This is a genomic window from Streptomyces sp. NPDC053432 (assembly GCF_055585365.1).
Map to the genome: position 1 here is coordinate 283,630 of NZ_JBVJKF010000008.1, position 42,438 is coordinate 326,067.

At 73.6% G+C, this 42,438-nt stretch carries 41 protein-coding genes, 1 other RNA gene and 1 pseudogene; 25 read left to right on the forward strand and 18 right to left on the reverse strand.

Going from position 1 to position 42,438, the window contains the following annotated elements; translation table 11 throughout:
- Positions 1 to 114 precede the first annotated feature (114 nt).
- The gene (locus tag ACZ6Y1_RS16450; protein ID WP_469628944.1) at positions 115 to 2,178 is read left to right on the forward strand and encodes a TerD family protein; all 2,064 of its coding nucleotides are present in this window, start codon (positions 115 to 117) and stop codon (positions 2,176 to 2,178) included.
- Between the two features lie 24 nt (positions 2,179 to 2,202).
- Here the strand turns inward: ACZ6Y1_RS16450 and npdG are convergent, their stop codons facing one another.
- Positions 2,203 to 2,925 carry an NADPH-dependent F420 reductase gene (npdG, locus tag ACZ6Y1_RS16455; RefSeq protein WP_469628946.1) on the reverse strand — a complete coding sequence of 241 codons (723 nt, stop codon included), beginning with the start codon at positions 2,923 to 2,925 and terminating at the stop codon, positions 2,203 to 2,205.
- 105 nt (positions 2,926 to 3,030) lie between these two features.
- Here npdG and ACZ6Y1_RS16460 point away from each other — a divergent pair, with 105 nt between their 5' ends.
- Entirely contained in the window at positions 3,031 to 3,636 is a 606-nt protein-coding gene (locus tag ACZ6Y1_RS16460; RefSeq protein ID WP_469628948.1) for a hypothetical protein, read from the forward strand.
- A 7-nt stretch (positions 3,637 to 3,643) separates the two neighbouring features.
- Here the strand turns inward: ACZ6Y1_RS16460 and ACZ6Y1_RS16465 are convergent, their stop codons facing one another.
- Entirely contained in the window at positions 3,644 to 3,880 is a 237-nt protein-coding gene (locus ACZ6Y1_RS16465) for a hypothetical protein (protein ID WP_469628950.1), read from the reverse strand.
- 130 nt (positions 3,881 to 4,010) lie between these two features.
- Here ACZ6Y1_RS16465 and map point away from each other — a divergent pair, with 130 nt between their 5' ends.
- Both map and ACZ6Y1_RS16475 read left to right on the forward strand, forming a co-directional pair.
- Positions 4,011 to 4,868, forward strand: coding sequence for a type I methionyl aminopeptidase (gene map / locus ACZ6Y1_RS16470; protein WP_469628953.1), 858 nt, complete (start codon positions 4,011 to 4,013; stop codon positions 4,866 to 4,868).
- A 121-nt stretch (positions 4,869 to 4,989) separates the two neighbouring features.
- Positions 4,990 to 5,637 carry a biliverdin-producing heme oxygenase gene (locus ACZ6Y1_RS16475; RefSeq protein WP_469628956.1) on the forward strand — a complete coding sequence of 216 codons (648 nt, stop codon included), beginning with the start codon at positions 4,990 to 4,992 and terminating at the stop codon, positions 5,635 to 5,637.
- Between the two features lie 88 nt (positions 5,638 to 5,725).
- Here ACZ6Y1_RS16475 and ACZ6Y1_RS16480 read toward each other — a convergent pair whose 3' ends face one another.
- Positions 5,726 to 6,406 carry a PhzF family phenazine biosynthesis protein gene (locus ACZ6Y1_RS16480; protein ID WP_469628958.1) on the reverse strand — a complete coding sequence of 227 codons (681 nt, stop codon included), beginning with the start codon at positions 6,404 to 6,406 and terminating at the stop codon, positions 5,726 to 5,728.
- 256 nt (positions 6,407 to 6,662) lie between these two features.
- On the opposite strand from ACZ6Y1_RS16480, the gene efeO reads away from it, so the two are divergent.
- The 3 genes from efeO to efeU are packed head-to-tail and all read left to right on the forward strand — an operon-like array spanning position 6,663 to position 10,060.
- Positions 6,663 to 7,817, forward strand: coding sequence for an iron uptake system protein EfeO (gene efeO / locus ACZ6Y1_RS16485; RefSeq protein ID WP_469628961.1), 1,155 nt, complete (start codon positions 6,663 to 6,665; stop codon positions 7,815 to 7,817).
- Positions 7,818 to 7,851: 34 nt separating this feature from the next.
- Positions 7,852 to 9,147 (forward strand): iron uptake transporter deferrochelatase/peroxidase subunit, encoded by a 1,296-nt coding sequence (gene efeB / locus ACZ6Y1_RS16490; RefSeq protein WP_469628964.1) that lies wholly within the window; start codon positions 7,852 to 7,854, stop codon positions 9,145 to 9,147.
- A gap of 55 nt (positions 9,148 to 9,202) precedes the next feature.
- Entirely contained in the window at positions 9,203 to 10,060 is an 858-nt protein-coding gene (gene efeU / locus ACZ6Y1_RS16495) for an iron uptake transporter permease EfeU (RefSeq protein WP_469628967.1), read from the forward strand.
- 73 nt (positions 10,061 to 10,133) lie between these two features.
- Here the strand turns inward: efeU and ACZ6Y1_RS16500 are convergent, their stop codons facing one another.
- Genes ACZ6Y1_RS16500 through ACZ6Y1_RS16510 form a run of 3 tightly spaced genes read right to left on the reverse strand, consistent with a single transcriptional unit; the run spans position 10,134 to position 12,376 of the window.
- Positions 10,134 to 10,697: a GNAT family N-acetyltransferase gene (locus tag ACZ6Y1_RS16500; protein ID WP_469628969.1), complete on the reverse strand. Its 564-nt coding sequence runs from the start codon at positions 10,695 to 10,697 to the stop codon at positions 10,134 to 10,136.
- 5 nt (positions 10,698 to 10,702) lie between these two features.
- On the reverse strand, positions 10,703 to 11,569 hold the full coding sequence (locus ACZ6Y1_RS16505; RefSeq protein ID WP_469628972.1) for a PhzF family phenazine biosynthesis isomerase: 867 nt from the start codon (positions 11,567 to 11,569) through the stop codon (positions 10,703 to 10,705).
- 45 nt (positions 11,570 to 11,614) lie between these two features.
- On the reverse strand, positions 11,615 to 12,376 hold the full coding sequence (locus tag ACZ6Y1_RS16510) for an SDR family oxidoreductase (RefSeq protein WP_469628975.1): 762 nt from the start codon (positions 12,374 to 12,376) through the stop codon (positions 11,615 to 11,617).
- A 109-nt stretch (positions 12,377 to 12,485) separates the two neighbouring features.
- Between ACZ6Y1_RS16510 and ACZ6Y1_RS16515 the strand changes: the two genes are divergently transcribed.
- Positions 12,486 to 13,766, forward strand: a complete 1,281-nt coding sequence (locus ACZ6Y1_RS16515; RefSeq protein WP_469628977.1) for a Bcr/CflA family multidrug efflux MFS transporter — start codon at positions 12,486 to 12,488, stop codon at positions 13,764 to 13,766.
- 535 nt (positions 13,767 to 14,301) lie between these two features.
- A complete protein-coding gene (locus ACZ6Y1_RS16520; RefSeq protein ID WP_469628980.1) occupies positions 14,302 to 15,330 on the forward strand; it encodes a small ribosomal subunit Rsm22 family protein in 1,029 nt (342 codons plus the stop codon).
- On the opposite strand, the pseudogene ddaH reads toward ACZ6Y1_RS16520, so the two are convergent.
- Positions 15,327 to 16,169: pseudogene (gene ddaH, locus ACZ6Y1_RS16525) on the reverse strand (dimethylargininase); the annotation flags it as partial. The gene ACZ6Y1_RS16520 and the pseudogene ddaH sit on opposite strands and share 4 nt — an antisense overlap.
- 129 nt (positions 16,170 to 16,298) lie before the next feature.
- Here ddaH and ACZ6Y1_RS16530 point away from each other — a divergent pair.
- Positions 16,299 to 16,910, forward strand: a complete 612-nt coding sequence (locus tag ACZ6Y1_RS16530) for a TetR/AcrR family transcriptional regulator (RefSeq protein WP_469628983.1) — start codon at positions 16,299 to 16,301, stop codon at positions 16,908 to 16,910.
- A 169-nt stretch (positions 16,911 to 17,079) separates the two neighbouring features.
- Positions 17,080 to 17,829 carry a bifunctional DNA primase/polymerase gene (locus tag ACZ6Y1_RS16535; RefSeq protein ID WP_469628986.1) on the forward strand — a complete coding sequence of 250 codons (750 nt, stop codon included), beginning with the start codon at positions 17,080 to 17,082 and terminating at the stop codon, positions 17,827 to 17,829.
- 357 nt (positions 17,830 to 18,186) lie between these two features.
- Here ACZ6Y1_RS16535 and yaaA read toward each other — a convergent pair whose 3' ends face one another.
- On the reverse strand, positions 18,187 to 18,990 hold the full coding sequence (gene yaaA, locus ACZ6Y1_RS16540; protein WP_469628989.1) for a peroxide stress protein YaaA: 804 nt from the start codon (positions 18,988 to 18,990) through the stop codon (positions 18,187 to 18,189).
- A 116-nt stretch (positions 18,991 to 19,106) separates the two neighbouring features.
- Between yaaA and ACZ6Y1_RS16545 the strand changes: the two genes are divergently transcribed.
- On the forward strand, positions 19,107 to 20,549 hold the full coding sequence (locus ACZ6Y1_RS16545) for an RNB domain-containing ribonuclease (protein ID WP_469628992.1): 1,443 nt from the start codon (positions 19,107 to 19,109) through the stop codon (positions 20,547 to 20,549).
- On the opposite strand, the gene ACZ6Y1_RS16550 is transcribed toward ACZ6Y1_RS16545, so the two are convergent.
- Positions 20,539 to 21,201, reverse strand: coding sequence for a hypothetical protein (locus tag ACZ6Y1_RS16550; protein ID WP_469628995.1), 663 nt, complete (start codon positions 21,199 to 21,201; stop codon positions 20,539 to 20,541). The two genes, ACZ6Y1_RS16545 and ACZ6Y1_RS16550, sit on opposite strands and share 11 nt — an antisense overlap.
- Positions 21,198 to 21,932 carry a MerR family transcriptional regulator gene (locus ACZ6Y1_RS16555; protein ID WP_469628997.1) on the reverse strand — a complete coding sequence of 245 codons (735 nt, stop codon included), beginning with the start codon at positions 21,930 to 21,932 and terminating at the stop codon, positions 21,198 to 21,200. Before ACZ6Y1_RS16555 ends, ACZ6Y1_RS16550 begins: the two co-directional genes overlap by 4 nt.
- A 77-nt stretch (positions 21,933 to 22,009) precedes the next feature.
- On the opposite strand from ACZ6Y1_RS16555, the gene rnpB reads away from it, so the two are divergent.
- Together rnpB and ACZ6Y1_RS16565 are read left to right on the forward strand one after the other, a co-directional pair.
- Positions 22,010 to 22,411, forward strand: an RNA gene (gene rnpB / locus ACZ6Y1_RS16560) — RNase P RNA component class A.
- A 275-nt stretch (positions 22,412 to 22,686) separates the two neighbouring features.
- Positions 22,687 to 23,043: a hypothetical protein gene (locus ACZ6Y1_RS16565; protein ID WP_469629001.1), complete on the forward strand. Its 357-nt coding sequence runs from the start codon at positions 22,687 to 22,689 to the stop codon at positions 23,041 to 23,043.
- A 14-nt stretch (positions 23,044 to 23,057) separates the two neighbouring features.
- Here ACZ6Y1_RS16565 and ACZ6Y1_RS16570 read toward each other — a convergent pair whose 3' ends face one another.
- From ACZ6Y1_RS16570 to ACZ6Y1_RS16580, 3 genes are read right to left on the reverse strand one after another with little or no spacing between them, the layout of a single operon-like run.
- Positions 23,058 to 24,701, reverse strand: coding sequence for a histidine phosphatase family protein (locus ACZ6Y1_RS16570; RefSeq protein WP_469629004.1), 1,644 nt, complete (start codon positions 24,699 to 24,701; stop codon positions 23,058 to 23,060).
- Entirely contained in the window at positions 24,701 to 25,444 is a 744-nt protein-coding gene (locus ACZ6Y1_RS16575; RefSeq protein ID WP_469629132.1) for a zinc ribbon domain-containing protein, read from the reverse strand. The genes ACZ6Y1_RS16570 and ACZ6Y1_RS16575 overlap by 1 nt, the downstream gene beginning before the upstream one ends.
- Positions 25,441 to 26,298 carry a Nif3-like dinuclear metal center hexameric protein gene (locus ACZ6Y1_RS16580; protein ID WP_469629006.1) on the reverse strand — a complete coding sequence of 286 codons (858 nt, stop codon included), beginning with the start codon at positions 26,296 to 26,298 and terminating at the stop codon, positions 25,441 to 25,443. The genes ACZ6Y1_RS16575 and ACZ6Y1_RS16580 overlap by 4 nt, the downstream gene beginning before the upstream one ends.
- Positions 26,299 to 26,556: 258 nt before the next feature.
- On the opposite strand from ACZ6Y1_RS16580, the gene ACZ6Y1_RS16585 reads away from it, so the two are divergent.
- Positions 26,557 to 27,624: a hypothetical protein gene (locus ACZ6Y1_RS16585; protein WP_469629009.1), complete on the forward strand. Its 1,068-nt coding sequence runs from the start codon at positions 26,557 to 26,559 to the stop codon at positions 27,622 to 27,624.
- Between the two features lie 37 nt (positions 27,625 to 27,661).
- Here ACZ6Y1_RS16585 and ACZ6Y1_RS16590 read toward each other — a convergent pair whose 3' ends face one another.
- The 3 genes from ACZ6Y1_RS16590 to ACZ6Y1_RS16600 are packed head-to-tail and all read right to left on the reverse strand — an operon-like array spanning position 27,662 to position 30,622.
- On the reverse strand, positions 27,662 to 28,603 hold the full coding sequence (locus ACZ6Y1_RS16590; protein WP_469629011.1) for a 3-oxoacyl-ACP reductase: 942 nt from the start codon (positions 28,601 to 28,603) through the stop codon (positions 27,662 to 27,664).
- Positions 28,604 to 28,645: 42 nt separating this feature from the next.
- Positions 28,646 to 29,722, reverse strand: a complete 1,077-nt coding sequence (locus ACZ6Y1_RS16595) for a Zn-dependent alcohol dehydrogenase (protein ID WP_469629012.1) — start codon at positions 29,720 to 29,722, stop codon at positions 28,646 to 28,648.
- A 27-nt stretch (positions 29,723 to 29,749) separates the two neighbouring features.
- Positions 29,750 to 30,622 (reverse strand): MaoC/PaaZ C-terminal domain-containing protein, encoded by an 873-nt coding sequence (locus tag ACZ6Y1_RS16600; RefSeq protein WP_469629014.1) that lies wholly within the window; start codon positions 30,620 to 30,622, stop codon positions 29,750 to 29,752.
- 207 nt (positions 30,623 to 30,829) lie between these two features.
- Between ACZ6Y1_RS16600 and ACZ6Y1_RS16605 the strand changes: the two genes are divergently transcribed.
- The 5 genes from ACZ6Y1_RS16605 to ACZ6Y1_RS16625 are packed head-to-tail and all read left to right on the forward strand — an operon-like array spanning position 30,830 to position 32,665.
- The gene (locus tag ACZ6Y1_RS16605) at positions 30,830 to 31,183 is read left to right on the forward strand and encodes a response regulator (protein ID WP_469629135.1); all 354 of its coding nucleotides are present in this window, start codon (positions 30,830 to 30,832) and stop codon (positions 31,181 to 31,183) included.
- Positions 31,184 to 31,211: 28 nt separating this feature from the next.
- Positions 31,212 to 31,355 (forward strand): hypothetical protein, encoded by a 144-nt coding sequence (locus tag ACZ6Y1_RS16610; RefSeq protein ID WP_469629017.1) that lies wholly within the window; start codon positions 31,212 to 31,214, stop codon positions 31,353 to 31,355.
- Positions 31,348 to 31,911 (forward strand): RNA polymerase sigma factor, encoded by a 564-nt coding sequence (locus ACZ6Y1_RS16615; RefSeq protein ID WP_469629020.1) that lies wholly within the window; start codon positions 31,348 to 31,350, stop codon positions 31,909 to 31,911. The genes ACZ6Y1_RS16610 and ACZ6Y1_RS16615 overlap by 8 nt, the downstream gene beginning before the upstream one ends.
- Entirely contained in the window at positions 31,892 to 32,167 is a 276-nt protein-coding gene (locus ACZ6Y1_RS16620; RefSeq protein ID WP_384592922.1) for a hypothetical protein, read from the forward strand. The genes ACZ6Y1_RS16615 and ACZ6Y1_RS16620 overlap by 20 nt, the downstream gene beginning before the upstream one ends.
- Before the next feature lie 9 nt (positions 32,168 to 32,176).
- Positions 32,177 to 32,665: a hypothetical protein gene (locus ACZ6Y1_RS16625; RefSeq protein ID WP_469629023.1), complete on the forward strand. Its 489-nt coding sequence runs from the start codon at positions 32,177 to 32,179 to the stop codon at positions 32,663 to 32,665.
- Positions 32,666 to 32,882: 217 nt separating this feature from the next.
- Here the strand turns inward: ACZ6Y1_RS16625 and ACZ6Y1_RS16630 are convergent, their stop codons facing one another.
- On the reverse strand, positions 32,883 to 34,079 hold the full coding sequence (locus ACZ6Y1_RS16630; RefSeq protein ID WP_469629028.1) for a lipid-transfer protein: 1,197 nt from the start codon (positions 34,077 to 34,079) through the stop codon (positions 32,883 to 32,885).
- A 14-nt stretch (positions 34,080 to 34,093) separates the two neighbouring features.
- The gene (locus ACZ6Y1_RS16635) at positions 34,094 to 36,226 is read right to left on the reverse strand and encodes an acyl-CoA dehydrogenase (RefSeq protein ID WP_469629031.1); all 2,133 of its coding nucleotides are present in this window, start codon (positions 36,224 to 36,226) and stop codon (positions 34,094 to 34,096) included.
- Between the two features lie 230 nt (positions 36,227 to 36,456).
- Here ACZ6Y1_RS16635 and ACZ6Y1_RS16640 point away from each other — a divergent pair, with 230 nt between their 5' ends.
- From ACZ6Y1_RS16640 to ACZ6Y1_RS16660, 5 genes are all read left to right on the forward strand, one after another.
- Positions 36,457 to 37,101, forward strand: coding sequence for a class I SAM-dependent methyltransferase (locus ACZ6Y1_RS16640; RefSeq protein WP_469629034.1), 645 nt, complete (start codon positions 36,457 to 36,459; stop codon positions 37,099 to 37,101).
- A gap of 118 nt (positions 37,102 to 37,219) precedes the next feature.
- Positions 37,220 to 38,212 (forward strand): N-acetylmuramoyl-L-alanine amidase, encoded by a 993-nt coding sequence (locus ACZ6Y1_RS16645; RefSeq protein WP_469629039.1) that lies wholly within the window; start codon positions 37,220 to 37,222, stop codon positions 38,210 to 38,212.
- Between the two features lie 144 nt (positions 38,213 to 38,356).
- Entirely contained in the window at positions 38,357 to 39,169 is an 813-nt protein-coding gene (locus ACZ6Y1_RS16650) for a hypothetical protein (RefSeq protein ID WP_469629042.1), read from the forward strand.
- 106 nt (positions 39,170 to 39,275) lie between these two features.
- Positions 39,276 to 40,286 carry an LLM class F420-dependent oxidoreductase gene (locus tag ACZ6Y1_RS16655; protein WP_469629045.1) on the forward strand — a complete coding sequence of 337 codons (1,011 nt, stop codon included), beginning with the start codon at positions 39,276 to 39,278 and terminating at the stop codon, positions 40,284 to 40,286.
- A 97-nt stretch (positions 40,287 to 40,383) separates the two neighbouring features.
- Positions 40,384 to 42,348 carry a serine/threonine-protein kinase gene (locus tag ACZ6Y1_RS16660; RefSeq protein ID WP_469629050.1) on the forward strand — a complete coding sequence of 655 codons (1,965 nt, stop codon included), beginning with the start codon at positions 40,384 to 40,386 and terminating at the stop codon, positions 42,346 to 42,348.
- The last annotated feature ends 90 nt before the right edge of the window (positions 42,349 to 42,438 follow it).

The window sequence follows — 42,438 nt, forward strand, 5'->3', positions numbered from 1 at the left end:
AGGACGGGGCGGACAGCGCGAGGGATCACATCCGGTCAAATTCTTCCTTACGCGATTCTCCGCACGGCGCGGCGTTTACGGTTCGCCGGTACACGCTGAGCCGGGGGGAAACACATGCAAGAGATCGTCAAGGGCGCGAACGTCAGTCTGACCGCCCTCAGCGAGGACGCCGGTTCGGTCGTCGTGAGTCTGAGCTGGAGCAGTGCCACCGGGGCCGGGGACGCCGACGTGTCGGTGCTCCTGCTGGACGAGAACGGCAAGGTCCGCAGCGAGAACGACTTCTACTTCTACAACAATCCCGCCGCGGCCGATGGGAGCGTGCAGCTCCTGGGCAAGACGCCGACCGAGAACGGCGACGAGGACCGCATCGGCGTGGACCTGACGGCGGTGCCACTGGACGTCACCCGCATCGTGGTCGCGGCCAGCCAGTACGGCGGCGCGTCCTTCGGCGACCTCGACGACCTGCGGATGACCGTCGCGGACCGCTCTGGCGAGCCGCTGGTGGGGTTCTCCATCGGGGACGCGGGCGTGGAGACCGCCTTCATCTTCGGCGAGCTGTACCGGAGGGGCGAGGAGTGGAAGTTCCGCGCCGTGGGGCAGGGCTACGAGACGGGTCTGGCGGGCCTGGCCACGGACTTCGGCATCACCGTCTTGGAGGAGGCGGAGGAACCGGAAGCGCTCGCGGAGGCCGGCGAGGCCGAGGAAGCCGGCGCCCTCGCGGGGGCCGGAGAGGCAGGAGCCCCGGCGGCCGCGGTCACCGAAGCTGCCGAGGTCGCGCCCGCCGGACCGGGCGGGCCCGGCTCCCCCGGCGAGCCCGGCGCCGCCGAGCCCACCGCCGTCGTGCCCTCGCAGACCCGCGGCCGCGCCCCGCGCACGACCAAGAAGAAGATCACTCTGCCCAGAGTGGCCAAGAAGTCCCTGGCGGAGAACGACACCTGGCGGCCCGCCCGGCTGTTCCCGGTCCCCACCCTCAAGAGCGACAGGGAACGCGAGGTCCGGGCGACCTCCGTGCTGCTGTCCGTCATGGCACAGGTGCCGGAGTTCGGCCGCCGCCTCACCGCCGCGTTCGGCGCGCCGGCCGGCCGGATGCAGACCTTCACCGAAGTGTCCCTGCCGCACGGCGACACCCCGAAGCGGCCGGACGGGGTGATCCGCGTGGAGCGCGCGGGGAAGCTCTGGACGGCGCTCGTGGAGACGAAGACCAACGGCAACCCGCTCAAGGCCGAGCAGGTTCAGGCGTACATGGACATCGCGGCGCGCCGCGGCTACGAGGCCGTGATCACCCTGTCGAACGACGTGGCCCTCGAAGGGGCCGCGATGGTCGACATCAAGATCGACGGACGGCGCAAGCACAAGGTGGGCCTGTGGCACCTGTCGTGGGCCGAGGTGGCGCACCAGGCGCAGATGCTGATCCGCCACGAGGGCGTGGGCAACGCCGCCCACGCCTGGCTCCTCCAGGAGCTCCTGGAGTACCTCCAGCACGAGAACTCCGGCTGCCACGGGTTCCAGAACATGGGCCCCGCCTGGGTACCGGTCCGCAACGGCATCGAGGACGAGACCCTCGGCCTCGGTGACGCCCGCGCCGTCGAGGTCGTGGAAAGCTGGGAACGGCTCGTCCGCCAGGTCTGCCTGCGCCTGGGCGGGGAACTCGGACAGAAGGCCCTGCCCGTGCAGCGCACCCGCCGAGGCTGCGACGCGCAGGCCCGCCGGGTCGCGGCGGCGGAGCAGCTGTGCGCGGACGGCCGTCTCTCCGCCGAACTGCGCATCGAGGGCACCAGCAGCGTCATCGCCGTCATCGCCGATCTGCGGACCGGGAAGGTGCGCACGTCCGTGGACGTCCCCGCGCCGGAGGGCTCGTACCCCCTCGTCGTCGTCAAGCGGCTGCTGCGGCTGCTGGCCGAGGCGCCGGCGGACCTGCACGTGCAGAGCCTCGTCGCCGAAGGGAACGGGCCGCGCGGCACCCTGGAGCGGCTGCGTCCGGAGCCGGGCGATCTGCTGCCGAAGGACGGGGCCCCGCTCACCGGTTTCCGGCTCACCTTGATCAAGGGCATGGGCGCCAGCCGCGGCAACACGGAATCCGGGTTCATCCGCAGCGTCGACGATGCCGTGGACCGCTTCTACCAGGGCGTGGTGGCGCACCTGGGCTCGGCCGACGCGCGCCCGGGCCGCCGGGGCTGAGCCCGGCGGGCCGGACCGCGCCGGTCAGACGTCCGTGAGGCGGAGGCCCGCGTGGGCCTTGTAGCGGCGGTTCGTCGAGATCAGGTTCGCCACCAGGGATTCGACCTGGTGGGCGTTGCGCAGGCGGCCCGCGAAGACGCCGCGCATGCCCGGGATGCGGGCGGCGAGGGCCTGGACCACGTCCGTGTCGGCGCGGGATTCGCCGAGGACCATCACGTCGGTGTCGATCTCGTCGATGGTCTCGTCCTGGAGGAGGACCGCCGAGAGGTGGTGGAAGGCGGCGGTGACCCGGGAGTCCGGGAGCAGCGCGGCGGCCTGCTGGGCGGCGCTGCCCTCCTCGACCTGGAGGGCGTAAGCGCCCTGCTTGTCGAAGCCGAGCGGGTTGACGCAGTCGACGACGAGCTTGCCCGCGAGGTCCTCGCGCAGGGCTTCGAGGGTCTTGGCGTGTCCCTCCCACGGCACGGCGACGATGACGATGTCGCTGCGGCGCGCGCATTCGGCGTTGTCGGCCCCCTCGACGCCGAGGCCCAGTTCCTCGGCCGCGGTCCGCGCGCGGTCGGCGGCCCGGGAGCCGATGATCACCTTCTGGCCGGCCCGGGCGAGCCGGTAGGCGAGGCCGCGCCCCTGGTCGCCGGTGCCGCCGAGGACGCCGACGACGAGGCCGGAGACGTCCGGGAGCTCCCAGGGGTCCTTGGCCGGCGGCTTCTGCGTGTTGTCTGAGGAAGTCGAGGAAGTCGAGGAAGTCATGGGGGCGAGGGTACTGCCGAGTAGGCGACAGTCGAAGGCCTGGAAGGGGGAGGAACGGGTGGGAAGCGGTCACGTTCGCGCCGCACGTACGGCAGGATGCCGCCCATGGATGCCGTGAGAGTCGCGCTGCTGCGGGAGGTGCTCGCCGGAACGCAGTGGCCGGGGGCCGCGCGGCGCTTCGCCGGGGTGCTGCGGCGCTCCGTCGTGCCCGCCGGCGGGAACCTGCTGCTGGTGGGGACCGAGAGCTACGAGCCCTGGCACCTGGCGGCGCACCTGGTGGACGAGGCGGCCTGGTCGGGGCTGCCGGAGCTGGCGCCCACGCTCGTACGCCACCGGGTCCTGCCCGGGGAGCCGCCGCACCTGTCGGTGGGGCTGAGCAGGCTGGAGGCGGCCCGGCGCGGGCACACGCTGCTGGTGGTGGCTCCGCAGGAGCCGGGTGAAGGGCTGCTGGAGCGGGTGCACGACGCCCGTCGCGCGGGGGCGACCGTACTGTCCCTGGACGGCGGGGACCCGGACCTGGGCACGCTGGCGCACGACGCGCTGTCGGTGCCGGACGGGGCCGCGGAGCTGGATCTGGACACCGTGCAGCACCTGGTCAGCGCGGCGGCCGGGGAGAACGGGCTGCCGGCGCAGCGCGGGCCGCGCCGCTTCCGGGACCGGCTGGCACGGCTGGCCGATCAGCTGACCGCACCGCCGCCCAGCCGCTGGTAGCCGCGCCTCAGGTCGCCGTGCCTTCTTCCTCCTCTTGGGACTTGTCGTTCCACTTGGGGTCGTTCTGCCATTCGAGGTTGCGCTCCTGCGCCGATTCCATCGCGTGGGCCGCCTCCTCGGGGCTCCCGTACGGACCGAAGCGGTCCTTGGCGGGGCACTCGGGGCCTTCCTCGACCTTCTTGTGGACCAGGCAGTAGTACCACTCGCCCGGTTTGCCCACCTGGCGTTTCTTGAACAGGGCCATCGCTCTCGGGCTCCTCTCGATACCGCTGTCGACACCGCTGTCGACACCGCCGCCGGTACCGCTGCCGATACCGCTGCCGAACGATCTCTGCCGCCATGCTGCCCCATCCCCGCTGGATACACTCGCATGCATGTCTGGCCAGTCGCTGCTCGTACCAGGCGAGCTCTCTCCCGCCCGTTCCGTTCCCGGAAACATCCGCCGGCCCGAGTACGTGGGCAAGCCCATGCCCACGCCGTACACCGGACCGGAGGTGCAGTCGGCCGAGACCATCGCGGCCATGCGCATCGCCGGCCGGATCGCCGCCCAGGCGATGGAGGAGGCCGCCAAGCTGATCGCCCCGGGGGTGACCACCGACGAGCTGGACCGGGTCGCGCACGAGTACATGTGCGACCACGGCGCCTACCCGTCGACCCTCGGCTACCGCGGCTTCCCGAAGTCCCTGTGCTCGTCGGTCAACGAGGTCATCTGTCACGGCATCCCCGACTCCACCGTCCTGCGGGACGGCGACATCGTGAACCTCGACGTGACCGCGTACATCGGCGGTGTCCACGGTGACAACAACGCCACCTACCTGTGCGGGGAGGTGGACGAGGAGTCGCGGCTGCTGGTGGAGCGGACGCGCGAGGCGCTGAACCGGGCCATCAAGGCCGTCAAGCCGGGCCGTCAGATCAACATCATCGGCCGGGTCATCGAGTCGTACGCGAAGCGCTTCGGCTACGGCGTGGTCCGGGACTTCACCGGCCACGGCATCAACTCGTCCTTCCACTCCGGCCTGATCATCCCGCACTACGACAGCCCGCACGCCACCACCGTGATCGAGCCCGGGATGACCTTCACCATCGAGCCGATGCTGACCCTGGGGACCCACGAGTACGACATGTGGGAGGACGGCTGGACCGTCGTCACGAAGGACCGCAAGCGGACCGCGCAGTTCGAGCACACCCTGGTGGTGACGGACAGCGGGGCGGAGATCCTGACCCTGCCCTAGCTGCCCGGGCCGCTTTTACCGACAAGACGTCGGGAACCCGTTGACTTAGGCGACCCTAAGCAGGAGGATCAGGCGTGGCGGCCTCGCCGTCACGCCTGTTTCCTCTTCCTGGAGGTCGGTCTTGGACGCTTTCTCTACGGCCATCCGCGTCGCCTCGCACGCGCAGCACACCGAAGCGGAGACGTCGGCCTTCATGGGCGACCTGCTGGGCGGACGGCTCGGGGTCGACGCGTACGCCCGCTACACCGAGCAGCTGTGGTTCGTGTACCGGGCCCTGGAGGACGCCGCCGAATCCCTGGCGGACGACCCGGTCGCAGGCCCGTTCATCCGCCCCGAGCTGATGCGCGTCGCCGAGATCGAGCGCGACCTGGCCCACCTGCTGGGCCCCGGATGGCGTTCCTCGGTGTCGGCCCTGCCGGCGACGGAGGCCTACGCCGCGCGGGTGGCCGAGTGCGCGGCCCGCTGGCCGGGCGGGTACGTCGCCCACCACTACACGCGCTACCTGGGCGACCTCTCGGGCGGCCAGATCATCCGCGACAAGGCGGAGCGCACCTGGGGCTTCGAGCGCAAGGGCGACGGCGTCCGCTTCTACGTCTTCGCGGACATCTCCAACCCGGCCGCGTTCAAGCGCGTCTACCGCGAGCTGCTGGACGCCATCGCCGCGGACGACCTGGAGAAGCAGCGCATCATCGACGAGTGCAAGCGCGCCTTCGACTTCAACGGCGCCGTCTTCCGCGAGCTCGGCGAGGAGTTCCCGCTCAGCGCGTAACCCCTCCGGGGAGGTGGACCCGGCCCCCGCCGGGGAGCACCGCTCAGCGGTGGCCGCCGGCGCGGGGCGCGGCGGCGGGCACCCCGCCTCAGACGCCGACGGGGCCGACGGCGCCCGGGTGCGCCGCGAAGCGGACGCGGCCGCCGATCTCGACCGTGCCGTCCGGGCCGGGCGCCGTGAGGATCTGGGAGCCCGCGCCCTGGGTGATGTTCAGGGCGCGGTTGAGTTCGGCCGTCAGCAGGATCGCGGCCGAGCCGGTGGCCTCGTCCTCCGCGATGACCCCGTCGGGGCGGCGCGGGAAGCCCCGGGCCCGTACCCGGCCCGCGGTCTCGTCCTCCCAGGCCCACGCGTACAGCCAGCCCTCGCCCGGCGGCGGGGCGGGCAGCGCCTCCACCTCGGCCACGGACGCGAACTGCTCGGTCCGCTTGCCCTCGACCCACTCGGGGCGGGCCGTGATCCAGGTGAACTCCCCGTCGTCGCGGGCCCATACGGAGCCGGCCGGCGGCTGGAGCTCCTCGATGTCCAGCAGCCACGCGAGCCCGACCAGCGGGTGCCCGGCGAAGGACATTCGCGTGCCGGGGGTGCGGATGTCGACGATCCCGCGCTCGGGGTCGTCGACGAAGACCGTCTCGCTGTAGCCGAGTTCGGCGGCCAGGGCCTGCCGTGACGCGTCGTCGGGGCAGCGCCGACCGTCGCGTACGACACCGAGCAGGTTGCCGAAGCGGCCGTCGCCCGCACAGAAGACCTTCAACACGTCGAGATCGTTCACGCGGGCATTCAAGCACGGCCACTCAGGAAGGACGGATTCCGCAGTACGGAACGGTCGCCGCGACTTGACCTCCGCTTGACCCTCCCATGGGGTCGCCATGGCGTGGCCGTAATGGCGTCGTGTCCATGGCCGAAAGGTGAGAGCTGAATCACTGGACGAGCGGGTATGGGTCAGGTAAGCCTCGGTTAAGTTAGGTCCGCCTCACCGGCCTCTCCCCCTTGGGGCGGCCCGATTCGTCCGACGCCCAGGAGCCCTCATGCGCCCCGCCCGCCTCACCGTCATCGCCGCCGCCTCCGTGGCTGCCGCCCTGACCGCCGTCACCGGCTGCTCCCAGAAGAGCGACGCGGGCGGCGACGGTGCGATCAAGGTGGCGGCTTCCGACACCGCGTGCGACGTGTCGAAGCAGGAGTTCCCGGCGGGCAAGGTCACCATCGACGTCGAGAACAAGGGCTCCAAGGTCACCGAGGTCTACGTCCTGTTCCCGGACGCCCGCATCGTGACCGAGCGCGAGAACATCGGCCCCGGCACCAAGGCCTCCATCACCGCCGAGATCAAGGCGGGCGACTACGAGATCGTCTGCAAGCCCGGCATGAAGGGCGACGGCATCTCCCAGAAGGTCAAGGCCACCGGCAAGGGCGCCGCCGCCGGGAAGCGCAGCCCCGAGGCCGACGCCGCGGTCGCCGCGTACCGCGCGTACGTGGTCAAGCAGGCGGAGGAGACCCTCCCCAAGGCGCAGGCCTTCGCCGACGCCGTCAAGGCCGGCGACCTGGAGACCGCGAAGAAGCTGTACGCCGCCTCCCGCATCGGCTGGGAGCGCACCGAGCCGGTCGCCGAGTCCTTCGGCGACATCGACCCCAAGGTCGACGTCCGCGAGGACGGCCTGGAGGCCGGCCAGGACCCGGCGAAGGACTGGACGGGCTGGCACCGCCTGGAGAAGTCCCTGTGGGCCGACAACAAGATCGACGACAACGACAAGAAGCTCGCCGACACCCTGATCGCGGACCTGACCGACTGGCAGAAGAAGGTCGGCTCGGCCGAGATCACCCCCAGCTCCATCGCGAACGGTGCCAAGGAGCTCCTCGACGAGGTCGCCAGCGGCAAGGTCACGGGTGAGGAGGAGCGCTACTCCCACACCGACCTGGTCGACTTCAAGGCGAACGTCGAGGGCGCCCAGGAGGCCTTCGAGGTCCTGAAGCCGATCGTCTCGAAGTCCGACCCGGAGCTCACCAAGCAGCTGGAGACCCAGTTCGCGGCGATGACGGTCCTGCTCGACAAGTACCGCGCGGACAAGGCGACGTACGACTTCACCTCCTACGACAAGGTCGGCGAGGGGGAGCGCAAGGAGCTCTCCGACGCCGTCTCCGCCCTCGGTGAGCCGCTGTCCAAGCTCGCCGCCGCGGTCACGAAGTAAGTCACGGCAGAGTCGAAGGAGGCGGGAGACCACCATGAGCGAGTCCGAGTCGGCGGCGCAGCCGCAGCAGCAGCCGGAGCAGCCGGTAGCCGGCGCATCCGCGAACACCCCCTCACGGCGCGCCGTCCTCGGCTGGGGCGGGGCCGGGCTCGCGCTCGGCGCGGCCGCGGCCGGCGGTGCGGTGGCCGCGTTCGGCGGCGGTTCGGACATGGTCTCCGCCGCCGCGGCCGGCGCGGCCGTGCCGTTCCACGGTGAGCACCAGGCCGGTATCGCGAGCGCCGTGCAGGACCGTCTGCACTTCGCGGCCTTCGACGTGAAGACGAAGGACCGCGACGAGCTGATCAAGCTGCTGAAGGACTGGACCGAGGCGGCCCGCCGCATGACGGCCGGTCTGCCGGTCGGCGAGGGCGGCTTCGGCGGTCTCCCGGAGGCCCCGCCGGACGACACCGGCGAGGCCCTGGGCCTGAAGGCCTCCCGCCTCACCCTGACCATCGGCTTCGGCCCGGGCCTGTTCGCCAAGGACCGGTTCGGGCTGGAGGGCAAGCGCCCCGACGCGCTGGTCGACCTGGAGCTCTTCCCCGGCGACAACCTCGACCCGGCCCGCTCCGGCGGCGACATCTGCGTCCAGGCCTGCGCCGACGACCCGCAGGTCGCCGTGCACGCGATCCGCCAGCTGGCCCGCATCGGCTTCGGCAAGACCGTGGTGCGCTGGTCGCAGCTGGGCTTCGGCAAGACCTCTTCGACCACGCCCGACGAGCAGACCCCGCGCAATATGATGGGCTTCAAGGACGGCACCCGGAACATCGCGGGCACCGACAAGGCGGCCCTGGACAAGCACGTGTGGGTCGGCGCGGGCGACGGCAGCGCGTGGATGACCGGCGGCTCGTACCTGGTCGCCCGCCGAATCCGGATGAACATCGAGATCTGGGACCGCACCCCCCTGCAGGAGCAGGAGGACATCTTCGGCCGCGACAAGGGCGAGGGCGCCCCGGTCGGCAAGTCCAAGGAGCGCGACGAGCCGTTCCTGAAGGCGATGAAGCCGGAGGCACACGTCCGCCTCGCGCACCCGGACAGCAACGACGGCGCCACGATCCTGCGCCGCGGCTACTCCTTCACCGACGGCACGGACGGGCTGGGCCGCCTCGACGCGGGCCTGTTCTTCATCGCCTACCAGCGGGACGTGCGCAAGGGCTTCATCCCGATCCAGCGCCGGCTGGCGAAGTCCGACGTCCTCAACGAGTACATCCAGCACGTGAGCTCGGCGATCTTCGCCGTCCCGCCGGGCGTCCGTGACAAGGACGACTGGTGGGGCCGGACGCTGTTCGCCTAGTCCCCGTCGTCGTACCGCCCGCAGGGCCCGGACATCCCGGAGAGGAACCACCGCCGTGTTCGGCAACTATCTGATCGGCCTGCGCGAGGGGCTGGAGGCCAGCCTGGTCGTCTGCATCCTCGTCGCCTACCTGGTGAAGACCGGGCGCCGGGACGCCCTGCGTCCCGTGTGGCTCGGCATCGGGATCGCCTGCGCGCTCTCGCTCACCTTCGGCGCGATGCTCGAATTCGGCACCCAGGAGCTGACCTTCGAGGCGCAGGAGCTGCTCGGCGGCAGCCTCTCCATCATCTCGGTGGGTCTCGTGACGTGGATGGTCTTCTGGATGAAGCGCACCGCGCGGCACCTGAAGGCCGAGCTGCACGGCAAGCTGGACACGGCGCTCGCCATGGGCACCGGCGCGCTGGTGGCCACGGCCTTCCTGGCCGTGGGCCGCGAGGGCCTGGAGACCGCCCTGTTCGTGTGGGCGTCCGTACGGGCGAGCGGCGAGGGCTCCTCGGCACCGCTGATCGGGGTGCTGCTCGGCATCGCGACGGCGATCGTGCTGGGCTGGCTCTTCTACCGGGGCGCCCTGAAGATCAACCTGGCGAAGTTCTTCAAGTGGACCGGCGCCATGCTGGTGGTCGTGGCCGCGGGTGTGCTCGCGTACGGGGTCCACGACCTGCAGGAGGCCCGCTTCCTGGGCGGCCTGGGGGACAAGGCCTTCGACATCAGCGCCGCCGTCCCGCCGGACAGCTGGTACGGGACCCTGCTCAAGGGCGTCTTCAACTTCCAGCCGGACCCCACCGTCATCCAGCTGTCGGTGTGGGCGCTGTACCTGGTACCGGTGCTGGTGCTGTTCTTCTACGACTCGGGCCGCCCGGCCGCCCCGAAGCCGCAGCCCGCGGCCGCGGAGGCCGGGCAGCAGGCCGGCTGACCTGACGGAACGACCGGACGGGCCGTGGAGGCCGCCGCGACGGCGGTCTCCACGGCCCGTTCGCGTTCCCCGGTCACCACAGCCGGTCGACCGCCCCCGGGTACAGCGGGACGGCGGCCCCGGCGAAGGCGGCCCGGTCGCGGTCCGGCGCGTCCGTGAAGAAGGCGGCCAGGACCTCCTTGCCGAAGCCCGGCCCGTCGGTGCGGAGCGGCTCCTGCGGGGTGCCGCCGACCAGCACGGTGCCGGGCAGCACCTCGAACCCGGCCGCCTCGTAGAACGGGGCCAGCGGGCGGTCGCAGCTGAACAGCGCCAGGTCCACGGCCGGGTCCGCCGCCAGTGCGGCGCGGGCCGCCGCGACGAGCCGGCCGCCGTGGCCCCTGCCGCGCAGGGCCGCCCGCGTCACGACGGCGCTGAGCCCGGCCGCGCGGTACGTCCGCCCCGCGAGGGGGACCTCCTTGAACAGCAGCGCCAGCGAGGCGAGCACGGTGCCGTCGGCCTGCACCAGCAGCAGGGCGCGCGGGGCGAGCAGCGGGTCGTGGCCGGGGGTGGAGCCCGGCCAGGCCGCCTCCTCCAGGTCCGCTGCCTGCCGCGCCAGCGCCTCGGGGACGTCCGCCTCCGCGAACCCGAGCACCCTCATGCCCGTCACGGGATCCGCACGGCCTCGCCGCCGACCCGCACGCGGGGGTCACCCGCGCGCAGCTCCACCGTGAGCACCCCGGGGCGGCCCATGTCCTCGCCCTGGTGCAGGGTGAGGACGGCCTGCTCCGGTACCAGCCCGAGCTCGCGCGCGTACGCCCCGAAGGCGGCCGCGGCGGCGCCCGTGGCCGCGTCCTCGACGACTCCGCCGACCGGGAAGGGGTCCCGTACGTGGAACTCCGTGGGGCCCGTGCGGTGCACCAGCTGGACCGTGGTGAGGTCGAGGCGCCGCATCAGGGCCTCCAGCCGGGCGAAGTCGTAGTCGAGGTCCGCGAGCCGGGCCCGGGTCGCCGCACCGATCACGAGGTGCCGGGCCCCCGCGTAGGCGATCCGGGCCGGGAACGCCGGATCCAGGTCCCCAGCCGGCCAGTCCAGGGCGGCGAGCGCCTCGTCGAGGTCCTCGCCGCCGACCTCCTCCACCCGGGGCTCGACGCTGGTCAGTACGGCCTGCAGCCCCCCGCCCGGCGAGGCGGTCACCGACACCGGGACGGTGCCCGCCGGGGTGGCGAACAGCAGCTCGCCCGGGCCGGTCCGCTCCGCGAGCGCCACGGCGGTGGCCACGGTGGCGTGCCCGCAGAACGGCACTTCCGCCTTGGGGCTGAAGTAGCGCACGGAGAAGGCGCGGCCCGGTTCACCGCCGAGCCCCTCGGGCGGGCCGGTCAGGAACGCCGTCTCGCTGTAGCCCAGTCCGGCGGCGATCTCCAGCATCGCGCCCTCGTCGAGCCCGGAGGCGTCGAGGACGACCCCGGCGGGGTTGCCGCCTTCCGGGTCACGGGAGAAGGCGGTGTAGCGCAGTACTTCGGCATCCGTCATCCGGTCATGATCGGCCGGGCTCCGTCCGCCGCGCAACGGGGTTGCTCAGCCCCGCCCGATGTACGGCATCGTCGTCGCCATCACGGTCGCGAACTGAACGTTCGCCTCCAGCGGCAGCTCCGCCATGTGCAGCACCGTGCGCGCCACGTCGGCGGCGTCCATCACCGGCTCGACGGCCAGCTGTCCGTTGGCCTGGAGGATGCCGGTCTGCATCCGCTCGGTCATCTCGGTCGCCGCGTTGCCGATGTCGATCTGGCCGCAGGCGATGCGGTACGGACGCCCGTCCAGCGAGAGTGCCTTCGTCAGGCCGGTCATCGCGTGCTTGGTCGCGGTGTAGGCGATCGAATGGGGGCGGGGCACGTGGGCGGAGATGGAGCCGTTGTTGATGATCCGGCCGCCCTGCGGGTCCTGTTCCTTCATCTGGCGGAAGGCGGCCTGCGCGCACAGGAAGGAGCCGGTCAGGTTGACATCGACGACCGAGCGCCACGCGTCGTAGGAGATGTCCTCCAGCGGGACCCCGCCGGGGCCGAAGGTGCCCGCGTTGTTGAAGAGCAGGTCGAGGCGCCCGTACCGGCTCCGCACCGACTCGAACAGAGCATTCACGTCGTCCGGATCGCTCACGTCCGCCCGGACGCACAGCACATCGGCGTCCTCGCCGGCCGCCTTCGCGGTCTCCTCCAGCGGCTCGGTCCGGCGGCCCGCCACGGCCACGGCCCAGCCGGCGGCGGCCAGGGTCAGGGCCACGGAGCGGCCGATTCCGGAGCCGGCGCCGGTCACCACTGCGATCTTCTTGGCACTTGCGTTCATGGGGCCGCAGGCTACGTCACACCGGGCTCCGGCCCCGGGACGTTCCGACAGCTGAGAGCATGGGTCGGTCAGGGGTGCGAAAAGCAGACAAGAGGACTGGAGTTCCCGTATGTCGGAGAGAGGCCCCTCGACGGCCCCCTCGGGTGCCGCGTCGCCCGAATCGCCCTCCTCCCCCGCCCCCCTCACGACGGCACGCCGCACCGGGCTGCTCGTCACGTTCGTACTCGGCGGGCTCACCGCCCTCCCGCCGCTGTCCATGGACATGTACCTCCCGGCGCTGCCCGAGGTCACCACCGCCCTGCACAGCCCTGCCGCGACCATCCAGCTCACCCTGACCGCCTGCCTCGCCGGCATGGCCCTGGGCCAGCTGGTCATCGGCCCGATGAGCGACAAGTGGGGCCGGCGCCGCCCGCTGCTCACCGGCATGGTGGTCTACGTCCTCGCCACCGCCCTCTGCGCGCTCGCCCCCTCCGCCGAACTCCTGATCGCCTTCCGCCTGCTCCAGGGACTGGCCGGAGCGGCCGCGATCGTCATCGCCCGGGCCGTCGTGCGCGACCTGTACGACGGGGTGGAGATGGCCCGCTTCTTCTCCACCCTGATGCTCATATCCGGGGTGGCCCCGATCGTCGCCCCGCTCATCGGCGGCCAGGTCCTGCGCTTCTCCGACTGGCGCGGGGTGTTCGTCGTCCTCACCGCCATCGGCATCGCGCTCACCCTGACGGTCTGGCGCAGCCTCGGCGAGACCCTCCCCGCCGAACGCCGTCAGACCGGCGGCGTGGGTGCCGCCCTGCGGACCATGCGGGGCCTCCTGGCCGACCGCGTGTTCACCGGCTACACCCTGACCGGCGGCTTCGCCTTCGCCGTCCTCTTCTCGTACATCTCCGCGTCCCCCTTCGTGGTGCAGGAGATCTACGGGGCCTCCCCCCAGGCCTTCAGCCTCCTCTTCGGCGTCAATTCCGTCGGCCTGATCGCCGTCGGCCAGGTCAACGGCAAGCTGCTGGTGGGCCGGGTCAGCCTGGACAAGGTGCTGGCCGTCGGCCTCGCGATCGTCACGGCCGCCGCCGTCTCCCTCCTGCTGATGTCGACGGGCGTCTTCGGCGAGGTGGGCCTCACCCCGATCGCCGTCGCCCTCTTCGTGCTGATGTCGGCGATGGGCGTGCTCCTGCCGAACACCAACGCCCAGGCCCTGATGCGCACCCCGCACGCGGCGGGCTCGGCGTCCGCGCTGATCGGCACCTGTTCCTTCCTGGTCGGCGCGGTCGCCTCGCCCCTGGTCGGCATCGCGGGTGAGGACACGGCGGTGCCGATGGCCGTGGTCCAGCTGACGTGCGTCCTCCTCGCGACGACCTGCTTCACCGCCCTCTGCCGCCCCTGGCGACCCCGGCCCTGACCCCGGCGGGGTCGCCCCCGCGCCCCGCAGGGCATCGAACGCGGATGCCCGGCTGACCGGCCTCCTGCCACCCCCGCGCCGCCGGGGCCGGGTGTGCGGCGGGGTGCCCCCGCAGGGCGTCGAACGCGGATGCCCGGCTGACCGGCCCCTTGCCACCCCCGCGCCGGCGGGGCCGGGTGTGCGGCGGGGTGCCCCCGCAGGGCGTCGAACGCAACCACGCCCTGCGTGCCGGTGCCTCTGCAGGTTCGACGCCCGAGGAGGTACCCCGGCGCGCGGCCGGCCCCGGCGGCCCTTCTGTGCGGCCGCTGCGCGGAGCCGGTCCCCTACCCGCCCTTCCACCGTCCCCTGGGGCTCCGCCCCAGACCCCGCGCCTCAAACGCCGGCGGGGCTGGGAGGGGGCTCAGCCCGGATCCAGTGCCGCTGGGCGGAACCATCCAGCCTCGCCGGCGTTTGAGGCGCGGGGTGCGGGGTGGAGCCCCGTAAGCGGGCGGCCCTGGCCGGGAGGGCGGCCGGGCGGGCGGCGTAGGATTCGGAGGTGAATCCCGCCTCCGCCCCCACCACCGCCGAGACCCTCCGCACCGCACTCGGCGGCCTCCTCGACGGGCTCCCGCCCAAGCAGGCCTCCGCCGCCGTCGAGCGGCTCATCGCCAGCTACCGGGGGCAGACCCCCACCGACGCCCCCGTGCTGCGCGACCGCTCCGACGTCGCCGCCTACGCGGCGTACCGCATGCCGGCCACCTTCGAGGCCGTCCGCACCGCCCTCGACGCGCTCGCGGAGGCCGCCCCGGACTGGGCGCCGGCCTCGCACGTGGACGTCGGCGGCGGTACGGGTTCCGCGACCTGGGCGGTGGACGCCACCTGGGACGGCCCCCGCGGGACCACCGTCCTGGACTGGGCGGAGCCGGCCCTGAAGCTCGGCCGGGAGCTCGCCCAGGCGGCCCCCTCCCCCGTGCTCCGCGCAGCGGACTGGCGTCGGGCCGTCATCGGCGCCGGCATGGCCGTCCCCGACGCGGACCTCGTCACGGTCTCGTACGTACTGGGCGAACTCACCCCGCAGGCCCGCACGGCGGTCGTCGACGAGGCGGCCCGGGCGGGCCAGGCGGTGGTCCTGATCGAGCCGGGCACGCCGGAGGGCTACCTCCGCATCCGCGAGGCCCGCGACCGGCTGATCTCGGCGGGCTTCCACATCGCCGCCCCCTGCCCGCACGACGGCGCCTGCCCGATCACGGTCGGCCGGGACTGGTGCCACTTCTCGGCGCGGGTCAGCCGCTCCTCCCTGCACCGCCAGGTCAAGGGCGGCTCGCTCCCGTACGAGGACGAGAAGTTCAGCTACGTCGCCGCGACCCGCTTCCCCACCCGGCCGGCCACCTCCCGGATCACGCGGAAGCCGCAGATCCGGAAGGGGCTCGTCCTGCTGGAGCTGTGCGGCCCGGAGGGCGAGGGCCTGACCAAGGTCAACGTGACCAAGCGCCACGGCGACCTGTACAAGGCCGCGCGGGACACCGAGTGGGGTCACGCCTGGCCCCCGCCCTCCGAGGACGCCGACGACGCCGACGACGCCTAGGACGACTGGCTCGACCGGGGCCGCAGCTCCTGCGTGCAGCACTTCACGCTGCCGCCGCCCTTGAGCAGCTCCCCCAGGTCCATCGGCACCGGCTCGAAGCCCCGGTCCCGCAGCGGCGCCAGGAGTCCCGTCGCCTCCTGGGGGAGCAGCACGTGCCGGCCGTCCGAGACCGCGTTGAGGCCGAGCGCCGCCGCGTCGGCCGCCTCGGCGATCAGCGCGTCCGGGAAGAGCCTGCGCAGTACGCCCTGGCTGCCCGGCGAGAAGGCCGCCGGGTAGTACATGATCTCGTCGCCGTCGAGGACGCTGAGCGCCGTGTCCAGGTGGTAGAAGCGCGGGTCCACCAGGTCGAGGCCGATGACCGGGCGCCCGAAGAACTCCTGCGCCTCGTCGTGGGAGAGGGGGCTGGAGCGGAAGCCCCGGCCGGCCAGGATGTAGGTGGCGGTGACGGCGAAGTCGCCCTCGCCCTCGTTGACGTGGGACGGCTCGTGGACGTCCCGGTAGCCGTGGTCGCGGAACCACGCGAGGTGGATCTCGGCCTCGGCGGCCCGTTCCGGGTAGGCGAACCGGGCGCCGAGCACCCGGCCGTCGACGACCAGGGCGCCGTTGGCCGCGAAGACCATGTCCGGCAGCCCGGGGTCCGGAACGAGGGTCTCGACGGTGTGCCCGAGGGAGCGGTAGCGGTCCCTCAGGTCCTCCCACTGGGCCATGGCGAGGGGCAGCTCCACCGGTTTCGTGGGATCCATCCACGGGTTGATGGAGTAGGTGACCTTGAAGTGTGCCGGTGGGCACATCAGGTAGCGCCGGGGTGTGGCGTCTCTGCGCAAAGAAGGCTCCTCACGACTTACGACGTCGGCATGCGACGAGTGTGGAGAGAATCGTCTCTCCTCAGGCTGGACACCGCAGTGAACTGATTGGGTGGTTTACCGGGCAAGGAGGAGACGAGACGTCTCGGTTGGTAGTTTCGAGCCATGACCAGGACCCCTGACGCCTCCCGCCGCAGCGACCGCTCCCGGCGCGCGATCCTCGACGCCGCGCTCGCACTCGTCGGGGAGGTCGGCTACAACAAGCTGACCATCGAGGCGATCGCCGCCCGTGCCGGAGTCGGCAAGCAGACCATCTACCGCTGGTGGCCGTCGAAGGCGGCGGTGCTCCTCGACGCCTCGCTGGCGCTCGCCGGGGAGGCGGAGGGCGAGGCCGGGTGGACCGGTTTCCCCGACACCGGGGACCTCGCCGCCGACCTGAAGTCCGTCCTGCGGGCGACGGTGGACGAGTTCACCGACGAGAAGTACGAGGCCCCCGCGCGCGCCCTGACGGCGGCCGGGGCCACCGACCCGGCGCTCGGCGCGCAGTTCACCGAGCGGCTGCTGGAGCCTCAGCTCGCCCTCTACGAGGCCCGGCTGCGCACGGCCCGCGAGGCCGGGCAGCTCGCCCCGGACACGGACCTGCGGCTGACGGTGGAGATGCTGCTGGGCCCGCTCACCTACCGCTGGCTGATGCGGACGGCGCCGCTGACGCACGCCTTCACGGACGCGCTGGTGGACCGGGTGCTGGGCGGGGTGGCCAACGTCACCGCCGGTTGAACCGAGAACATCAGGCGCTGATACATCCCATTTACCCGCCTATACAGCGGTTTTCGGCCATCCGATCCCGGCCCCCCGGTCGTCGAGACCGGTCACCCGGGGCGCAGGATGGTGGGACGATGTGAGGGTCTGCCAGGGTCTGCACGGGCAAGGTTTGGTGAGGGGATAGATGGGGTCTGAGTCCGGCCGCGTCACGCGCGGCGCGCAGAGCAGGATTTCCCAGTGGCTGCTGCGGCGCCGGAAACCCGCGGCGGAGGACCCGGGGCGCGAGCGCGAGGCGCTGCTCCTGTCCGTCGCGGCCGCCGGTCTGCCGCTGGCCCCCGCAGCCCATCCGGCCGGTTACCGGTGTTCGTGCGACCGCATCGGCTGTCCCACGCCGGCGCGGCACCCGCTCTCCTTCGCGTGGCAGACCCAGTCGACCACCGACCGCGCCCAGGTCGAGCGCTGGGCCCGCAACCAGCCCCAGGCCAACTTCGTCACCGCGACCGGCATGGTCCACGACGTGCTCGACGTCCCGCTGGAGGCCGGCGCCGACGCCCTCGCCCGCCTGCTGGAGGCCGGTGTCGAGGTCGGCCCGGTGGCCGAGTCGGGCGGCACCGGCGACCAGGCCCGGATGCTCTTCTTCACCGCCACCCGCGGCACCCCCGAGGACGAGGACGAGTGGTGGCCCTGCGAACTGGACTGCCACCCCGAGACGATGGACGAGCACCCGGGCCTGCGCTGGCACTGCCGTGGCAGCTACGTCCTGGTTCCCCCGGCGGCCCTGCCCGGTGACCACGCGGTGACCTGGCTCCGCGGCATGGAACACCCCCTCCCGGACCCGCTGACCCTGCTGGAGACCCTGACCGACGCGTGCGCCCTGTACGCGGGTTCCGCGGACCACACCCCGGCGACGGTCGCCTGGCCCCTGGGCCGCTAGGGGGTGTTGCGAAAGTCCCGCACGGCGCCCACGGCGCCCGGCACGCACTCTCGCCGCACCGGCCGAAGCCCCGAGTACGCCCAGTACGAGGACCTTCACCCGGCACGCCGAGAGCACGCACCGGACACCGCGGGCACCGCACAGGACTTCCGCAACACCCCCTAGCCCTTCGCCGCCGGGGCCCTGCCGCGCTGCCGCCGGGCCCTGCCGCGGACGCCGCGCCTCGATCACCGGCGGCGCTGGAATTCCGGGCCGGCTGCGCCCGGATCTCCGGTGCGGCTCACGGATCCGGGGCTCCGCCCCGGACCCCGCCCCCGTACCCCGCCCCTACAACGCCGGAGGGGCTGGATTTCGCCCTCAGTGGTGGATCTGGGTGACCACCACGTCGAGGGACCAGGCCTTGCCCGCCTTCGCGGGGGCCTGGGTCTCCACGGCGTAGCCCAGGTCCCGCAGGGCCTCGACCAGCTCCCCCGGCCCCGCCGGCACCGCACCGGCGAGCAGCAGGTCACGGACCAGGCGGCCCTTCGTCGCCTTGTTGAAGTGGCTCACCACCGACCGCTTCTCCACCCCGTCCACCACCTGCGAGTGCAGCACCCGTACGGTCGCCGTGCGCCCCGCCACCTCGCCCTTCGGCTTCCACGCCGCCCCGTACGCCGCCGACCGCAGGTCCAGTACCAGCCCGTCCCCGGCCGCCTCCGGCATGACCTCCGCCATCGGCCCCCGCCAGTACGCGCCCAGCGCCCCCAGCCCCGGCAGCTTCACGCCCATCGAGCAGCGGTACGACGGGATCCGGTCGCTGATCCGGACCGCGCCCCACAGGCCCGAGAAGACCAGCAGGGAGTCCTCGGCGAGCTTGCGCGCCGGCTCCGGCAGGCCGGCCAGGCCCAGCGCGTCGTACAGCACGCCCGTGTAGATCTCCCCCGCCGGGCGGGCGGCCGCGGACCGCAGCTCCAGGTTCTTGGCCACCTCGCCGCGCAGTCCCTCGCTCAGGCCCAGCACCTCGCGCGCCTTCAGCTCGTCGGCCCCGCACAGCCCGACCAGCTCCTCCAGCACCTCCGCACGGGCCGCGGCCAGTCCGGGCAGCGACAGCGTCTCCGGCTCCAGGGGTGCGCCGGAGCCGCCGGCGGCCTTTCCTTCGGACGGCGGCAGCAGCACGAGCACGGTGGTTCTCCTTCAGGACGACGCCGAACGGGGGATGCGGCCCCCGAGCCAGGGTAGACGGCCCCGCGGCCACCGCTCGCCGTGCCGGACGGGCGGCCCGCCCCTAGGCTCGGTCCATGCCACGCCGTCAGATGCACATGACCGGCGCAGACGGGGCTGCCCTGCGGGCCGCGCTGCGTGAACTGCGGACGAAGCTGGAGGTGCCCGGGGAGTTCCCGGCACCGGTCCTCGCCGAGGCGGAGCGGGCGGCCGCGCATCCCCGCCTCCCCGAGCAGGACAGCACCGACATCCCGTTCTTCACCGTCGATCCCCCGGACGCGGTCGACCTCGACCAGGCCATGCACCTGGCCAAGCGGTCCTCCGGCGGCTACCGGGTGCACTACGCCATCGCCGACGTCGCCGCGTTCGTCACCCCGGGCGGCGCCCTCGACGCCGAGGCGCACCGCCGGGTCACCACCCTCTACTTCCCCGACGGGAAGGTCCCCCTGCACCCGCCGGTCCTCTCCGAGGGTGCGGCCAGCCTGCTGCCCGACCGGACCCGGCCGGCCTTGCTGTGGCGGCTCGACCTCGACGCCGACGGCCGGGTCGAGACCACCGACGTGCGCCGCGCCCTGGTCCGCAGCCGCGCCAAGCTCGACTACGACGGCGTCCAGAAGGCCATCGACGCCGGCACCGCGGAGGAGCCCCTCGCCCTCCTCAAGGACGTCGGCCGGCTCCGCGAGGCCCTGGAGCGGGAGCGCGGCGGCATCTCGCTGGGCGTGCCCGAGCAGGAGGTCGTCGCACAGGACGGCTCGTACGCCCTGGCCTACCGCGCCCCGCTGCCCGCGGACGGCTGGAACGCCCAGATCTCCCTCATGACCGGCATGGCCGCCGCCGACCTGATGCTGGCCGCCGGCACCGGCATCCTGCGCACCCTGCCGAACGCGCCCGACGGCGCCGTCGGCAGGCTGCGGCGGACGGCGAAGGCCCTCGGCATCGACTGGCCGCACCACGTCCCGTACGCGGAGCTCGTCCGCTCCCTCGACCCGCACCGCCCCGCCCACGCGGCGTTCCTCCAGGAGTGCACCGCCCTGCTGCGGGGCGCGGGCTACACGGTGTTCAGCGGCGGCGATTCCCCCGACCCGGCGGTCCACTCGGCGGTGGCGGCCCCGTACGCGCACTGCACCGCGCCGCTGCGGCGGCTCGCCGACCGGTACGCGGGCGAGCTGTGCGTGGCGGCCGCGGGCGGGACCGAGCCCCCGCGGTGGGCGGTGGATGGCCTCGCCGGTCTTCCCGAGCGGATGGCGGAGGGCTCCCGGCTGGCGAACGCGGTCGAGCGGGAGTCCGTGGACCTCGTCGAGGCCGCCGTGCTGAAGGACCGGGTCGGGGAGACCTTCGACGCCACGGTGATCGACGTCAAGGAGCGGGAGCCGCTGGTGGGCACGGTGCACCTGGAGGAGCCCGCGGTGGTGGGCCGTGTCGAGTCCCGGCGGGAGGAACTGCCACTGGGCGAACGCGTCCGGGTCCTCCTCACGGAGGCGGACCCGGGGAGGGCGAAGATCCTCTTCGCTACGGTGTGACGGGCCCGCCCTGCCCGAGCGCCGCGACCAGTGCCCGCGGGTCGTCGGCGTGGAAGCGGACGACCCGCGCCTCTCCCCCGGCCCCGAGCGGGCGGGTGAAGGGGAGGGGCCGGGTCAGCTCCAGGGTGACGGTCGTCTGACTGCCGACGATCAGGTCGAGCGTCGTCCCGTCCTCGGAGACGGTGACCAGCCGGCCCTGGGGGTAGCGGCGGTCCACCCGTACGGAGCCCACCGCGTCCGGCGGTACGACGAGGTCGAACAGCGCCCCGTAGCGGATCCGCAGGGACCCGTCGGCGCGGACCACGTGCGGCCGGGTGACGCAGGCGGCGTGCAGGGCGAGCACGAGGAGCACCCCGTAGACGTCGAGGACGAGCACCACCCGGTGCACCGCCGGCCAGGGGATGAGGAAGGACAGCGCGACGGTCTCGATCACCGACACGAAGAGCATTCCGTACATCATGGCGGTCTGCGGCCCGGTGTACGCGGCGGCGAGGTCCCCGTCCCGCACCCCGTGCCTGCGGCCCAGCACCCACCACCCGAGCGACGCCCCGGCCCGCAGCTCGTGCCGCACCAGCCGCCGCACCGGTAGGGGCACCACGTCCCGCACCGCCTCCCGCCGGACCTTCCCGCGCGGCGCGCGTGTCGCGCTCATCCCCTCCCCCTCTCCATGAAGGCCTCCATGACCCGGCGTACGACCTCCGCCTGCGCGGGGGCGTACTCGGCGAGCAGCGCGTCCCGGAACCCGGCCACCACCACCCCGCCCGAGGGCACGGCCGCGAACACCTCCTCGGGCACGGCCGCCACGAACTCCGCGGCCAGTTCCGGGATCCGGGGATCGTCCGCCGGGGCCTCGGCGAGGTCGTCGAGCCGCTCGTACAGGGCGAGTACCGCGGGATCGGCGGCCAGCGGTCCGAGCACCGTGTACAGCCGCTCGCCGCCCGCGCCCGAGGCGTCGAGGAGTTCCAGGTGCCGGCGGTCCATGGCCGCGGAACGCGAAGCCGTCCGCGGTGCCTTCGCCAGCAGCGCGGCGAGCCCGGGCGACAGCGGCTCGGCCTCCCCGGGCCCGGCGGCCAGCAGCACGGCGAGCCGCCGCCTGCGCTCGGCGAGTCCGGCCTGCTGGCGGGCCAGGTCGGCGTCCAGTTCCTCCAGTACGTCGGCCAGTTCGCGCCCCGCGTCGTCGGCGAGGACGTCCCGCACCTCGTCGAGGCTCAGCCCGAGCTCGGTGAGCCGGCGCACCCGGGCCAGCAGGACGGCGTCGCGGACCCCGTAGGCCCGGTAGCCGTTGGGCCGCCGCTCCGGTTCCGGGACCAGCCCGACATGGTGGTAGTGCCGGATCGCCCGGGTGGTGACCCCGACGAGCGCGGCGATCTCTCCGATCCGCATGGGCCCAGTAGAAACCCTGCCGCTGCGGCAAGGTCAAGCGCGACGTCCGCCCCGGGTAACATGGCTCGCACGGCAGACGAGTCGGCCGGGCGGCCGCGTCGGGATCCCCGGATCCCGCCGAGGAACGTCCGGGCTCCACAGAGCAGGGTGGTGGGTAACGCCCACCCGGGGTGACCCGCGGGACAGTGCCACAGAAAACAGACCGCCGGGGGCTTCGGCCCTCGGTAAGGGTGAAACGGTGGTGTAAGAGACCACCAGCGGCTGAGGTGACTCAGGCGGCTAGGTAAACCCCACCCGGAGCAAGGTCAAGAGGATCCGTCCCCGGACGGGTCTGCGCGGACGATCGAGGGCTGCTCGCCCGAGTTCGCGGGTAGACCGCACGAGGCCGGTGGCAACACCGGTCCTAGATGGATGGCCGTCTCCCCGGCGACCGCGAGGTCACCGGGTGACAGAACCCGGCGTACAGGCCGGCTCGTCTGCCGCTCCCACTCCGTTCGGGACTGGAGCGGCCACACCCTCTGGCCGGCGCCCGCCCCGGCCACCGGTCCGCTCCGGCCACCGGTCCGCCACTGCGAGCGGTCAGCCGCTGATCCGTCCGCAGCGCGCCGGCGTGCGGCGACGGTCGACCTCGGCGACCCCCCACGTCGGCGGGTGGCCCGCTCACCGCCCTCACTCCCACGGCCCCGCCCGCCCCGCGCCGCCCGCGCGTGCAGACGTCTTCCCGCGGGCCGCGACTTGGGGCACGCTCGCCCTCATGACAGATCGCCCCACCGTCACCGAGGCGGCCGCCGCGGCCGCCGCGCACATACGCGAGCTGGGTGCGGCCACCGCCGACCCGCGGACCGCGTACGCGAGCCCCGACGAGATCGCCACCGTGACCGGGAGCCTGCTCCACCTCGCCCGTCACCTCGAAGACGCCCTGCGCCATCTGGAGCACCACATCGCACGGCGTGACGACGCCGATTGGGACGCTCCCGACGCGGGACGGCCCGGCCCGCAGCCGCGCCAGGCGCGCGGCGCCGTCCAGTCCGCCCGGGCCGAGGCACGGAACATGGCCCGTGCCCTGGACCGGGCGGTGGAGGCCCTGGGCCGGCCCCGGCCCGCGCCCTGACCGGAGCGGAGCGGCTACCGCAGGTGCGCGGTGTCGTTCAGGAGGCGGACCGAGGCGTTGCCGTCGGCGTAGTAGGCCACCGCCGAGAGCGACGCCGCGGAGAGTTCCATGCGGAACAGGGCCTCCGGCGGGGCACCCAGGGCGAGGCGTACCAGGATCTTGACCGGGGTCACGTGCGTGACCAGCAGCACCGTGCGGCCGGCGTGGGCGGCCAGCAGCCGGTCACGGGTGGCGGAGATCCGCCGGGTGGCCGCCGCGAAGCTTTCGCCGCCGCCCGTGGGGGCCGCCCTCGGGGAGTCCAGCCAGGCCTGGAGGTCGTCCGGGAAGTGCTCCTGCACCTCGGCGAAGGTCAGGCCCTCCCAGGCACCGAAGTCCACCTCGCGCAGGCCGTCTTCGACGGTCACGGTGAGGCCGAGGCGGGTGGCGACCGCCTGCGCGGTCTCGCGGCAGCGGCGCAGCGGAGAGCTGATGACCGTCTGGATCGTGCCGCGGGCGGCGAGTGCCTCGGCCACCGCGGCGGCCTGCCTGCGGCCGGCCTCGGACAGCTCCGGGTCGCTGCCGCCGCTCCCCGAGAACCGCTTCTGCGGGGTGAGCGCGGTCTCGCCGTGGCGCAGGAGCACGAAGGTGGCCGGGGCCCCCATGTCCGGGCCCCAGCCGGGGGTCGCCGCGGCCACGGCCGAGGTCTCGGGGGCGTCGGAGTCGAGGCAGGGCTCCAGCATGGCCTGGGCCTCGGGAAGGGCCCGTCCGTCCGTGAACAGCACGTCGGCGGCTTCCTGCACCCGCTCGGCCGAGGCGCGTACCGAGCCGGAGGCGGCCGCAGCCGTCGCGCGGCCGCGCGTGCCGCCGCCGGAGGCGACCGGTGCGGCCGCGATCCCGCGTGCCGCTTCGGCCTCCGGGCCCGCGATCGGCGCATCCCCACCGGAAGCGACCGGACCGGTCGCGACCCCACGCGCGGCCTCGGCCTCCGGGCCGGTGGTCCGTACACCCCCGCCGGAAGCGACCGGACCGGTCGCGATCCCACGCGCGGCCTCGGCCTCCGGGCCGGTGGTCGGCGCACCCCCGCCGGAGGTGGCCGCCCCGGTCGCGATGCCGCGTGCCGCCTCGGCCTCCGGGCCGGCGGTCCGCGCACGGCCGGAGGCGAGGGCCGCGCGCGCCGCCGCCGCGCCCGCGGCAGCGTCGCCCGGCGGGCCCGACGGGGCCGAGAAGACGGCGGTGGAGGCCGACGGCTCCCACTGGCGGCCGCGCTTGCCCGCGTCCATCGCCTCGTTGGCGAGCCGGTCCGCGTGCCTGTTCCGCTCGCGCGGGATCCACTCGTACGTCACCTGGGAGGCGGGCAGGATCGTCGCCGCCTCCGCCGCCAGCGGCCGCATGTCCGGGTGCTTGATCTTCCAGCGGCCCGACATCTGCTCGACGACGAGCTTGGAGTCCATCCGGACCTGCACCTGCGCGTCGGGGGACAGCTCACGGGCGGCCTTGAGCCCGGCGATCAGGCCCTTGTACTCCGCGACGTTGTTCGTCGCGACGCCGATGAACGCGGCGCGCTCGGCCAGCGTCTCCCCCGTCGCCGGGTCGAGGACGACCGCTCCGTAACCGGCGGGCCCCGGGTTGCCCCGGGAGCCGCCGTCCGCCTCCACGACGAACCGGACAGGCCGCTGCATCAGATGCCCGAGTCCGCCGTACGGACCAGGATGCGGCCGCAGTTGTCGTGCCGCACGACCTGGTCGCGGGCCGCGGCCTTGATCTCGTTGACCTCGGCCATGTCGAGCTCCAGACGGCAGCCCTCGCAGCGGCGCTGGTACAGGCGCGCGGCACCGACCCCGCCCTGCTTGACGCGGATCTTCTCGTACAGGGCCATCAGGTCGGCCGGCATCGAGCCGACGATGACCTCGCGGTCCTTGGTGATCCTGTCGGCCTCGGTGTCGAGCTCGGCGGTCGCGGCGTCACGGCGGGCGGTGGCGTCCGCGAGCTTGGCTTCGAGGGCGGAGACCCGCTCGGTGAGCTCGGTGACGCGCTCCTGCGCGCCCTCCAGGCGCTCCATGACCTCCAGGACGACGTCCTCCAGGTCGGCCTGGCGCTTGGCGAGGGAGACGACCTCGCTCTGCAGGTTGGCCAGGTCACGGGCCGAGACGCCGACGCCGGAGTCCAGTCGCGCCTGGTCGCGGGCGGCGCGCTGGCGCACCTGGTCCACGTCCTGCTCCGCCTTGGTCTGCTCGCGGGCCGCGTCGCTCGCCTGCGTCTGCGCGGCGACGAGCAGGTCGCGCTGCTGGGTGAGGTCCTTGGTCAGCGAGTCGACCTCGGCGTGCTCCGGCAGCGACTTGCGCTTGTGGGCGAGCTGAGACAGCCGGACGTCCAGGGCCTGGATGTCGAGAAGTCGGATCTGGTCGGCGGGCTCGGCGTTCAGTTGGGGGCTCCAGAGGTAGAAGGGGAGGTGGCGGACGGCGCGTGCGCCGTCCAGGGGTCGGTGACCGTGCGCGAGACGTGGGTCCGCAGGCCCCAGGCGTTGCGCTCGGAGATCGCGTCGAGTTGCGCGGCGGCCTGCTCGCACCAGGGCCATTCGGTGGCCCAGTGGGCGGCGTCGATCAGGGCGAGCGGGCTCTGCTCACGGGCCTCGGACACCGGGTGGTGGCGCAGGTCGGCGGTGAGGAACGCGTCCACTCCCGCGGCGCGGACCTGCGCGAAGAGGCTGTCGCCGGAGCCGCCGCTGACGGCGACGGTACGGATGACCGCGTCGGGGTCGCCCGCGACGCGGATGCCCTGCGCGGTGTGCGGCAGCCAGGCCGCCGCGCGGGCGGCGAACTCGCGCAGGGTCTCGGGGTGGTCCAGTTCGCAGAGCCGGCCCAGGCCCCGGCGGCCGTTGGGGTCGGTCGGGTCGGGCACGAGCGGGCCGGTGATCCGCAGGTCCAGGGCGCCGGCGAGGGCGTCGGAGACTCCGGGGTCGGCGGTGTCGGCGTTGGTGTGGGCGACGTGCAGCGCGATGTCGTTCTTGATCAGCGTGTGCACGACGCGGCCCTTGAAGGTGCCGGCTTCGACGGTGGTGGTGCCGCGCAGGTAGAGGGGGTGGTGGGTGACGACCAGGTCGGCGCCCAGCTCGACCGCCTCGTCGACGATCTGCTGTACGGGGTCCACGGCGAACAGCACCCGGGAGACCTCGGCAACGGGGTCGCCGCAGACGGTGCCGACGGCATCCCACTGCTCGGCCCGCGAGGGGGGCCAGAGAGCGTCCAGCGCGGCGATGACTTCAGAGAGACGGGGCACGGGCCAAGGCTACCGTCCGGGGCGACCGTCCCTGTCAGGAGAACCGCCTCCCGGGCCCGGCCGACCTGCTGCCGGCGCTCGCGGGGCTCCGCCCGGCCCCCGCCGGCGGGGGCGGTTCCCGGCACGTGGCACAGCACAACCATCCCCTCCGCCACTGGCGAATCGCCGACCGGACACCCGTATGTGTGAAGCGGAGTTGGCGGTGTTGTTCGGCTCGAAGTGCGAAAACTAGCTTCCTCATCGGAGGTGAGGGCCCAGATGACTGTCTGTGCCATCGATGTGACGACCACGGCTCCGTTCACGATCACCGTGGACGGTACGTACGCCGCCCGGCTCGCCGGAGAGGGCGAGGCGTACTACGCCGAGCGCTGGACCCTGTCGGGGTCCGAGGCCTATGCGGTGCCGCTGCCGCTCGCGCAGCCCGAGGAGGCCGACAGCGAGGTGCTCGCGCTGACCGACGGGCGGGTGCTGATCCACCGCCGGGTCGCGGAGCGGCACTCCTTCGCGCTGCTGTACCCGACGGGGGCCGAGGCCGGGCCCCGGACCGGGGAGCTCCAGCTCGGAACAGTGGAGGCGCGGGAGGGGCTGCGGGTCCGGCTGCTCGCGCCGTGCCCGGACGGCCTCGCCGCCTTCGCCCTGGCCGTGACGGACACCGGGACGACGGTGTGGCAGGTCGCGGGCGGCCCCTTCGCCCCGGTGGCGAGCGTTCCCGGACGGTGTTCCGGCGGGGTCTGGCTGGACCGGGCGGGCCGGATGCTGGCCCTGGACCGGGAGCTGGAGGGCACCGTCAAGGCTGTCGCCGTGGACCTGGGGCGGGGTGGCGAGGTCTCCCCGCTGCTGCAGATCACCGACGACAGCGAGGACCGGCTGCTGCTGGCCGACCCGGACAGCGGACTGCTGCTGATCCGCTCCGACGCCCCGGGCGAACCCCGCCTGGGGTGGGGGGTGCTGGGCAGCACCCGTCCGGTGCGCTTCCCGGAGTGCCTCCGGCTGGACGAGGAGGCGACCCCGTTCGCGGTGCAGCCGGGCCAGGTCCTGATGCCGGAGGGCTGCGGGGTCGCGCTGCGGGTGGGCCGGGCCGGGCTCGCCCTGTGGCGCCCCGCCGACCGGCACGTCTTCCGGCTGGCCGGCCCGGCCGGCTGGCTCGGCGGCACGGGCCTGTGGACGGCGGAGGGCCGCCTGCACCTGCCGTACGCGACGCCGCAGGCGCCCTGCGGAATCCTCGGGATGGCCCTGCCGCCCGCCCCTCCCCCGCCGGTCCACCTGGACCCGCCGCCGCCGGCGGCCGCGCCGCGTCCCGTGCCGTTGCAGCAGGCCCCGCTGTAGCCCCCTGGGCGCTCCGGAGCCACGGCGGGGCGGCCTGCTAGCCGTGCTTGAGGCCGAGGACCTCGGTCGCGGCGAAGGTTTCGTTCGCGGGGCGGGAGTCGTAGTGCGGGGTGAGCAGCTCGTCCAGCTCCTCGAAGGAGAAGACCTCCTTCGAGGTGTCGAACTTGGCCGCCACCTTGGGGCGTTCCATCACGACCACGATCCCGCCGTGCACGACGAACAGCTGGCCGTTGGCCTTCGCCGAGGCCGGTGAGGCCAGGTATCCGACGAGCGGGGCGACGTGCTCGGGGGCCAGGGCGTCGAGCTTGCCCTCCTCCGGGACCTGGAAGCCGGCGAAGACGTCCTCGGTCATCCGGGTCCGGGCACGCGGGCAGATGGCGTTGGCGGTCACCCCGTACTTCGCGAGGGCCAGGGCGGTGGACGTGGTCAGGCCCACGATGCCGCCCTTGGCCGCCGCGTAGTTCGGCTGGCCGGCCGAGCCGCCGAGGAAGGCCTCGGAGGAGGTGTTGACGATCCGGCCGTAGACCGGGCCGCCCGCCGCCTTCGACCGCTCGCGCCAGTGCACGGACGCGAAGTGCGTGGTGTTGAAGTGGCCCTTGAGGTGGACCCGGATCACCGAGTCCCACTCGTCCTCCGACATCGAGAAGACCATCCGGTCGCGCAGGATCCCCGCGTTGTTGACGAGGACGTCGAGCTTCCCGAAGCTGCTCACCGCCAGGTCGACCAGCTCGCGGGCCTGCTCGAAGTCGGCCACGTCGCCCAGGTGCGCCACCGCCCGGCCGCCCGCCGCGCGGATCTCCTCGGCCACCTCCTCCGCCGGGGCGGCCGAGGCCTCCCCGGAGCCGTCACGGCCCGGCTGCCCGAAGTCGTTGACGACCACACTCGCACCGAGCCGCGCGAGCTCGATCGCCTCGGCCCGGCCGAGCCCGCGGCCCGCGCCCGTGACGATGGCGGAGAGTCCCTCAAGTGGCAGTGACATCCGTACGGTTCCCCTCGGAGTTGGCAGAACGGGTGGGGCGGGTCAGATTTCGATGCAGGTGCGCAGGGCGACACCGGTGCGCATCTGGTCCAGGGCGTCGTTGATCTCGGCGAGCGCCACCCGGTGGGTGATCAGGCTCTCCAGGTCCACCCGGCCGGCCCGCCACAGGGCGATGGTGCGCTCGTAGGAGCGGAGCACGTCCCCGCCGCCGTACATCGACGGCAGGATCTTCTTCTCGTCGAAGAAGAGCGAGAACATGTCGACCTGGTAGGTGTCGTCGAGCGCGCCCGCGCCGACGATGACGACGCTGCCGCCGCGCCGGGTCATCTTGTAGGCGGTCTGCGCGGTGGCGGACTTGCCGACGACCTCGAAGACGTAGTCGAAGCCCTCGCCGCCGGTGATGCGGTTCTTGGCGTCGTCGAAGGCGTCGGGTGCGACGGCCTCCGTCGCCCCGAACCTCAGCGCCGCCTCGCGCCGGGACTCCACCGGGTCGACGGCGATGATCTGCGCCGCGCCCTGGACCTTGGCGCCCTGGATGACGGAGATGCCGACGCCGCCGCAGCCGATGACGGCGACCGAGGCGCCGGCCTCGACCTTGGCGGTGTTGATGGCCGCGCCGAGTCCGGTGGTGACCCCGCAGCCGATGAGGGCGGCGATGTCGAAGGGCACGTCGTCGGGGATCGGGATGGCGCAGGCGGCCGGTACGACCATCTCCTCGGAGAAGGTGCCGGTGCCGGCGAAGCCGAAGATGTCGGTGGCCGCCCGCTTGAAGTTGGGGGTGGCCACGTTCCCGAAGGCCTCCAGGCACAGGTGGCCCTGGCCCCGCCTGCAGGCGGGGCAGTGGCCGCACGGCGGCAGCCAGCAGACGAGGACGCGGTCGCCGATGCTGTGGCCGGTGACCCCGTCGCCGACGTCCACGATCACACCGGAGCCCTCGTGGCCGGGGATGAAGGGGGCGGGCTGGGGCAGTACGCCGCTCATCGCGGACAGGTCCGAGTGGCACAGGCCGGTGGCCTTGATGCGGATCCTGACCTTGCCGGGGCCGAAGCCCACGGCCTCCATGTCGTCGACGACCTCGAGCTTGTCCTGGCCTATCTCGCTCTGCAGTGCTGCGCGCACGGTGCGGCTCCTTCCACAGGGTCTGGACTACGCGTGTTCGACGACGGTGTCGGCGAGGACCGGCGCGTCGTCCCGTTCGGCGGCGGTCACCGACACCAGGACCCGGCCCGGCTCCTGCCACATCCGCATCCGCAGTGTCTCGCCCGGGAAGACGATCCCGGCGAATCGCGTGCGGTAGGCGCGGACGCGGGAGACGTCCCCGCCCAGCGCCGTGTCGACGACGGCCTTGAGGGTCATCCCGTACGAGCAGAGGCCGTGCAGGATGGGCTTGTCGAAGCCGCCCAGCTTGGCAAACTCGGGGTCGGCGTGGAGCGGGTTCCAGTCGCCGGAGAGCCGGTAGAGCAGCGCCTGGTCGTCCCGGATGTGCCGCTCCTCGACGCGGTCGGGCGCGCGCCCGGGCAGTTCCTCCTTGGCGGAGGGCCCGCGCTCGCCGCCGAATCCGCCCTCGCCCCGTACGAAGATCTGCGCGTCGCTCGTCCACAGCGGACCGTCGGCGTCCTCGACCTCCGAGCGCAGCACGATGACGGCGGCCTTGCCCTTGTCGTAGACGGCGGCGACCTTGGATGTGGAGGTGGCCTGCCCCTTGACGGGGATGGGCCGGTGCAGCTGGATGGAGTGGCCGCCGTGCAGGACCATGGCGAGGTTGACGTCGATGCCGGGGGCGGACAGGCCGCCCAGCATGGCCATCCCGGCGCCGGCGACGGTCGCGAAGCTGGGCAGCACGTGCAGCTTGGATTCGAGGGTGTAGCGCAGCTCGTCGGGGTCGGTCGCCAGGCTCTGCCCGCCGCGCGCGGCGCCCGCGCCGAGGCCGAGGTGGTAGAGCTGGACGTCCTTGTGGTCCCAGCCGATGTCTCCCTTGCGGGGGTCGGCGGCGAGGGCCCTGGCGGCATCGATCGGCATGAGGATGCTGCTCCCTGTTCTTGGCTCTTCCTGGAAGACCTCGGTGCGGCCGTCCGCACCGTCGGCCGCACCGAGGTCGCATGCGGACCGGTTTTAGAACGCGTTCTAGGACCGGTGAGGGAATGTATAACGCACGCCCCAGCAGTTGGGAAGAGCGCTGACCCCATCTGCTGACTCCACGTCAGTTACTCTTCCGGCGTGAGCGAAATGCCCGTGAACCACCGCCCCGTCCGGTCCCTGCGGGTCCTGCTGGATCCCCCGGATCCGGCCCTGGCGCTGCGCCTCGGCCTCCAGCCGGACATCGAGGTCGTACGGGACCTGACGGCGCGACCGGCGGTGGCACTGGTGGAGGAGGTCGCCACGGTGGAGGCCCTCCTCGCGGAGGACCCGGAGTGCCGGGTCCTGGTCATGACGGGCTCGGCCCACCCGGGCCTGGCCGAAGCGGTGCTCGCCGCCGGCGCGGCGGGCCTGGTGCTGCGGGACGGTCCGCTGGAGGAGCTGGCCGACTCCGTCCGGCGGGCCTCGATGGGCGAGACGGTGATCGATCCGGTCCTGGGGTGAATCCTTTTCCGGCCCTCCCGCCTCTTGTGTGCGTACCGACGACACGATCGGTACCGACATGCACGACCTGGAGGTCGCAGTGATCTACGTCATCGCCGGAGCCGTCGCCCTCGTACTGCTCTGCACCTGCACGGCCGTCGTCCTGCGCAAGCGGGGCCGGGCCCGTGGCTGACCCGTCCTGGCCGGGCGCGACGCTGGTCGCGGCCGCGCAGCGCGGCGACGTCGAGTCGATCACCGCGCTGGTGTCCGGCTCGCACCCGCACGTACGCCGCTTCGCCCACACGCTGTGCGCCTCGCCCGAGGACGCCGAGGACGCGGCCCAGGAAGCGCTGATCATCCTGTACCGCAAGATCGGGATGCTGCGGGCTTCGGGGGCCCTGGCGTCGTGGATGTTCCGCATCGTCCGCAACGAGTGCCTGCGGCGGGCCCGCTCCGCGATCCCCCGGGGGCCCGGGTCGGCGCCGGAGGAGCGGGCGATGTCCGCCGAGGACGAGGTGGTGCTGCGCCTGGAGGCGGCCCGGGTGGCGGCGGCGGTGGCCGCGCTGCCCGAGGACCAGCGGAGGGTGCTGATCATGCGGGACGTTCAGGGCCTGAGCGGCCGCGCGACCGCCGATGCGCTGGGGCTCAGCACCCCGGCGATGAAGTCCCGGCTGCACCGCGCCCGCGCGGCGGTGCAGCTCGCCCTGCACACGGCTCCCGGAGGCAGCCATGACCACACGGATCACTGACGGCGACGACTTCGCGAGCGCCACCCTGACACGGCACGTGGTGCGGGGCGCGATCGGCTTCGGCTCCCTGATCGGCGCCCTCGCCCTCCTCCCGCTCGTGGGCCCGGTGGCCCTGCTCCTCGCACCCGTGGGCCTGCTCGCCCTGCGCGGGTGCCCGATGTGCTGGGCGATCGGGCTGGCCCAGACCCTCTCGCGGGGGCGGCTGCAGCGCGAATGCGTCGACGGCCGGTGCGAGTTGGTGAAGGCGGGGCGATAGCTTGGCCCGATGGGCCTTTTCGACAAGTTGACCGGTACGCGGCGCCCCGACAGCGGTGTCGTACCCCTGCCCGCCGCGGAGGTCCGGGCCGCGCTGCTCGCGCTCGCCGGCCCGGACGCGCCGTTCGTCCTGCGCGAGGGCACCCCGAAGGAGCGCGCCGACCTGGTGGCGGTGTGGCGGATCCCCGAGGGCCCCTGGCACCCCCGGCGCGGCCAGACCCGGCTGCGCCTGGTCCCGGCGGCGCGGGAGGTCCGGGCGCTCGACGAGCAGTGGGAGGCGCTGGAGCCGGGGGAACGGTCGTGGGGCGGGGGGCAGGGCCTGAAGTACTCCCGCGGACCGGTGACGTCCGTCTCCGGGCAGTGGACGATCGAACGGGGCCCGGACGGCCGCCGCCGCGTCGAGAAGGAGTCGTCCTTCAGCTCCGCGCGGGTGAAGGCGCCGTTGCGCGACGCGGTCCTGGCGGCGGGGTGGACCTGGCGCGGCGTCTTCCGCCCGTGAGTGCGCAAGTGCGGCGCCGTTGCCGGGGCTCCGCCCCGGACCCCGCTCCTCAAACGCCGGAGGGGCTGATTTCTGCCCGCCGGCGTTCGGGGCGCGGGCGCGGAGCGCCGTGTCGGTGGCCGCGCCGGACGGCGAGCGGGGGCAGAATCCAGCCTCGCCGGCGTTTGAGGCGCGGGGTGCGGGGCGGAGCCCCGGGGGCCGCGCCCCGGCCGGGCCGCTACTTGCGGAGGAGGGTGACCACCGCCGCGCCGCCCAGGCCGATGTTGTGGGCGAGGCCCACCCCGGCCCCGGGCACCTGACGGGCGCCGGCCTGGCCGCGGAGCTGCCACACCAGTTCCGCCGCCTGCGCCAGCCCCGTCGCGCCGAGCGGGTGGCCCTTGGAGATCAGCCCGCCGGAGGGGTTGACCACCCACCGCCCGCCGTACGTCGTCGCGCCCGACTCCACCAGCTTCCCGGAGGCACCCTCCTCGCACATGCCGAGCGCCTCGTACGTGAGCAGTTCGTTGATGGAGAAGCAGTCGTGCAGCTCGATCACGTCCACGTCCTCGATGCCCAGCCCCGACGCCTCGAAGACCTGCCGCCCCGCCGCCGCCGACATCGGCCTGCCGACGACGTCGATGCACGAGCCCGAGGAGAAGGACGCCTCCGTGTCCGTCGTCATCGACTGGGCGACGATCTCCACCGCCTTGTCGTGCAGCCCGTGCCGGACGACGAACCGTTCGGAGACCACCAGCGCCGCCGCCGCGCCGTCCGAGGTCGGCGAGCACTGGAGCTTGGTCAGCGGGGAGTGGATCTCCTTCGCCGCCAGGATCTCCTCGACCGAGTACACGTCCTGGAACTGCGCGTTCGGATTGTTCGCCGAGTGCCTGTGGTTCTTGGCGCCGACCGCCGCCAGCTGCGCGGCCGTGGTCCCGTACCGCTCCATGTGCTCGCGCGCCGCGTTGCCGAAGATCTGCGCGGTGGGCGGGGACATCTCGAAGCCGTGCCCGGCCGCCATGATCCCGTAGTGCCGGGCCACCGGCGAGGTCTTGAAGGAATCACCAGCGCCTGCGTCCGCGCCGCCGCCCAGCGCGCCGCGCTTCATCTTCTCGAAGCCGAGGGCGAGGACGCAGTCGTTGATGCCGCCCTCCACGAACTGCCGCGCCATCATCAGCGCCGTCGACCCGGTCGCGCAGTTGTTGTTCACGTTGTAGACCGGGACTCCGCTCAGCCCCAGCTCGTACGCCGCCCGCTGGCCGGCCGTCGAGGCCTGGAAGCAGTACCCCACCGGCACCTGCTCGACCAGGCCGTAGTCCACCCCCGCGTCCGCCAGGGCCGCGCTCCCGGCCTCCTTCGCCATGTCCCAGTACTGCCAGTCCCGCGACTCCGGCTTCTCGAATTTGGTCATGCCGACGCCCACGATGTACGACTTCATGTCTGTGATGCCCTTCAGTCCCTGGGAAGGCCGAGGATCCGCTCGGCGACGACGTTGAGCTGGACCTGCGTGGTGCCCCCGGCGATGGTCAGGCAGCGGGACATGAGCATCCCGTGCACCGCCCGCTCCCCCGCACCCTCCCGTACGGCGCCGGCCGGGCCCAGCAGTTCGAGGGTGAGCTCGGCGGTCCGCTGCTGGTGCGGGGTCTGGACGAGCTTGCGTACGGAAGCACCCGCGCCCGGCTCCAGCCCCGACACCTGCTGGAGGGTGGTGCGCAGCCCGATGCAGGCCAGTGCGTGCGCCTCGGCGGCCAGGGCCCCGATGCGGGCGCGGTGGGCGCCGTCGAGGTCGGCGGAGCGGGCGATGAGGGCTTCGAGGCCGCTGTCGAAGCTCATCAGGCCGGCCATGTGGACGCGTTCGTTGCCGAGGGTGTTGCGGGCGACCTTCCAGCCGCCGTCGGCCGCGCCGACCAGTGCGTCGGCGGGGAGGACCGCGTCGTCGAACCAGACCTCGTTGAAGAGTGCTTCGCCGGTGATCTCCTTGAGGGGGCGGACGTCGATGCCGGGGGTGTTCTTCATGTCGACGACGAAGTAGCCGAGCCCCTTGTGCTTGGGGGCGTCGGGGTCGGTGCGGGCCAGCAGGATGCCGTAGTCGGCGGTCTGCGCCGAACTCGTCCACACCTTCTGCCCGTTGATCCTCCAGCCGCCGTCCTCGGTGCGTTCCGCCCTGGTGCGCAGTGAGGCGAGGTCGGAGCCGGCCCCGGGCTCGGAGAAGAGCTGGCACCAGGTGAGCTCCCCGCGCAGGGTGGGCAGCGCGTACGCCTCCCGCTGCGCGTCGGTGCCGTAGGCGAGGAGCGAGGGCACGACCCAGGTGGCGATGCCGAGGTCGGCGACCCTGACCCCGGCCGCCCGCATCTCCTGCTGGACGACGAGCTGCTCGACGGGGCCGGCGCCGAGCCCGTAGGGCGGCGGGAGGTAGGGGGCCGCGTAGCCGGTCGGGGCCAGGATCCGTCGGGCCGCGGCCGGGTCGAGGCCGCGCGCGTCCCCGATGGCGGTGCGGGCCCGCGCCCGGTACTCCTCCGCCTCCGGGGGGAGTTCGAGGCGCAGTTCGCGCCGGGCGCCCCCCGCGGCGAGGCGTACGGCCCGGATGCGGTGGCCGTCGCCGGAGCCGAGCAGCTGGCGGGCGACGACCGCCCGCCGCAGATAGATGTGGGCGTCGTGTTCCCAGGTGAAGCCGATGCCGCCGAGGATCTGGATGCAGTCCTTGGCGCAGGAATAGGCGGCGTCCAGCGCCGTGCCCGCGGCGAGCGCGGCGACCAGGGAGCGTACGTCCGCGGGCTCGTCCATCGCGTTCGCGGCGTCCCAGGCCAGGGCCCGGGCCTGCTCCAGGCGGACGAGCATGTCGGCGCACAGGTGCTTGACGCCCTGGAACCGCCCGATGGGCCGGCCGAACTGCTCGCGTACCTTCGCGTACGAGGCGGCGGTGTGCAGGGCCCAGGCGGCGGTGCCGCAGGCGTCGGCGGCGAAGAGCGTGCAGGCCAGGTCGCGTACGAGGGCGGCGTCCAGCTCCAGCACCCGGTCGGCGCCGACGGTGACCCCGCGCGCGTGCACCTCGGCGGTGGGGCGGGTGGGGTCGGCGCTCTCGTGCGTACGGACGTCCAGCGCGGCGGCGTCCACGGCGAACCAGCGGGTGCCGTGGGCGGCCTCGGCGGCGAGCAGGACGAGGTCGGCCTCGCCGGCGCCGAGCACGGGCGGCGCGAGCCCGTCGAGCAGGTATCCGCCGCCCTCGACGGCGACGGCCGTCAGGGTCCCGGGGCCGAGCGCGACCGCCCCGACCCGCCCGGCCGGCGGCTCGGCGCCGGCCCGGTCCAGCAGGAGGGACGCCAGCGCGCTCGGCAGGTACGCCCCGGGCAGCGCGCCCCGGGCGGCCTCCTCGACGACGACGGCGAGGTCGAGCAGGGTGCCGCCCTCCAGGTGCGGCTCCAGCAGGCCCTGCGCGCCCATCGCGTCCCAGTAGGCGGGCCGCGTCCCGGTCTGCGGCGGGGTGTCGAGCAGCTTGCGCACCTCTTCGGGAGGGACGGTCCGCGCCACCCAGCCGCGCACGGCTTCGGCCAACTCCCGCTGTTCCGCTGTGATTCCGATGCCCATGCGCGGCAGAGTAGAACACGTTCCATTCTGACGGAAGGTCAGATGGACGTGTTCCGCGACGGGTCCGGCCGGCTCGGCCGGCTCGGCCGGCTCGGCCGGCGCACCCGGCCCGCGCGCCCCGTACGCGCCCGGGCCGGCGGCGGGCCGCCCGCAGGTCGCCACCCCGGCATGGTGTCCTACCAGCGGGTAAGGCACCATGGGCCGCCACACCGACCTACCCCGGAGGACCCATGGCCGCCACCCCCAAGCCGGAGACCCTCGCCGCCTTCGAGGCCGCCAAGGGGTTCATGCCCGTACGGGAAGGCCTCGCCCTGTACGAGGCCGCGGCGTCGGCCGCCGCGCTCGGGCTGCCGCTGCTGGAGGTCGGGACGTACTGCGGGCGCTCCACGATCCTGCTGGCCGACGCGGCCCGCGAGGCCGGGGTGGCGGCGATCACCGTCGACCACCACCGGGGCAGCGAGGAGCAGCAGCCCGGCTGGGAGTACCACGACCCGACGGTCGTCGACCCGGAGATCGGGCTGATGGACACCCTGCCCACCTTCCGCCGCACCCTGCACAGGGCGGGGCTGGAGGAGCACGTCATCGCGATCGTGGGGCGCTCCCCGCAGGTCGCGAAGGCCTGGGGCGGCCCGCTCGGGTTCGTCTTCATCGACGGCGGCCACACCGACGAGCACGCGACCGGCGACTACGAGGGCTGGGCCCCGCACGTGGCCGTGGGCGGGACGCTCGTCATCCACGACGTCTTCCCCGACCCGGCCGACGGCGGCCAGGCCCCGTACCGGATCTACCTGCGCGCCCTCGCCTCGGGCGCCTTCGAGGAGGTCTCGGTGACGGACTCCCTGCGCGTACTGCGCCGCGTCGGCGAAGGCATCTGAGACCCGGATCTCCCGGACACAACGGGATCGGGCGACCATAACCGGGCATATAAGCGCACCGCGCCCTCGAATGGCCCAGAGCACGGATGGGGCGGGGCTGCCGGTCTAGCATCGCCGCGTGCGCTACGACGACAGCCCCCAGCCCTCCGAGTCCGCCGACGCCGCCGCCACCGGCCCCGCGGCCCCGGCCGCGCCCGTGGCGCGGCCCTGGTACGCCCGACGGTCCACCCTGGTCGTAGGGGTCGCCGCACTCGCCCCGGCCTGCCTGGCCGGGTGGGTGCTGACCCAGGTCCTGACCGGAGCCGGAGCGGGGTCCGGGCCTGGATCGGGGCCCGCCGGTGCCGCCCGGCCGGCCGGGCACGACGCGAAGGCGGCCACCGTGCCCGCGGCCCCGGCCGGGGAAGCGGCCTCCGCTCCCGCCAAGGCGCCCGTTAAGGGCCCGCTCACCGGGAAGACGGTCGTCGTCGACCCCGGGCACAACACCGGCAACTTCAAGCACACCGACGAGATCGACCGGCAGGTGGACATCGGCACGAACCTCAAGGAGTGCGACACCACCGGCACCACCACGAACTCCGGTTACATGGAAGCCGAGTTCACCTTCGACGTCTCCCTGCGCCTGCGCGCGGCGCTGGAGGACCGGGGGGCGAAGGTCGTCCTCACCCACGAGGGTGACCGCCCCTGGGGCCCGTGCATCGACGAACGCGCCCGCATCGGCAACGAGGCGAAGGCGGACGCCGTCGTCTCCGTGCACGCCGACGGGGTCTCGGCCGGCAACCGCGGCTACCACGTCATCCTCCCCGCCAAGGTCAGCGGCGGCGACGCCGACACCTCGCCGATCGTCGGGCCCTCCCGGATCCTCGGCGAGCGGATCGCCTCGAACTTCGCCCGGACCACCGGATCCGAGCCCGCGAACTACCTCGGCAGCGGGACCGGTTTGGTCGTCCGCGACGACCTCGGCGGACTGAACCTCTCAACCAGGCCCAAGGTGTTCATCGAATGCGGCAACATGCGTGACGCCAAGGACGCGGCGCAGCTGACGAGTCCGGAGTGGCGCCAGAAGGCGGCCCAGGGCATCGCGGACGGCATCGTGGCCTTCCTCGGCGGGTAGCCCTCTCGGGAGTCCCGCCGGGACTTGGTCACCGCCCCGATCCGTATCGCCGCGGGGAACCTCCGTACCATGGTGCCGCCCGCCCGCTCCGTACTGCGACCGCGGCACCGCGAGACGACCGAGACCGAGAAGGACACCTAAGACGTGAACATCCGCTCCCTCACTCGAGGCGACGGCGTGGTGATCGGAGCAGCGGCGCTGCTGTTCATCGCCTCGTTCCTCGATTTCTACTCCGCCACCGGCGGCGACCTCCCCAGCGCGTGGAACGGCGGCGGGCTCGCGCTCCCCACCATCTTCCTGGTCGGATTCATCGCGGCCGGACTGCTCGTCTTCGGCCGCGTCCAGCCGGAGCGCAAGGTCCTGGGGCTGCCGCTGATCGCGTGGGGCACCGTGCTCGCCGTGTCGGCGGCGTGGTCCGCCCTGTGGGCGCTGTTCACCTGCCCGGCCATCCTCGACCTGGGCCCCGGCGCGATCCTCTCCTTCCTCACCACCCTGGCCCTGGCCGGCGTGGCCCTGTTCGGCGCCAAGGTCCCGGCCCTGGCCGGCCAGCTGGTGCCGGACGCCCGCCCCGCCGCCCCCGGGCCGTACGGCGGCCAGCCCCAGCCGGGCGCCGGGTACGGCTACCCGGGCGCTCCCGAGGGCCAGGGCCAGCCGGTCCCGCCCTACGGCGGCACCCCGCAGCCCGTCCCGCCCTACGGCGGCACCCCGCAGGACGCGGGCCAGCCGGCGGCCACGGCCACCCCGCCCCCGGCGTCGGACTTCTCCCCGTTCTGGTTCGCGGTCCCGGTGGCCCGCCCCCTCTTCGCCGAGGACGGCTCCCCGAGCCCGATCGCGGAACTCGCGCCGGGCACCTGGTACCTGGCGGTCGAGCAGCGCGGCCCCAACACGCTGGTCGCCCAGACCCAGGACGGCCGCCGCGGCGTCCTGAACGACACCTCGGGCATCCAGCGCGGCTAGTCGCGCGAGCGCGTACCGACGGCCCCCCGCCCTTCCCGGCGGGGGGCCGTTGCCCTACAGTCACCTGACTAACCGTCAGGAACGGCACGCGCGGAGGGGACCGTACATGCGCCTCGGACTCGCACTCGGCTACTGGGGGCGCGGCCCCGACCCGGACCACCTCGGCCTCGCCACCGAGGCCGAGAGCCTCGGCTACCACTCGGTGTGGACCGCCGAGGCCTGGGGCTCGGACGCCTTCACCCCGCTGACCTGGATCGCCGCGCACACCTCGCGGATCCGCCTCGGCACCGCCATCGCCCAGATGGCCGCCCGCACCCCGACCGCCACCGCCATGCACGCCCTCACCCTGGACCATCTCTCCGGCGGCCGCATGATGCTGGGGCTGGGCCTGTCCGGGCCGCAGGTCGTCGAGGGCTGGTACGGGCGCCCCTTCCCCGCGAGCCCGCTCACCGCGACCCGCGAGTACGTCGACGTGATCCGGCAGGTGCTGCGCCGGGAGGGCCCGGTCACGCTGGAGGGCCGCTTCCACCACCATCCCTACCGCGGCGACGACGGCACCGGCATCGGCAAGCCGCTCAAGCCCATCACCCACCCGCTGCGCGCGGACCTGCCGCTGCTGCTGGGGGCGGAGGGACCGAAGAACATCGAGCAGACCACCCGGATCGCGGACGGCTGGCTGCCGCTGTACTGGTCGCCGGCCCGCACGGACGTCTACCAGGCCTCGCTGGCCGGCCTCCCCGACGGGTTCATGATCGCGCCGATGGCCCGCGCCAAGGTGTGCGACGACGTCGCCGAGGGGCTGCTGCCGGTGAAGGCGATGCTCGGCTTCTACATCGGCGGCATGGGACACGCGGCGCACAACTTCCACGCCGACCTCATGGCGCGCATGGGGTACGAGGAAGAGGCCCGCCGCATCCAGGAGCTGTTCCTCGCCGGGCGCAAGGAGGAAGCCGTGCTGGCCGTCCCGGACGCGTTCGCCGACGAGATCTCGCTGATCGGCCCCCGGGAGCGGATCGCCGAGCGCCTCGAACTGTGGCGCAAGGGCCCGGTCACCGATCTGCTCCTGACCGCCCCGGACCCCCACACCCTGCGGGTGCTCGCGGAGCTCAACAGCTGACACCGGCCCGCCAAGTCCCGTACACCCGGGCCTCGTTGCCCAGTGAACCCATCGGGTAGATTCCCGGGGACTGATTTTCGAACCTGACGGGGCTGACGTGTTAGAGCTGACGGGGAGCGGCGCCGAGCCGCTGGAGCCGGATGATCCGCGCCGGATCGGAGCGATCCCCCTCGCGGGCCGGCTGGGCGCCGGCGGCATGGGGCGGGTCTACCTCGGGGTCCGGGACGGCCGGTACGTCGCCGTCAAGCAGCTGCTGGCCTCCGTCGTCGGCGAGGACGAGGACTTCGTGCGCCGCTTCGGGCACGAGCTGGACAACCTCGCCCGGCTGCCCGAAGGGGCCACCGCGCCCCTGCTCGACAGCGACCGCTCCGCGCGGCCCCCGTGGTTCGCCACGGCGTACGTCCCCGGGCTCACCCTGCGCGAAGCACTCGAACTGAACGGCGGCCCCCTGCCCGCCGACGCCCTGTGGCTGCTGCTGCGGGAGGCCGCGGCCGCCCTGGCGCAGGTGCACGCGCTGGACATGGTGCACAGGGACCTCAAGCCGTCCAACGTGATGCTGACCGTCGACGGCCTCACCCTCATCGACTTCGGCGTCGCCCGGGCCGCCGAGCAGAGCCGGCTGACCGTGACCGGCATGGTCGTGGGTACACCCGCCTACATGGCACCCGAACAGGCCTCGGGGAGGCGGGCGCTGAGCGGGGCCACCGACGTGTTCGCGCTGGGCTCGGTCCTGGCGTACGCGGCGAGCGGCATGCCGCCCTTCGGCGACGAGTCGGGGCACGGCGTGCTGTACCGCATCGTCCACGAGGAACCCGACCTGGAGCCGCTGCGGGCGGCGGCGCCCGGCCTCGCCGATCTCGTCGCGACCTGCCTCGCCAAGGACCCGGCGGACCGCCCCACGGCCGCGGAACTCCTCGAAGTGGCGGCGCTCCAGGGCCCCTTCACGGCCCCGCTGTGGCCGGCGGCCGTCGACGAGCGGCTGACGGAGCGGGCCGCCTTCGCGGCGGACGTACAGGACGTCGACGTACCGACGGCCTCGCTCGCGGAGGCCGGCCCGGAAACGCCGGAGGAGCCGGGGAAGGCGTCGGGGAAGGCGCCGCGGGAGCCGTCGGGACCCGCTGCGGGGCAGGCCCCCGCGGACGGGCCCGGTAAGGAGCCGGCCGGCGGTCCTCCGCGTGAACCGGACGCGGTGCCGGGGGCGGCGCCGAAGGCCGGGCCCGCCGCCCAGCCCGGGGCCGTCCCGGCCCGCCCGGAACGCCGCCGGCGCGTGCGCGTCGTCCTGGCCGCGCTGCCCGTCGTCGTGGTCGCGGGCGGCACGACCCTCGCCATCCAGTACCTGCCGAACCTGTCCGCCCCGCAGGCCGGCGCGAACGCCTCCCCGCGCTCCTCCGCCTCGGCCCCCGCCGACCCGACGGGCGCGGCGCCCGCCGGCGGCTCGTCCGGTCCGGCCTCGGCGTCCCAGCCGCCGCCCGAGGGCAGGCCCGAGGAGGGCGCCCAGAACGCGCAGGGCGGGGCGGGCGGCCCGGGCACGCCTCCCGGGACGGGCACCGGTCCGGGCGCGGGAACCGGGAACGGCGCCGGAGCCGGCGGTGGCGGGAGCCAGAACGGCGGCTCCGCCGGCACCGGCAGCTCGGCGGGCTCGAACCAGCCCCCGCCCCCGACCGCCCCGAAGACCTCGGCCGCCCCGCCGCCCGCCTCCGGCACCATCCGCTACCGCAACGGCAGCAACGGCAAGTGCGTCAACCAGGTGTTCGGGTCGTCGAGCTTCACCGAATGCTCGGACGCGAGCACCCAGTGGACCGTGCAGGCCCGCTCCGACGGCAGGTTCAAGCTCGTCAACAAGCAGAGCGGCAGCTGCCTGTACTCCAACGGACTCAACCAGGCCGTCTTCGTCGGCGACTGCTCCCAGGACATCGGCCGGCTCTGGCACAGCGGCTCGGGCGGCAGCCTGGTGTCGGACCTCGGCGGCGGCTGCCTCGACCTCGGCATGACCGGCACCACCGGCCTGCTGACGGCGAGCTGCGACGGGGACTCCTCGCAACGCTGGACGAAGCAGGCCTAGACGAGTAAGTCCGAAGTCTTCGGGCGCATAAAGCGAGGGTCTCGTTGGTTCGTTTGTGACGACAAACCTGGAGACCCTCGCGACTGCACT

Coding starts and splice junctions, on each gene's coding strand:
- ACZ6Y1_RS16450 (WP_469628944.1), top strand. CDS start 115: ATGCAAGAGATCGTCAAGGGCGCGAACGTCAGTCTGACCGCCCTCAGC.
- npdG (WP_469628946.1), bottom strand. CDS start 2,925: ATGACTTCCTCGACTTCCTCGACTTCCTCAGACAACACGCAGAAGCCG.
- ACZ6Y1_RS16460 (WP_469628948.1), top strand. CDS start 3,031: ATGGATGCCGTGAGAGTCGCGCTGCTGCGGGAGGTGCTCGCCGGAACG.
- ACZ6Y1_RS16465 (WP_469628950.1), bottom strand. CDS start 3,880: ATGGCCCTGTTCAAGAAACGCCAGGTGGGCAAACCGGGCGAGTGGTAC.
- map (WP_469628953.1), top strand. CDS start 4,011: ATGTCTGGCCAGTCGCTGCTCGTACCAGGCGAGCTCTCTCCCGCCCGT.
- efeO (WP_469628961.1), top strand. CDS start 6,663: ATGCGCCCCGCCCGCCTCACCGTCATCGCCGCCGCCTCCGTGGCTGCC.
- efeB (WP_469628964.1), top strand. CDS start 7,852: ATGAGCGAGTCCGAGTCGGCGGCGCAGCCGCAGCAGCAGCCGGAGCAG.
- ACZ6Y1_RS16500 (WP_469628969.1), bottom strand. CDS start 10,697: ATGAGGGTGCTCGGGTTCGCGGAGGCGGACGTCCCCGAGGCGCTGGCG.
- ACZ6Y1_RS16505 (WP_469628972.1), bottom strand. CDS start 11,569: ATGACGGATGCCGAAGTACTGCGCTACACCGCCTTCTCCCGTGACCCG.
- ACZ6Y1_RS16510 (WP_469628975.1), bottom strand. CDS start 12,376: ATGAACGCAAGTGCCAAGAAGATCGCAGTGGTGACCGGCGCCGGCTCC.
- ACZ6Y1_RS16515 (WP_469628977.1), top strand. CDS start 12,486: ATGTCGGAGAGAGGCCCCTCGACGGCCCCCTCGGGTGCCGCGTCGCCC.
- ACZ6Y1_RS16530 (WP_469628983.1), top strand. CDS start 16,299: ATGACCAGGACCCCTGACGCCTCCCGCCGCAGCGACCGCTCCCGGCGC.
- ACZ6Y1_RS16535 (WP_469628986.1), top strand. CDS start 17,080: ATGGGGTCTGAGTCCGGCCGCGTCACGCGCGGCGCGCAGAGCAGGATT.
- ACZ6Y1_RS16545 (WP_469628992.1), top strand. CDS start 19,107: ATGCCACGCCGTCAGATGCACATGACCGGCGCAGACGGGGCTGCCCTG.
- ACZ6Y1_RS16550 (WP_469628995.1), bottom strand. CDS start 21,201: ATGAGCGCGACACGCGCGCCGCGCGGGAAGGTCCGGCGGGAGGCGGTG.
- ACZ6Y1_RS16555 (WP_469628997.1), bottom strand. CDS start 21,932: ATGCGGATCGGAGAGATCGCCGCGCTCGTCGGGGTCACCACCCGGGCG.
- ACZ6Y1_RS16565 (WP_469629001.1), top strand. CDS start 22,687: ATGACAGATCGCCCCACCGTCACCGAGGCGGCCGCCGCGGCCGCCGCG.
- ACZ6Y1_RS16570 (WP_469629004.1), bottom strand. CDS start 24,701: ATGCAGCGGCCTGTCCGGTTCGTCGTGGAGGCGGACGGCGGCTCCCGG.
- ACZ6Y1_RS16585 (WP_469629009.1), top strand. CDS start 26,557: ATGACTGTCTGTGCCATCGATGTGACGACCACGGCTCCGTTCACGATC.
- ACZ6Y1_RS16590 (WP_469629011.1), bottom strand. CDS start 28,603: ATGTCACTGCCACTTGAGGGACTCTCCGCCATCGTCACGGGCGCGGGC.
- ACZ6Y1_RS16600 (WP_469629014.1), bottom strand. CDS start 30,622: ATGCCGATCGATGCCGCCAGGGCCCTCGCCGCCGACCCCCGCAAGGGA.
- ACZ6Y1_RS16605 (WP_469629135.1), top strand. CDS start 30,830: ATGCCCGTGAACCACCGCCCCGTCCGGTCCCTGCGGGTCCTGCTGGAT.
- ACZ6Y1_RS16620 (WP_384592922.1), top strand. CDS start 31,892: ATGACCACACGGATCACTGACGGCGACGACTTCGCGAGCGCCACCCTG.
- ACZ6Y1_RS16625 (WP_469629023.1), top strand. CDS start 32,177: ATGGGCCTTTTCGACAAGTTGACCGGTACGCGGCGCCCCGACAGCGGT.
- ACZ6Y1_RS16630 (WP_469629028.1), bottom strand. CDS start 34,079: ATGAAGTCGTACATCGTGGGCGTCGGCATGACCAAATTCGAGAAGCCG.
- ACZ6Y1_RS16635 (WP_469629031.1), bottom strand. CDS start 36,226: ATGGGCATCGGAATCACAGCGGAACAGCGGGAGTTGGCCGAAGCCGTG.
- ACZ6Y1_RS16640 (WP_469629034.1), top strand. CDS start 36,457: ATGGCCGCCACCCCCAAGCCGGAGACCCTCGCCGCCTTCGAGGCCGCC.
- ACZ6Y1_RS16655 (WP_469629045.1), top strand. CDS start 39,276: ATGCGCCTCGGACTCGCACTCGGCTACTGGGGGCGCGGCCCCGACCCG.